Here is a 55545-nt window from a genome sequence, read left to right as displayed (position 1 = left end):
CGTTCGAACATCGGCCACCAGACGATCTCCGAAATCGACGTCTTCCTGTGCTGGACCGAGTTGGCCGACGGAGGCGCCGTCCTGCTCCTTCTGGACCTCGTGGCCTGCGACGACGCGCATGCAGCTCCAGGCACCGTCTGGCACTCCGCAGCCCCCGAGACCCCGCGCCGGCTGGGTGTACCTGCCTGCCGGTTGCTGTGGACGGGACGGGTCCCGGCTGGCGACACATTGGTCGCGGTGAGCGACGAGCAAGGCGTGGCACGGTGCCGTCTACCAAGTGGCGAGAAGGTGCGGTCGGCGTCCCTGCCAGCGCTCGTCACCTCCCTCGTCGCCCTGCCCACGAGCCCTGTCCTCGACATCGCCGTCGGCATCCGGCAGGGAGTTTTTTCCTGCGCCCGCGGCTGTCCCGGGCCTGGCGGAAGCGGCTCGGTTACGGGTGACCTGACCCGTCGGGGCGGGAGCCCGAAGCGTACTGGAGGCACACAGCCCCCGCTCCGAGAGCCACGCCCCTCAGGATGTGCATTCTGGCCGCCGCTATGACCGTAGGCGGCTTGCCACGGCTCGCCACAAGAACTCGTATTGCGGGCCAGTGGCACAGCACTCTTGATCGGCTTCTGAGCGACGCCTAGGCTCCCATGCCCATGGAGATGGGGGAACCAGATCGCGGGCGGCGGGCATGGCACGACGGGCTGGTCAGGCGTCGGGTGGCCGCAGTTCTGCTGGCCGGGACGGGGCTGGTCGTTCTGTGCACGGTGTTCGTCATACTGCCGGGGGTGGTGGTCGACCACGACCTCGCCGGGGCGAGCGTCGCCGCGCAGGACCGGCTGAAGGCGGTGAACGATGTCCGTACGGCGCTTCTGCAGGTGGTCGGCGGCTTGGTCGTCCTCTTCGGAGCGTACGCCACTTGGCGGCAACTGCGGGTGAGCCAGGACGGTTTGCGCGCCACCCAGGAGGGCTACGTCACCGACCGGTTCAGCCGGGCCGTCGACCAGCTCGGCAGCGACAAGCTGGATGTGCGCATCGGCGGGTTGCACGCGCTGTGGCGGATCGCGGAGCAGTCCGCCCGCGACCGGGAGGCCATCATCTCCATCCAGGCCGCGTATCTGCGTACACACCTGGCCTGGCCACCCGCCGGGCCGGAATCACCGGCGGCGGACGTGCCCATCAACGACATCGCACCCCTGGAGACCCGCGCCGCCGATGCCCAGGTGGCGCTGACCGCGCTCGGCGTGCTGTGCCGGCACCGGGAGCAGTCCTGGGTCAATCTCAGCATCACCGATTTGCGCCGAGCCGACTGCGACGGGCTGTGGTTCCCCGAGGTCAACTTCGATCGCGCCTGCATGGAGGCGGCGGGCCTGTACCACGCCAATCTGACCCAGGCGTCCCTCGTCTCGGTCAACCTGCGGCACGCCGACCTCACGACTGCGATTCTCCGCCGGGCTCGCTGCATCCTGGCCGACCTACGGGCCGCGAAGCTGGTCCGAACCGACTTGCGTGACGCCGACTTCACCGAGACCGACCTGCGCGAGGCAAACCTGCGGAAGGCCGACGCCCACGGCGCGATCTTCCACCGCGCCGACCTCCGCATGGCCGACTTGCGCGGCACCGACTTGAGCACCGCCGACCTTGTCGAAGCACGTCTGACCGGCGCCCTGGCCAGTGAGCACACCCGCTGGCCCGCCGACTTCGACCACACGGCCGCCGGAGTCGTCGACACCGATGACCCCGGACCCGAGCCCTCGCCCCTACTCCAGCCGCCCGGGATGACGTGGCAGGCACCGCCGCTGAGGTCCACTCCCTGACCAAGACGCACCGGTCAAGACTGCGGCGACCGCGATCCGGCTGACCGGCGTCATTCCTCCTCGGCGGCGTCCTGACCACGCGGAGCCCCGGGCCGCCAGGCAGATCCGGGAGCTGATATCGCTCCCAAGGTCGTAAGACCTTTACAGAGGTGGGCACGGCGAGTTCCTCCGGGACGCACGAAGCCCCCGGCCGGTCGGCCGGGGCGGTGGTCGCTGTTCGCGTCGAAGGGCGTCGGTGATGTGGTGCTCAGTCGTGGTGGGTGGGGCTCGGACGGTCGTGGCGCAGTATTCACACGGTGTCGTAAGGCGTCGTCGCCGAGGAGTGGCGGCATCTCCTTCCTCCAGCGGTCGGGGTGGAGCAGGTGGCAGCCGGCGGGGCACCAGCGATCCTTGATGCCTTCTCGCCGAGGGAAGGAGAACTGGGCGCCGAAGACTGGTGGCCTGGGTCAGAGATTCGCCGCCTACTGCCGACGAATCTCTGACTCAGGTCACTAGGGCCTGTCTCTTTGATCGGACTTCAAGGACGCCATTCCTCGCGGTAGTCCGGATGCTCTGCATAGGACTGCGCGAGCACGCGGAGCGTGTAGGTGAGGCCGACGAAGCGCGGGTCTGTGGGGTCCATGGCCTCGCAGTCCCGCGCAAGCATGTCGATCAGGTCGAGCATCGGCAGGTGACTGTCAAGGATGGCCTCGCCACCGAAGCGGTAGGCCACCTCGGCGTAGGCATGGTTGTCCGCCTCGTACCGGGCGTGAATGAACCTCAGAAGGTCGTCCATAGGGTGATCCTCGCGTGCTGATGCCGCAGCCGGAAGCCCTCGCCTTCTCGGTCAGCACCTTGTCCAGATGAGGATGCCCGCGAGATGCAGTGCGGCCTGGTAGGCGATGGCGAGCCTGTCCGTTCGCATGGCCAGGCCGCGCCACTGCTCGAGCCGGTTGACGCACCGCGCTCGACGGCGTCGCGCTGCTTGTGAGCCTCGGCGTCGAAGACTGGTGGTCGGCCTCCGTCGCGGCCTCACCGCAGCCGGTGGACGACCTGGTCGGACGGTTGCCGGACGACAGCGCGGATTCCGCGTCGGCGGAGGTGATTGCGGATCGCGCGGGATGAATACGCGCGGTCCGCCAGGGCGGCACCGGGTCGGGTTCTCGGTCGTCCGAGTCCGCTTCGCGGAACACGGATGCCTGCCATGACGGTCTCGAAGGCCGGGGCGCCGCCCGCCTGCCCTGCGGTGATATGAAGGGCCAGAGGTCGTGCACGGTTATCGCCGGCAAGGTGGACCTTCGTGCTCAGGCCGCCACGGGAGCGCCCGAGGGCATGAGCGTCAGGTTCGGCCCGACGTGACGCCCCCTTTTCCTGGCGCCGACGGCGTGCTGGTGGGCTCGGCAGACGGTGGAGTCCACCGAGACGGTCCAGCCGATGTCGGCATCAGCGTCGGCCGCTGCCAGAACTGCGGCAAGAATGCGTTCCCGAGTCCCCTTCACAGCCCGTCTGATCAGCCGTTTGTGAGCAGTCTGGAACGAGCCGAGCTCGTCCGGCAGGTCCCGCCAGGGAGAACCGGTGCGGTATTTCCACGCGATGGCTTCCAAGGTCCGGCGGTGATCGGCCCATCACCGACCGCGGACCGGATCGGCCGGCATCAACGACTCGATCCGGTCCCACACCGCATCAGTGATCACTAATCGAACGAACACATCCGATCAACTGACCAACCGATCAAAGAGACACGCTCTAGGGGGAGGGCCGGGCGTTGGGGGCTTGTCCGAGGGTGGGGTGGCAGGTGATGACGGTGTCGATGCCGATGAGGGTCAGGACGCGGTGGACGGCTTCCTGGGGGCCGCGATGCGCAACCAGCCCTGGGCGTCGGTCAGGTGCTGGTGGGCGGAGATGAGGACGTTGATGCCGCTGGAATCCATGAAGCTCACGCCGCTCATGTCCGCCACGACCCGGAGCGGCGTTCCGGCTTGGTGCTGGGTCAGGGCGTCGCGCAGGACGTCTCTGCCGGTGTGGTCGATCTCGCGTGCAGGGCGACGACGCGGACGCCGTCGACCGTGTGGTGCGCTGCGGACGGACGGCTCGGCAGGTCTGCTTTGTCGTGGCCGCTCATGGTCTCCTCAATCAGCCCTTACGCCTGTCCCCCCCCGGGGGGCGGGAGCGTGTGCGGACGATTCTGCCCCACCACGCAGGCCGCCCCACACCCGCACGGCCGTCCCGGCCGGCCCGCGCCGGGCAGGGATCGGACGGGCGGGTGGTCGCACCGGGTGAAAGGTAATGAAGGCGAGGCCAGGACCGGTCCAATCCCGTGATGGCGACGGCGACGGCGCTGCCCAGCCCCCGCCGGACGGGTACCGGATACGTGCCGGGTATGCCTTCGACGGCGACGTCGGCTGCATCGCCGACGCCCGCCACCACGCCGCCGCCTTCCTCGAGACGGCCCGCGCCGTACACCGCCTGACGGTCTCGGACCGTGCCAGGGATCTGACCGTGCTCGTCGTCGGCGAACTGGTCACCAACGTCCTCAAGTACGCCCCCGGCCCGGTGCTTATGGAGCTGCGCGCCACCGCCGAGGTCATGGACGTCGTGCTATGGGACGGCGACCCCACCCTCCCCACGCTCAGAACGGCCGGCCCGGGCCGGGCAGCACGGCGTGGAGATCGTCGAGGCCGTCACCGAGGCGCTGTTCGTCGAGCAGGAGCCGGTCGGCAAGCGCATCACCGCCCGCATCGCCCTGTCCGACACCCTTGGTCCTGCGTAACAGCCCGCTCCACTCCGCCTGCGGGCACACGCACGAGGGTTTCGGCGGCCTCATGCCGCGGCCAGCAAGCAGAAAGCTGTGCTGAGGGTGGGAGAAGGCGGACCGGGCGACGCCGGTGGCGTCGGCGGGGTTCAGTTGGTGGTGAGCATGCCCTCGCGCAGGTGCCGCAGGGTCCGTGACAGCAGGCGTGAGACCTGCATCTGGGAGATGCCCAGGTGCTCACCGATCTGGGCCTGGGTGAGTTCGTCCACGAACCGCCAATGGATGATCTGCCGGGATCGGTCGTCCAGGTCGGCGATCAGGGGGGCCAGGGCGTGGAAGTTCTCCACCAGTTCCATCGCCGTGTCCTCGACGCCGATGAAGTCGGCCAGGACCGCTTCCCCGTCGGTGCTGCCACTGAGGGTGGCGTCCAGGGAGGCGGAGGCGTAGCCGTTGGCGGCCACCTTGGCCTCGACGACCTCCTGCTCGGTCAGGCTCATCAGCTCCGCCAGTTCCCTGACCGTCGGGGCGCGGTCCAGCCGCGAGTGCAGTTCCTCGGTGGCCTTGGCCAGTTCGATACGGGCCTCCTGCAGACGGCGTGGTACGTGGACCGCCCAGGAGGTGTCACGGAAGAACCGTTTGATCTCGCCGATGATGTAGGGGATCGCGAAGGTGGTGAACTCCACCTCCCGCGACAGGTCGAACCGGTCGATCGCCTTGATCAGCCCAATCGTGCCGACCTGGATGATGTCCTCCATCTGGTCCGCCCCGCGGCTGCGGAACCGGCCCGCCGCGTAGCGCACGAGGGAGGTGTTGATCTCGATCAGCGTGTTGCGCGCGTACTGGTAGTCAGGAGTTCCCTCCTCCAGCACGGTCAGGCGCTCCAGGAACTGCTTCGAGAGCGAGCGCGCGTCCTTCGGCGCCACGTTCTGCGGGTCGGACACCACTGGGAGCCGCTCGACCAACACCTCGGCCCTGGCCTGTGTGTTCGACATCGTCGTTGCCGTCATGGTCCTTTTCCCTCCCTCGGCGAGCCACCGCATACCCCGGCCTGTTCGAATTATGCGGTGTGCCACGCGGACGAGTGACCCGTGTGCGGCGCGGCCGGGGAACCGTACGCGGGGCCGCGTGATCAGAAACCCTGACAGGCCCAACGGCCCCGCCCTTCGAAAAGGGCGGGGCCGTTCGCACGGTACGTGCCGGGGGAGGGGCTTGCTCAGGCGTGTCGTCGGTTTCCGGTGATGAGGCGGTAGAGGGCCAGGAGGATGACGGAGCCGATGATGGCGGCGATCCAGGTGGAGAGGTCGAAGAAGCCGTCGATGGAGTCGACGCCGAATATGACCTTGCCGAGGAAGCCGCCCAGCAGGCCGCCGGCGATGCCGATCAGGATGGTGATGATGACGCCACCCGGGTCCTTGCCCGGCATGATCGCCTTGGCGATGAAACCGGCGATGAGGCCGATGAGAATCCACGCGATGATGCCCATGATGCGTCTCCAACCTGCTCGTATAAAGTCTGCGTCAATACGGCGTATGCGCACTTCGGCCATCTTCAAACCCCCCGCCCTCTGCATGATCGGACCGCGCTCGTAGACATGAGGGACGCGAACCGGTTCGTGACGAAGCGGATCCTCCGTTCATTTCGGTCCACCGGTTCCAGCCGGCCCGGTGCTGATGCAGCTATGCGCCACCGCCGAGGTCCTGGATGTCGCAGTGCGGGGCGGCAAGCCCCTGTCTCCGCCGCTTTGGCCGCGGCACCGGGCCGGTTCGTACGACAGGGCATGGAGATCGTCAAAGCCGTCACCGAGGCGCTGTTTGTGGAGCAGGAGCCGGTCGGTAAGCGGATCACCGCCTCTATCGCCCTGGCCGGCACCCTCAGCCCCGCATGAGGCGGGCCCCGGCCTGACCGGCACGGGCCGGGCGGGTACGTCGTGCGCCCCCGCCCGCCGGTCAGTGAGCGAGGGCGCAGGTGGGAGTGGGACGGACCGCGAACCGGGCGGCAACGCCGACGGTGTCGAGGCGACGCCGGAAGCCGGGGCCGGGCCGGCCGATGAGTTCGACGCCGTGGGTGCGGTGGGCGTCCAGGAGCAGGTTCAGGAGGGTCTCGTCGCCGTTACTCCAGGGCGCCGAGGTCGACGACCAGGCGCGAGCCGGTCATGGTGGCGGCGGCGAAGTCCACGTCGAGGGCCTCGGCGGTGAACATGTCGGCCGCACCGCGCAGCATCAGGACGTAGGCGCCGGGGAAGCGGGCGTGCACGATGGTCAGGTCGCGGTCGGGGTCACCAGTCTGTTCGTTCGTCGTTTCGGCCTTCCGGGCGATGTGCCGCTACGTGCTCGGGCCCTCGGCCCTGCCCACAGCTGACGCTTTTCCCGTACCCGTACGTCGAGACGCGGCCCCCCTCGCCCTGATTTCCGCCGCAGGTGCCCCGGTGGTGGTCCGGTAAAGCAGCGTCGCGGCGGCGGAGACGGTTGGCCGGCTTGCCTGGTGGGCGGGGGCGTGGGCGAGACGTACGGGGTCGACGTCGCTCACTCCGTCCCGACCCCTTCCGCTTCTGCCTGACCCGCCCGGCACGCCAGCAGGGGCGGGCCCCGGGGCCCGCCCCTGTCTGGTGTTTCGTGGTGTGCTTGCTGTGTCAGGCGTTCAGGGCCTGTTCGACGGTGGGGTGGCAGTCGATGACGGTGTCGACGCCGATCAGGCTGAGGACGCGCTGGACGGCTTCCTGTGCGCCGGCGATGCGCAGCCAGCCCTGCTGGGCGGTCAGATGCTGGTGGGCGAGGATGAAGGCGTTGATGCCGCTGGAGTCCATGAAGCTCACGCCCGTCATGTCCGCCACGACCGCAGGCGGCACTGTCGCGTCGTCCTGGGGTATCAGGACGTCGGCCAGGGTGTCCTTGGCGGTGTGGTCGATCTCCCCCCGCAGGGTCACGACGCGGATGCCGTCGACCACGCGGTGCGCTACGGACAGCCGTTCGGCCTGATCCGTCTTGTCGTTGCTGGTCATGCATCTCCTCGACTGCGTTCCGGCTTGCCCGTATCCGGGCATGCACGGGCGATTCTGCCTCACCGGCCCACGCCGGATACACCCGGACAGGGCATGATCGATCTGAGCCGATTTAAGGATCATCCGGTCGGGTAGTCGCGCTGCGTGAACGTGAGGAAGGGCGGATCCAGTGGAACTCGATGCCGGTTATGACAGTGGTGCCCAGCCCCGGCCGGAGAGGCATCTGGCACGGGCCGACTACACGCTGGAGGGCGGCGGCAGCCGCATCGCGGCCGCCCGGCGTCATGCCGGGGTGTTTTTGGAGCGGATGCGTACCGAGTACGGTGTGCCGGTCTCGCGGCGGGTGCGGGAGTCGACCGAGCTGGTGGTCAGCGAGCTGGTCACCAACGCCCACAAGTACGCCCTGGGACCCGTCCTGATGCAGCTGCGCCTGGGCCCCGGCGGGGTGGACGTCGTAGTGTGGGACAGCAGCCCGGCCATCCCGGTACGGCGTGCGGCGGACCCCGCCAGGGCGGGCCAGCACGGTCTGGAGATCATCAGTAAGGTCGCCGAGAAGCTGTCCGTCGAGCGGGAGCCGGTCGGCAAGCGCATGACCGCCCGCCTCGCTCTGGTCTGGACGCCGGACCCGGCGTGAGGGCTGGACGTGGGTCTTGCACGTGCGCTGCCCTCCCAGCCGTCCTCGAAGTCCTGCTCCGGCCGGTGCGGGCGCTGCTCTGCGCGATCCGGGTGTGAGCCCTGGAGACCGCTTCGGCCTTGAATGCGGCGAGGCGCTTGCCGCCTCGCCGGATGAGGCCCCGATGGTGGCCGGGTAGTCGCCTGGGGGTTCTTACAGCCCGCTGACCAGGGGATCGTCGGCCAGGGCGATGGCGGCGGTGATCCTTTTGCCCAGGGGCGTGCGGTGGACGGTGAAGCTGTGCGCGAGTTTGATGACGATCTCCAGGCCGTGCTGGCCGATGCGGGTGGGGTCCGGCGGGAGGATCGCGGGCGGGGTGGGATTGCTGTCCCAGACGCTGACCTCGATCGTTCCGTCCCTGGCGTCGAGGGCGAGCAGGCTCGCGCCGGGAGCGTACTTGTCGGCGTTGGTCATCAGCTCGCTGACCACGAGCTGGACGATGTCCATCGCGGACCGGCAGACCGGCAGGCCGTGGACTGCCTGAGCGTCGGCCAGGAAGCGGTGGGCGAGATCGCGGGCGGCGGCGATGTCCAGACTCCCCTGGAACACCCCGGACACCGAAAGAGCAGCCTCCCGGCCCGGCCGCCGCTCCGCACAGTCCACGATCCACTCCACAGCATCCCCGCTCTCGATGTCTTCCTGATCCCGCAAGACCGGAGCCTGTGTACCCCCGAAGTCTGCTTCGATGCATGGAACCCGTGAAGAACACATCCGGCTGCTGCTTTGTCCTCGGCCCCCGCTGAGCACAGGCCGGTACTGGCAGACACAGATTCGCGCCGAGACCAGTGTCACCGCCATGAACGCCAAGGCCAGTGCTGCGAGTTGCACGGCAATGGCCAGGGCCGACCGAGTGGCCGTTGTCGCGCTGGTACATCTCGGGCGGATCGGCGTCGTACCGGCGGCCGCTCGGCGGGTCAGTCCTGCGGGGGCTTTTGGTCATGACCCAGGCCAGGAGTGATGTGAAGGTCGGCTACGGAGAGCGGGCCTTGTCGGTGAGGGTGGACTCCACGCGAGGGGAGACTTCCGCGTAGACCGTGCGGTCCATCAGGCCGTCGCTTTCGAGTTCACGCAGCTGCTTGGTGAGCATGTGCTGGGTGACCTGGGGATCTCGTGACGGAGCTCGTCGAAGCGGTGAGTGCGCTCGTTGAGCAGCCGGAGGATCTCCATCTTCCACTTGCCGCTGATCGTCGTCAGGACCCGGCACATCTGGCGCCGCGCCCCCCTCCACTTCTTCCGGCATGCACTTCTTCATTGGTATGCAAAATGATAATTAGGTACAGAAAACATCGTAATATCGCCTATTTATCTAAACTCATACCGTGGCAGGTGTTCGTGTCGGGCAAGAAGAAGCAGAACACGATGAAGGCCACTGTCATCGCCGACGGCCGCGGCCGCACCTTGTGGACCGACGCCCTGCGGCCGGGCCGTATGCACGACGCCACCACCGCCCGCACAGCCGGCATCACCCACTGCTTCCACGCCTTCGATCAGGTCCAGGTCCTCCTCGACGACGGCTACCTCGGCCTGAGCAGAGACCACCGGGGCAAAGCCCTCACCCAACCGCGCAAGCCACGTCCCGGCGCGACACTTCCCTTCTTCGAACACAACGAACGCCAGCGACACGAGCACTCCTCCAGGCGGATCACCGTCGAACACGCCCTCGCCGACCACAAGCGCTGGAAACAACTCCAGCGCTGGACCCACCGCCGCGACCGGCTCCTCGACACCTACCAAGCCATCGCCGCTCTCGTCTCCGACCGCAACATCACCGACTGAACAAGCCCCTGAACAGGCCGGACACGGCCCACCCGCTATCACGCACCAACTCGTAAGCCTTTTCCGTCCTGAACAGGTGCAGGTCAGGAGGGTGTGGGTGGCTTGGACGATGGTGCCGGTGCGGCGGGTGGAGCATCGGGCTCGGCGGAGGATGTGCCAGGGCTTGAGTTGTGCGAAGGTGCGTTCCCGGGAACCCTCAGGCAGGTGTGGTCGCGATTGAACTGTTGGTGGTGATCGGGCTGCTCGGGGTGGTCCTTGTACGGGGTGCGGACGGTGGCGTCGGCGCCCTGGTAGGCGCGGTCGGCCAGGACGAGGATCTCTCTGGCGAGGCAGGCCTGCACGATGTCATGGGCCCGGGCCGCGGTCGGATCGGGGGCCCGCTCGGGTGTCGCACTGGAGAGCCACAGCGGTGTGCTGTCAGGACGGGCGATGACCTGCACGTTCATGCCATGCTTGCGGTGTTTTGGTGAGCGGTACGGTTCGTCGGCGACGATGCCGTCGATGGGGATCGGCGTGCCGTCGATGATGACGAAGTCGCCTTCGCCCGGTCCGGTCAGGGCCTCGTGCAGGCCCGGTGTCCAGGCCGCGGGAATGTCCAGGGTCTCGTCGATGTAGCGCCAGGAAGTCGCGGTCGAGACGCCGAAGCCGGCCGCGAGCCGGGCGAATGTCTCGTTCTTCCGCAGGTGGGCCGGCGTGAGGAGAGCCTGTTTGAAACAACCGAGCCGTCTCCACGGCGAGTTCACTTCACGCCTTCGAGCGTAGATCAGCCAGGAAACATGCGCGACCGGCTCGTACGAGACGTCGAGCACGGCTCGATACGAAGCCCACAGGGTCCCGCTTGAACTCAGGTGGGTAGGCGGGCAGCCGCTCCAGGGGTAGCCACTTCTGTTAGCCGGCCCATGCCCGCATTGCCCGGCTCCGGTGAGCCGACAGCCCACCCCGCACCAGTACCACCCGCTCGCCGCGGTAGGGGCACCGATCAGAGCGGTCGCAGATCCGTTCGACCATGCGGATGAAGCGTAATGAACCTAGACTTTTCAGAAGCTGTTCCTCTCCTGAGGGAGGCTCTCCATGAGCGGTTCGCTCTTCCGCCGACGTGATGTGCGCGCCGGCGCGGCCCTGGTAGTGGTGCTGGCGCTGCCGGCCTCGATTGGTACGGCACATGCGGCACAGGTCCCACCGGGCGTCCTTGCGGCCGTGCTCCCCTCCGAGGCGGAGCCTTCACCCTCGTCTGAGGGGGCGTTCCGCACGCTGACGCCGCAGGTGCGCACCCAGGTGGACGCGGCAGTCCGCGGGGCCCTGAAGGGCGCTGGGGTGCCGGGAGCGATCGTGTCCCTGTCGGCGCCGGGCAAGGGCGAGTATGTGCGCGCCTATGGCGTTGCCGACAAGGCCACCGGGGCGCCGATGCGCACGGACTTCAACACTCGGATGGGCAGCGAGACCAAGACCTTCACGGTGACGGGGATACTGCAACTGGTCGACCGGGGCAAGCTGAGGCTTGACGATCCGATCGGGAAGTATGTCGAGGGGGTCCCGAACGGCGGGAAGATCACGCTGCGGGACCTGGCTGACATGCGCAGCGGGCTGTTCAATTACAGTGAGGACCCGGCTTTCCAGAAGCAGCTTCTGGGAAATCCCCGGCAGCCGCTGACCCCGCGGCAACTCCTGGACTACTCCTTCCGGCACCCGGTGAACTTCCAGCCCGACGCGCGCTTCGAGTACAGCAACACCAACCTGATCCTGCTGGGACTGGTGGTGGAGGAGGTGACTGGGCAGCCGCTGAAGGACTTCTTGCGGGAGAACATCACCGGGCCGGCCGGGTTGCCGGACACCTTCCTGCCGACCGGGGCAGAGTTCCCGGAGCCGCACGCCCAGGGCTACACCGACCAGAGCGGCGGACCGGCGCAGGAGATCGCAACCGATTGGGACCCGTCCTGGGCATGGGCGGCCGGCGCCATGATCTCCACCGTCCGCGATCTGCGCTCCTGGGCCCGCACGGTAGCCACCGGCACGCTGCTGGAGCCGAACACACAAGCCGAGCGACTCGTGCCACGCAGCACGTTCGCCCCCGGTATCGGCTACGGCATGGGCATCTTCCTCACCGAAGGGTGGATCGGGCACAACGGCTCACTGCCCGGCTACGAGTCGGTGACGGTCTACCTGCCCGAGGCGCAGGCCACCATGGTGGTGGTGCTCAACACCGACGACGCAGCCCCGGACGGACAGGAACCGAGCACCGTAGTGGCGGAGGCGGTCACCAAGGTAGTCAGCCCGGAACACGTCTACACCATCCCCGCGACGCCAGCCGCACCGGCGAAACCGACCCCGACGCCCTCTTCCTGAGAACTGCCCCCTCACACCGCCATCTGGTCCGGGACCGGGGCACCAAACCGATGATCGCCCGCCGGGACGTTCCGCACGGCTTTGGCCTCGGCGTCTACCGATGGGTTGCCGAGCGGACCATCGCCTGGCTGCGCCGCTTCCGACGCCTACGCGTCCGCGGGAACGGCGCGATGACATGTACGAAGCCTTCCCCGGCCTCGCTACCTGCCTCATTACCTACAGGCATGCAACGGCTTCGTCAGGACCTCTTGCCCCCAGATAATCCGACCTCGAGCTGCTCGAAGCATGTCTGTCCGTTGTGCGTACAGGACTGGCGAACACGCTCAGGGCTCCTCCCCGGGAAGCAAGCACGGATCATCGACCATGGGGAAAGCCGCAGTACCGCTCCGGCGATCACCACGGCGTTACCGCGGCCGCTTCCCGGCCTGATGGCCAGGGACGTCACGTCGTGGGAACCGTGTCTGGGTGATGCGGTGCGCAGCGGATACGGGCTGGCCGGGCCGCTGCCGCCCGCGCACATCGACCCGGCGGCGGTACGGGCCAGGGTGGCGGCACATCCACTGACGGCCGGCGCCGTCTCTTCCGAGGCCCAGTACGCGGTGATCACCAACTCCACCTACGACGGCCTGTGCTACGACACCGTCCACACCGCCTGTCAATCGGCCCCAGCACACCGCGCCTGCACTTCGACGAGGCATGGTTCGCCTACGCGCGTTTCCCCCCCCCGCTCTACGAGGGCCGGTACGGAAGGGCGGTCGGCCCGGACGCCCTCGTCGACGAGGTGCGGCCCACGGTCTTCGCCACCCAGTCGACCCGCAAACTTCTTGCGGCCCTGTCCCAGACCGCGATGGTGCACGTGAAGTCCGCACCACGGGCACCGGTCGAACACGACCGGTTCAACGAGGCATTCATGATGCACGGCACCACTTCACCGTTCTACCCGGGCATCGCCTCGCTGGACGTGGCCACGGCGATGATGGACGGCGCACCGGGCCGGGCGCTGATCGACGAGGCCATCACCGAGGCCATCCGCTTCCGACAGGCCGTCGTGAGGACCGGACGACGAATCGTCGAAACAGGCGACAGGCCGGGATGGTTCTTCGGCGTGTGGCAGCCGGACACCGTCACCGACCCCCGTACCGGCGAACGGACCGACTTCGCCGATATCCCCGCCTCCGCGCTCGGCCAGGACCCGCGCTACTGGTGCCTCGAACCCGACGCCGACTGGCACGGCTTCACCGGTCTGGACGAGGGCTACGCCCTGCTGGACCCGATCAAGGTCACGATCACCTGCCCCGGCGTCACCGCCCCAGGGCAGCGCTCCGAATCGGGTGTCCCCGCACGAATCCTCGCCTCCTACCTCGCCACCCGCGGGATCGTGGTGGAGAAGACCGACAGCTACAGCACGCCGGTCCTCTTCTCCATGGGCATCACCAAAGGTAAATGGGGCACCCTCATGGACGCCCTGATGGACTTCAAGGCCCTCCACGACAACGACGCGCCGCTGGAACGCGTACTGCCCGCCCTGGTCGGGGAGCACCCCGACCGCTACAGCGGACTCACCCCCGAGCAACTGTGCCGACAGGTGCACGAGCATCTGACCCGGGCCGAATTGATCGACGCGCTCGACACCGCCTTCCGCCATCTGCCCGAACCCGTACTGCCCCCGCAGCACTGCTACCAACGACCCATCCGCGGCGGCACCGAACGCGTGCCGGTGGCCAAGGCCGCCGACCGCGCCGCCGCCATGGTCACCGTCACACCTCCCGGCATCCCCGTTCTCATGCCGGGCGAGTCCACCGGCACCACCGACGGCCCTCTGCTGCGCTACCTCCGTGCGCTGGAGGACTTCGACCGTCACTTCCCCGGCTTCCACAGCGAGACCCACGGCGTCATTCTCGACCCGCGCACGGGCGACTACCTGATCGAATGCCTGCGCCAGGAGCGGTGACTCCGTACTCTCACCCCCGCCCCCAGTGCTCCGGGACCGACCAGGCACTGGGGGCGCCGAACTGATCGTTTCAGAATGAGGTTCGGAGGCACCGCAGGCAGATTACGTTGTAGGCGAGTCGGGGGCAGCCCGAGGTGGAGGTCGGCGCGTATCTCGTGGCGGATGCGGAGTCGTTTGAACCGGTGGAGCCAGGTGAAGGCCCGCTCGATGGCCCAGCGGGTCTTGCCCGGGCCGGAGCCGTGCGAGACGCAGCATCGGGCGATCTTGGGCGCGATGCCGCGGGTCCGGAGGATGCGGCGGCACTCGTCGTGGTCGTAGCCGCGGTCGGCGAACAGCCGGCCCGGCCGGTGTCTGGGTCTCCCGCGGACTCGCGGATGCGGGGGGTCGCGTCCAGCAGGGTCCTCAGCTGGGTGACGTCGTGCCTGTTTCCGCTGGTCAGCGTGATGGCGAGGGGTGTGCCGTGTCGGTCGACGATCAGGTGGTGCTTGCTGCCCGGCCGGGCGCGGCCGGCAGGCGAAGGTCCGGTGTGAGCCCTCCTCTCAACGCCCGGACGCACGAGCCGTCGATCGCGCAGTCGTCCATGTCCGGCAGGCCGCCCTTGCGCAGCCCGGCCAGGAGCACTTCGTGCAGGCGGGGCCGGACGCCGGCCTCGGGCCGGTCCCACGTACTGCTCCAAGGGCGCACGACCAGATCCTGTGCCTGTTGATGCTGGTGACTGCCGTCGTGGTGCGGCTGTTCCCGATGGCCACGCAGGACGGGCCCAAGGACGCCCAGGTGAACGAGCTGGTGGTGGGGCTCGTGATCGCCTTCGCCGCATGCCCGTCCTGTTGGTGCTCGCCGGACACGACGTGAACGTGGACACCGCCGACATCGAGGCCACCTGCCGCTGGCTCCTGCCGGAGCCCGCGCTGCGCGTCGCCCACTACCCGGACGCCCCTCACGGCCTGGTCAAGCACGATGTGGAGAACTCCTCACTCCGCCTCACCCTGACCGCACTGCGCGCGCCTGGAGCCCTGTCTGCCGACGGCTTCCCCGAAGACCAAGGACAGTTCTTGGCCTCCGTCGGCGCCCAAGGAGCGAGCCGATGACCATCCGACCCGCGGCAGGGCCCACAGCGGGGCCGCCGGCCAAGGCGGCAGCACCGCGGCGCCTCTCCGACACGGACGCGCTGCGCGGCTTCGCTTTCTGCGGCATCCTGCTCGTGAACGTCACCTTCATGGCCTCGGCCCGTCAGGGCACCGGCGTGGACGACCCGGCCTTCGGCTCCGCACTCGGCACCGCCGCCCGCTTCACCACCTACGCCGTACTCGGCCTCGTCCTGTTCGCCGTTCACCGGATCCGTCCGCACACCGCAATACGCGCCGCCATCGCCCTGTTCACCCTCACTGCCTGTCGCCGACGAAGCCACCGCCCGGCTCGACGCCGTGCTGACCGCCCCGGCCGCCACCTGACCTTCCCCCTGGCCCGATGCCTGCTGGCCGTTGCACGCGGTGCCGCATCCACCGACCGACCGTGATCCGTGAGGTGCCCACCGCACCAGGAGCCGATCGGGAGCGCCTGCGTCCGGCCGGTGCCCCGGCCGCCCATGATCGCCGCGCCTGCGTCCGTCCGCGCGCGGCCAGGGCACGGCCGGTGGCCCGGTACCAGGAAGCGGCCAGCACGACGGCGAGCCCGGCTTCGACCAGGTCACCGCCGTAGTACATGGCCTGGGCGCCGGTGTGCAGGTCGGCGGCCGCGAAGGTCGTGCCGGGTGGAGCGGTGGCGTACAGGGACTTGGCGAGGACGGCGTGCGCGGCGCCGACGGCCAGCAGGGTCGTCCCGCGCACGGTCAGGCTCCAGCGGCGGCGTACCGGATCGAGCTGGCAGACGGCGAAGGTGAACAGCAGCCCGGCGGTCAAAACGTGCAGCTGGACCACCGCGTGCAGCCACACGTGGTGCTGCACGGCGGCGAACAGACCACTGCGGTACAGCAGCCACAGGCCCCCGACATCCAGCAACGCCGCCAGCGGTGGGAAGACGAGCCACCCCGTGGCACGGGAGCGGGCCAGCGCCAGCAGCCCGCGGCGCGCGCTTCCGGGGGCCAGGGTGCGCAGGGCCAGGGTCAGAGGGCGGGCGAGGACGAACAGCAGCGGCGCCGCCATGCCGACGACCAGGTGCTGGGCCACGTGAGAGGTGAACGCACCGCCCGGCAGCGGGCCCACCGCCACCCAGGCCAGCCCCGCACTTCCGGCGGTGAACGACGCGTCGCGCCACTGAGGCCAGGCATCCCCGCGGCGCCGCAAGCGGGATGCGGCCGCCCCATAGACGACGGCCGCCAAAAGCGCGGCCGCCACGACGACCGGCCCGGCCACGCCCGGACCCGCGTCCGGACCGGAGTGGACGTGCGCGAGGATCACGACGCCGCCGCAGCCCGGCTGCGGCGGTCCGCACGGACGGCCAGACCCGCGCCGATCAGCAGCAACACCAAGCCGGCGAGGTTCCACGCCCAGTCATACGGGGTGACGTCCACGCCGTAGCGGATCTGGTGCAGGCGCAGCAGCTTGTGGTCCACGATCCCGTCGAACAGCTGGAAGATGCCCAGGCCCAGGAAGAACCCGGGCCAGGCGTGGGCCGGTGCCAGGACGCGGCGGCGGCGCAGGTCGGCGAAGAGGAAGAACCCCGCGACCAGGGCCAGCAGCTCGGCGGTGTGCAGCAGCCCGTCCGACAGCAGCCCCACGCTGAGGGTGGAACGGTCGTAGAAGTGGTGCCAGCCCAGGATCTGGTGGAAGACGATCTCGTCGACCGCGGCCATCACCGCGACCCCGATCACCCCGCACACCACCATCGACCGGCGCGGCTCGGGCCGCGCCTCAGGGGCCGCAGGCGGGTGGGACGGTGTGCTCATGAGTCTGCCTTCCTGACACGGACGCATCTGCTGCCCCGTACGCCTACCCCCTCCCGCCGGATGCGAGCCCGCCGATCACCGCATCCGGGTGAGCAGCCGGGCGGCACGGGTCAAAGCGCCGGACAGCGGGTACCCGCAACGGCATGATCAAGCGCGCACTGTGGCAAGGACTGATCGCCGGCACCGCGGGAGGCGTCGTGATGACTCTCGGCGAGAAACTGGAACAGGCCATCACCAAGCGCCCCGACTCCCACGTACCCGCCCGGGTCCTCCAGCGCCTGACCGGCCTGCCCGAACACTCCGGCAGACAGCCTCTGCCGGTGAACTGGGCCATGCACTTCGGCCAGGCCGCCCTCCTGGGCGTGCTGCGCTCGGTCATGGCCCAGACCGGTCTGCGCGGACCGGTCGCCTCGGCGAAATTCACCGTCGTGCGCCTCACCAACGACCAGATCCTCGAAAACGCCACCGGCGTCGGCGCCCCACCGCCCACCTGGCCCCGCAAGGAACTCGTCATCGACGTCCTGCACAAGGCCGTCTACGCCTTCGCCACCGGGGCCATCGCCGACGCCCTCGCCCAGCGAACCACCGGCCCCGGCCCCGGACAACGCCACGCCGCCCTCCGCCCCGGCCGCCACGCCGGCATCGGCCCCCTGCCCCGCAAGGACGCCTGTGGCAGGTGAGCCGGCTGCCTACGCGTTCGCCGGAGCAGAAGTGTGAGGTGCTTGTCGTGCCCTGAACATGATGGGGCCCGTGAGGAGGCCAGCACGGTCGCCTTCGGCGGGACGGTCACGAAAGTCGTCCAACACGCTGTGATGGAACCCGGGATCGTCCGGTTCCGTCGCCGCGGCGTACGTGAAGTCGATACGACAAGGCACCGCCACCTCGGCCACCGCGAGCACATGAGCGACGCGGTCCAGGCCGTCGCCGGCCTGCTCTCCCTCAGCAGGCCGCAGACCTGACGCCTGCACGACAGACCTGAACACCGAGCCTCACCGGGAACCCGACGTCTCACTGCTTCCTGTGCACGAGTTCGTTGGGGAAGTGCTATGACGAACCCTCTTGAGCTGCGAGTTCAGTGATCTGCGCCCTTCGGCTGGATTTGCGGTCACAGTCGTTTCCGGAGGGCTCGTCCGGCCCCGGGCGGTGGTTCGCCCGGGGCGGGACGAGGTACCCGCGACGGATCCCGCCGGGCCGCGTCCCGCGCCTTTTGCGCCGTGGTGCGGGGGAGGGGTCAGCCGTCCTTGCCCATGGCCTTGCGGACGGCGTCCCTGGTGCGGTCCATCAGCGCGGCGACGGGTCCGAGGGTCATGTTGGCGGCCGCGGACTCGACCCCTGGGTGGGGTCGTGTGGGTGCCATCGCCTCGGCGGCCTTGACGGCCTTGGCCATGGCGGCGAGGTCGGTCACGCCGGCGCTGCGGCGGATGTGGGTGAACTCGTAGCGTTCCTCGGCGCGGGCGTGCTCCTGGACGTCCGCGCGCAGCCGCAGCAGCCGGGGCGTGAAGGGGGGTCGTCGGTATCGAGGTCATCGAGTGCCGTGAGGGCCTCCTTGGCCGCCTTCTCCTCGGCGAGCCGGTCCTCGACGACCTGCTCACCGTCGACCAGGTTGCGCCGGGCGAAGGAATGGACGACCTCCTCCTCCGCCGTCTCGTGGACCGCGAGCAGCCGCACGAGCCGGCGGAAGGCGTCACGGCGTTCGTCACCGGTCGCCGCCTCGACCTCGTCGAAGAGGTTGCGGATGTCGCCGTGCTGGCGCATCAGCAGCGCGACCACGTCGATGTCGGGAGCCCGGTCGTCACCGGCGTGGGGGGTGTGGAGTTCGGACACGTTGCGGCCCTCACTTCTCGCACATGGCGGGGTCGGGGTGCTCGCCCTCGGACTGCACGCGGTACTCCCGGCCGGACATCGCGTCGTGCTCGGCCATGACCCGTTCGCTGGGAGGCTCCTCGCCGCCGCGGATCTGCGCCTGCATCTGCTCGAACCGCTCGTGCGCCTCGCGCACGTAGCCGGCGCCCAGGGTGGTGAGGTCCATCTGGGTGCCGAGCAGCTCGCGCAGGTAGGCCTTGTTCGGCTCGAAGGTCACCACGTTCGGCAGCTCGGGGGCCAGCACCGATTCCGGGTCGCGACCGTCGTGGCGGCGCATCAGGTCGCAGGCGATGTGCAGGTGCTCCAGCTCCATGTTCAGGTGCAGCTCCCAGATCGCCTTGACCCTCGGGTCGCTCTCCTGCTCCATGAAGGAGTAGTACAGATAGCACTCGTTGTACTCGTGGTTGACCAGTTGCTCCCACCACGTCTCGCCCGGGTCGACGAGCGACTCGTAGTGGGTGACGTGCTCCTCCTCGATGAGCCCGATCTCCTGGTAGAGCTGCCGGGCGATCGGCTCCATGGAGGTGGGGCCGGTGTTCCTGTAGAAGTTCATCGTCTGCTGCTCGGTCGACATGATCGTCAACGCGTGCAGCTTCGACAGCGGGTTCGTCGCGTCCTTGTCGTAGGGGTCGCGGACGTTGTCGACCGGGTTGCGGTGGTGGAACTTCGTCGGCCGGCCCGGCATGACCTCCGTCAGGCCGTCGACGATCGACTCCGCCTTGCGGTGCTCGATCATCTCGTACAGGTTCGCGTACCGGTACAGGTGGTCGAAGTCCTCCAGGACCCCGAACTGGTACGCCTGCTTCAGGTACGGGTCCGGCTCCATCCGGGCCACCCAGGCCGTCAGGTCCACGGCCACCAGCTCATAGGCGACCGTCGAACCATTTATTACCTTCCGTAGTCGTTGGGGGCCGCAGTGCTGCTTCGTAACCCGCTACCGAAGCGGACGGGCGCAGCAGGGAGGCCAGGGACGCCGCGAACTCGACCGGTTCCACCGGGGGAGGGTGACCGCGGCGTCCGCGCGGCTCCAGGTGCCCGGCCAGGCGTCCTGCGGGCGCCCGATGAGCAGCACCGGCCGGCAGCGGAACACCTCGTCCTTGATCTGCCGGCAGACCCCCATGCCGCCCGCCGGTGCGGCCCCGCCGTCCAGGACGCAGACGTCGATCCCGCCCTCGCCCAGGCGCGCGAGGACCGCGGGAAGCGTGGCGCACTCCACGAACTCGACCGGGGGGACGTCGGCCGCGGGCCTGCGCCCGGCCGCGAGCCGCGCCTGCGCGCGTGTTCGCGTCGTCGCTGTAGACCAGGACCGTGGCACTCGGCTGCATCGTTCCTCCCGAGGCGGTGGTGGCCGGGTCGGCCGAAGGGAACGGCCGCTCGGCTTTGATGCCCTGCTCCGGCGGAGTTTCTCCGGCGTGGGGCGGGGCGGTCGAAACCGGAGGGGACATGCCCCTGGGAAGCGCGCTTCACGCCGTGGTGGAGCGGTGGAGCGAGGGCGTAAGAGCGGATGTTCAAGGAACTTCGTAGCAGGTATTTCGAACTGTTCGACACCTATCCGGCGCCCTTGCTCCCCGAGCGCGGGCACACGACCGCGGCTTTACGACGGTGGGTATCCGATGGCTCCATGCAAAACACCCGACCACCGCACCGGTCACCGAGGACCGCATTGGACCCACGCCCTGTGCTCCGCACAGAAGGCCGGTGCCGTCATCGTTACCGACGACGCCGAAGAATCCGCTGCCTACGTCCGTGACTGTTCCGGCCCCGACTGTTTTCCGCCCCGGATCACCGGGATCGGTATCTGTTGTGACAGCCACGACGTCCACCCCGACTGGTGAACGCGATGTTTCGCTGCACACCGTGCCGATCCCCGCCGGACTGACCGGACAAGTTCGAGGAGAGACGGCCAGGGCAGAACCGTCCCACCCATTGGAGAGACGGAAAGAGGCCCAAGTCTTCCTCAAGGCCGTGCGGCTCCGTGCCCCGGCCGTTCAGTGCCCCCGGCGTCGGAGGGCGGTGACCAGACAAGCGCCGAGGGCCGCTGCCGCGAAGGTGGTGGCGAGCGAACGGCCGTGTGGCCCGGCGAGGAGGGAGAACGCGTCACGGGTCCGGTCGAAGGCGCTGAGGGGGAGACCGGCCAGGGCGTTGCCCGGGGGACGACGCGACACGGTGGGGTGAGGACGGGTGGGCGCGGTGCGACGCACGCTCTCCCACGTGCTGCCCAGCCGCCGATGGCGGAGTAGACGAGTACGCTCATCGACGCCTCTCCACGCAAACCGCTGACGCTGCGGATGCCGAAGTCGCGGCTGCCCGCGGTCCGAACCTGCCGTTCTGCCTCGCCCGGGGCAGTGTCCCAGCGCTGGATCAACACTGCGAGGCCTCTCCCAGAGGTGCGGGCCACGGGAGCCAGGTGAGGGCGAGAAGGCTGACGGCGATGGTGCCCGAGCCGACCAACTGATCGAAATGGATACGCCCGGCCAGAACGCCGCGGGCGAGCAGAACGGTGCTGCCCGGGCTGCGGCCGGGGCCCGGTTGACGGTGCGCTGGGTGGGGGTGAGCTCGCCACCCGGTGGACGTGTGAGTCCAGTGGTGACCCAGGAACCGGCACCCTGGTAGGCACGGTTGGCGAGGACGGGAATGCCCCGGCGCTCGCAGATTCGGATGATGTGGTGAGTACGGGCCGCGGTCAGGTCGTGGCTGCGACCGGGCAGCGCGGGCGAGATCCACAGCAGCTCGCCCGTCGGATCGGTGAGGACCTGGACGTTCACGCCGTACCGGCGGTGCTTGGCCGAGTAGCTGGCCCGGCTGTCGCCGACGCGGTCGCATTCGGCGAGGGGCCCGTCCAGCAGGACGAACTCCGGATCGTGCTCGCGCAGCGTTTTGAGCAGGCCGGGGGCTCGTTCGGAGAGCAGGCCGGTCACGGCGGTGACGTATGCGTGGGCGGTGCCGACGGATATCCCGAAGCCGGTCGTGATCCTGGTGATAGTGTCGTGGCGGCGCAGGTGCACCAGAGCGACGAGCGCACGCTGGTGCGGTGGGAGCTTGCAGCGGCGGTCACCCTCGCGGGTGACGATGAGCATGGTGACCCACTCGACCAGGGCGTGAGGAAGGTCGAGTGCGGCAGGACAGGGAACCAACAGGGTTGCTGTGCAGGTGGGTTGAGGCGTCGAACACCTCCCTCAACGGCGCGGGGGCTTTGTGCGGTGCGGCCCTCACCTCGACCTGAGCGGCGACACTCGATCAGTGGCCACGCTGAAAACGCTCGCTGCTCGGCGAAGAATCGAGAACCTTCGACTCGGGCGACGATTCGCACTGCCGGTATCTGTTGGACCTCACCGGCTGGTGAGCACCGGACACACAGGTCTCGGTCCACCTCATGGTTGGTGGCCTTCGTGCTGAGGACGCCCGTCTTCTCCTGCAGATGAGAAGGCTTGACTGCGAGAAGCCATCTAGGGCGGGGCCACCGTCACCCGGTTGAGGAACTCGCGTCGGGTCCGGACGGCGCAGGACAAGGTCTGGAAACACGAAAGGCCGATGCGCCACATCTTCCTGGGGCATCGGCCTTTGATGTGGTGGCCCAGCCAGAGCGTTCAGGCCTCAGCCTGAAAGTCCCCGTCGGGGTCGAGCACGACAACCGGAGCTGCCAGGGCGGCGGAACGCCGTACGGCGATGACCGGGACGGCACCTGGCTGGTCGGGGCGGGTTCGGGTGAGACACCGGGTGTAGAGCATCGCGGAAGTGCTGTCGCTGTCCGTCGACGCCGCCGCCGAGTTCCTGTCCGACCTCCCCGCCGCCTCCCGCGGCCTTGAGACGTTGCGCGAGGTGGGGCTGGGGTACCTGCGGCTGGGCCGGCCCGCGACGGAACTCAGCGGCGGTGAGGCGCAACGCATCAAACTGGCCACCGAACTGCAACGAGCCCGCCGCGGGCACGCGCTCTACCTGCTCGACGAGCCGACGGCGGGGCTGCACCCCGCGGACACCGCGCTCCTGCTGCGACAGCTGCACCGGCTCGTCGACGCCGGCAACACGGTCGTCCTCGTCGAGCACGACCTGGACGCGATCGCCACCGCCGACTGGGTCGTCGACCTCGGCCCGGGCGGCGGCGACAAGGGCGGGCGGGTGGTCGCGGCAGGCCCGCCGGCCAAAGTGGCGAAGGCCCGGCGCAGCGCCACCGCCCCCTGTCTCGCGGCCCGGCTCACGCGCTCCTGACAGCAGTGTGAGCGGCTGGGCACCGGGCAGCCGGCTTCGGAGCGCGGGGGCGCGCGCTCGCCATGCCGCGTTCCGGTCCGCAAAGGCACGGCATCGGCCGAGTGCGGCATCAACCGCCTCAAGAGACACCGGGCCGTGTCCACGCGCTACGACGAGCTCGCGGTTCGCTACGGGGCGACCGTCCTTGCCGCGGCCATCAACGAGTGGCTCCGAGCCGCGCATGCGAACCGGCCCCCGGGGACGGCAGGGTGAAATGGATCGCCCTGTCGGCGGACCGGATGGCAGGGTGCGGCGCATGGCGCCCCAGTATCAGATTCGTGCCGACTACGACGCCCGCACGATCGTGGTCTATCAGGCGTACTCGCCTGCCATCGCTGACGCGGCACTGCGGGCGGGCCGCTTCGTGGCGCCGTTCTCGTTCCACCGGATGACGTGGATCAAGCCGTCGCTCATGTGGCTGATGCACCGCAGCAACTGGGCCCGCAAACCTGGCCAGGAACGTGTTCTCGCCGTGCGGATCACCCGGGAGGGCTGGGAGGAGGCCCTGGCCCAGGCCGTGCTGACGACCGCCGACCCGGCGGTGGTGGCCCAGTCAGCCGTACACGTCCAGTGGGACCCGGAGCGCTCGCCGCGTGGAGCGGCCCTGAACCACTACAGCATCCAGGTCGGCATCGGCCGCCGCTTGATCCGCACGTTCACCGACGACTGGATCGTCAGCCTCACCGACCTCACCCCTCGGATCCGCAAAGCCTCGACACTCATACAGACCGGGCACGCCACCAAGGCGCAGCGGCTGTTTCCTGCGGAGCGCGCCTACCCCATGCCCCGGACGTTGGAAGACGCCGTTTCCCCAGGTGGATGACCGCCATCGGTGAGCATCGGCCACCACATCACGGGCACTTCTGACACGCCCTCCGATGGTCCAGCCGTAGATCTCGATCTTCATGTCTGGGTGTCGAAGGTCAGGATGCAGGGAAATCCGTGGACGGTTCTGCGGTAGGTGACTTACTGTGTCGCTTCACGCCCTGAGACGGATGAAAGGAGGCGAGTGCCGTGCGGTTCACACCTTTCCAGCGCTCCCTCTTCCGCCGTCCCGGCGTGTTGTGCGGGTTTTGACCGGGAGCGCTCCAATCAGCCTGCACCCCGGAGGAATCCATGACCGATACGGTCATCCGCTCTCTCTCTGCGAGCGACGCTCACCTTTTCGACGCGCTCCCCGACCCCCTGGGAGCCCGTGAAGCACATCGGCTCACCCGGTACCGCCCCGACTGGAAGCGCGTCGTCCTGCGTGACGACAAGGTCGTTGCACGCGGCGCATGGTGGGGCGGGCCCGAGGACTCGGATCCCGTCAACATCAACTGGTTCGACGTGGCCGAAGGACAGGAGGCGGCCGGGGCGGAGCTCCTGCGCTCCGCCCCCTGGCAGGTCGAACTGGAGATCAACCTGCCGGGAGGCTGGCGGGACAAGCTCGACCTGCGCGCCGCCGCCGAAGCGCGCTTTGGCGCCGCGCGGGCCGCGGGGTACGAACTCCTGGTGGAACGCTTCCTGTACCGCTGGACCCCGGAGCAAGGCCTGCCCGAACGGCCCGGACGGCTGCGCTTCAGCGCCGAACCCGACGACACCGTGTTCTTCGACGCGTTGCGCCGCATCCACTCCTCCACCCTGGACGCTCACGCGCTCAAGGCCGTCGAGGAAGGCGGCCCCGACCAGGCCGCCCAGGAGGAACTCGACTTCTTCCACTGGTGCCCCTCCCCGCGGGAGTGGTGGCAGACGGCGTACACGCCGGAGGGCGACCTGGCCGGCATCCACATCCCTGCCCACAACCCCTCCGGCCCGACCATCGGCTTCATCGGAGTCGTACCCGAACAGCGCGGTCACGGCTACGCCTACGACCTCCTCGCGGAGTGCACCCGCTTCCTCGTCGAGCAGGGCGCGGAGTTCGTCAGCGGAGCAACGGACCAGGGCAACTTCCCCATGGCGGCGAACTTCGCCAAGGCGGGCTTCCCCATCATCCGTGAACGCATCAACTTTCACCCGGCCGGCCAAGCGGCCTAGCGAGAAGTAGGTACGTGCTGAGGGGGCCGGCCCAAGATCGGGCCCGGCCCCCTTGTCAGCGACACTCGGGACCTGTGCTGTTACCAGTGGTCACCATCTCGCCGTCAGGCTATGTCCCTCACAGTGAGCCTTGGAGATATACGCGGATTTGGGTCACCGTAGATGCTGAGGCCGAGAAGGTGAGGGAGCGCTTCTCGCTGGTCACCGAGACCCGCTGCCGGCCGGTATCGGTCACGACGATGTCCACCGTGCGGTCGCGCGCGTCCGGATCTTCCGTTGCGATGCCCGTAATGCACAGCTCGTCCGCGCCGGTGAACACGACGAAGAACCGCAGCGTGTTGTGCTGCTCTCTCTCCCATTCCGGCCTGGGGTGGTCCGGTAGTCGCGAGGTCTCGAAGCCGAGGGTGACCGAGGTGTCCCGCTCGTCGACGTGCACGTAGTACAGCGGGCAGGAGGAGAGGTCCGGCGGCGTCTCGTAGAGCGCCGCCAGCTCGAGCCAGAGGGGGAGGTTCATGTCAGAGGTGCTCATGGAAGGTGTTCACATGGGTTGCGGGGACGGTGGGGAAGAACTTGCGTTCCAGGATGCTCGTGAACTGGTGCGGGCCCGAGTCCTCGCCGTCCGGGTCCAGGGTGAAGACGCTCAGGCGCCCTGCCAGTACAGTCGCGTTGGAGGTGTACGCCAGGTCGAGCCCCGGCGCCGCCACCCGTACGGCCAGCCGGTGCCGGGGGAGTGGCGTGAGCACGACGTCGGCGGTCACCGGCGGCCGCCACCCCGTCATCTCGAAGTCCTCCACGTGCAAGAACGCGAGGTGACACTGCAGGGTGTCACCTGGCTCGCGGTCCCAGCGCTCCGGAAACCGGGCGAGGTCCAGGCGCAGCGTGACCACCGAGCCCCAGGCATCGAGGTGCACCGACCGCACCCGGACCCCCGACAGCTCGGGAACCTCGTCGTAGTACGGCGCGAAGACGTCCCGGTTGGGAACGAGATCAGTCCAGGTCATCGTAATAATGCTTCTCCGCGCTTTTGATTTGTCCGTTTTGACGATGAGCAGGGTTTTGGGCTGGCCGACCAGAAAGTACCGCCCGTCTTCTGCCCGCGCATGCTCGGCATACCGGGCGATCCGGTCTGCCGCCGTGCTGCCGGAGATCGCCGTCTCAGGCATCGCTGTCCGTACGGCGCCGGCGCCCAGTATTTTGACCGCGACCTCGTCCCGTACTCCCACCGCCCGCTCACCGGCAGCGATGGTGAGACCCTCCGCCAGCCATCAACCGAGAACAGCCGGTCTCACCAACCCTCATGAAAGTCGGCACCGGCCCAGCCAAGGATCGGCTGCTGGCGTCAAGCGTCACTTCTTGGTGCCGGACGGGCTTGATGGCTACTCGACACGGAGCCAGGGTTCGCAGTTCTTGGAGATCTTGATCTGTTCGTCCACGAGTTCGACTTCGAAGGTCGCCATCTCGCCTGCCGGGATGTAGCGCGCCTTCACTTTGGCACCCGGTTTGGTCGAGTCGTTGGCGATGCTGCACCGGCCCGCGGAAGCGTCGACCGCACCGAGCGTGGAGTAGGTGCCGGGACACATGTCTTCGGGAACACGGTAGGTGCCTTCCCCGTACTGCCTGTCCGCATCAGACGGTCCGGGCCGGTCGGCGCATTTGACTACGCCGTTGTGGCCCTCCGCAGAGGCAGGCGATGGTGTTCCGGTTGAGGTGCTGGACCGCGGCGCGTCGGCCGTGTCCTGCGAGCCGCTGCAGCCGACGAGCAGCACGAGTGATGCCGCCACGACGGTAAGACTGATCTTTCCGATCATCGGAACTTCTCCAGGGGCCGGGTCGGGAACATCGATTCCAACTCACAGCCTATGAACGGTGCAACGCCTTCGTCCCAGCCGTCCTCGAACCGCTCCTCGACCCCTTGGGGGGCGCTGTTCTCCGCGATCCAGGTGTGGGCCTCGGCGAGTGCTCCGACCTCCAGCGCCGCGACGAGCTCGTCCGCGCGCCCGGCCGGCACCCCGGCGGCGGCAGGGCGCGGAACACTGCCAGGCGGGCGTTCACCGCGTCGTCCTGGTGCCGGCGGACCGGGCCGGCTCTCGCTTGTAGGCGTCCGCGTCGTACGACCCGCGTTCATGCCGTTCCTCCTTCGTCATCCCGGTCCCGCCGCGCCGCCCACTGCGGATCGCGCACGGGCACAGCCACCGACACCGGTGCCGGCTTCTTCGCGGCCAAGGCCCGCGCGATCTGGCGGCTCGCGCGCGGCGAGGAGATGGGCCAGGATCAGAACGGCCTGACGGCCCCAGCCGCCGAGCACCCACGGCCCGGTAGAACGGAACTTGCCGACAGCGCAGTCACCCGGGCGTCGCCACGGCCATGCCCGGCCGAGGAGGTGGCCGGCTGCGAGCGCCACGACCACGCCCATCACGCCCACCTCATCCCGATTTTGGAGAGTTGTTCGATCCGCTCCGGCGTCAGCGTCGCCGCCCGGGTGAGCTGGTTGCCGATCCACGCACCGAACTTGAGCGACACCTCCCGCCGCTCCTGGCCCTCGGCGTCGCCGAGGACGACGGTTTCGACGTGCTTCCTAACGAGCTCGTGCACGGTAAGCGGTGAGACGTCGAGGGCTTCGGCGGGACCGGTGCTCACCTCTGTCGTCGGGGGCCAGGTCTGCGGTCTGCTGCTGGGACAGCAGGCCGGCGACGGCTTGGACGCTGTCGCTGATGTGCTCACGGCGGCCGAGGTGGCGGGCCAGTGCCCGCCGGTTCTTCAGGTGGGCGATGCCGTGCTCGACCCGGATGCGGCACGAGGAATGCGCCTTGCGCTGTCGCTCGTGCGTCTCCTCGTACCGGTCCGGGGCGTTCTTCCTGAACCTCCGGTGCGGGGGTGTCACCACACGTCCGCTGGTCTGGGCTCCGAGACCTTGGTGGCCGGCATCGGCGAGGATCTCGACCGCTGGACCGCCGACCAGGAGCTTGACCAGGCCCAACTGGCGGGCGTGGGTGATGTCCGCGCAGCTTCCAGGCCTGGTCGGGCTGCAGAACAGCACCCGCCCGTTCTGGTCGGTGAGGGCCATGGTCCTGACGGCGTTCTGCTTGTTCTTGCCGGAGATGGACACGTCGCGGTCCTTGCGTCCGGCGGCTGGCCGTCGGACCCGGATCCCGGTGCCGTCGATGATGCCGGTCTGGCCACTGGCGCCGAGGTGGTCGACGACCTCGGCCAGGGTTCGCAGCCGGACGCCGGGACTCACGGTGCACCCCCGCTCGGCGAGCAGGGCCGCACCTCGCCGACGGCTCGGGTGATGGTGGAGCGGTCCACTTCGAACCAGCAGGCCAGCACATCGTGAGTGGCCGCGTGACGGAGACGGACAAGGGTGGCCAGGAGTCGGTCGACGAACACCAGCCGGTGCTTCGCGCCGGCGCCCACGGCACGCTGCCGCGGCCGGGAGACCAGCTTCGCCTGGTGATACTCATGCCACAACAGGCCCAGGTTCGCAGCGTGTTCAGCGATCACATCGGCCGACAGGCCCGTGATCCGCCGACTGCTGACGATCGCTGCACGAGTCACGGTCACCACCCCCCGACCGTGATCGACCATCCGCGGTTCGACGTCTCACCGCTGACCGTGCACGAGCTCGTCAGCCTTCCGCATCGGAGTCGGGTTCGGCCATCTTGCGGTGAACTTTCGCCTTGATGCTGTCAGGCAGCACTTTATTGGCGACAGCCTGTGCCTTGGTCTTGACCGAGCCTGCGACAGTCTTGTCCTTACCGGCGAAGAGGGCCTCCAGGCCTTGGTGGGCAACCTGAGCGGGATCGTCTTTGTCCATGCGGCCGACCCTGGTGTCGTCCATCCCGGCGCGGCGGAAGACGTCGGTCTCGGTGGGGCCGGGCATCAAGGAGGTCACGGTGACACTGCTGTCCTTGAGTTCGTTCTGCAGGGCCTGGGCGAAGGACTGCAGGAACGACTTCGAGGCGTTGTACACGCTGTTGAAGGCTCCGGGCATCGCCGAGGCGGTGGACGAGGTGATCATGACGCGGCCGGTATCGCGAGCGGTCATGTCGCGCAGGACGAGCTTGGCCAGGTGCACGGTGGAGCGGATGTTGAGGTCGATGATCTCCAGTTCGTCCGTCAGGCTGGTGTCGACGAACGCACCGCCACGGGCGACACCGGCGTTCAGGACGACGACGTCGAGCGGCCGCCCCAGGGAAGTGGCCCGGGCGAAAAGTGTTTCGGTCTGCTCGTGATCGCGCAGGTCGGCCCGGATCACCTCCACTTGCGCACCAACCGCTCGGATCTGTTCGGCCGCATGCTGAAGTCGGGTATCGTCTTCGGCGCTGATGACGAGGTCATAGCCGCGTTCGGCCAGCTGCCTGGCCAGCTCAAAGCCGATGCCGCTGGAGGCGCCCGTAACAAGGGCAAAAAACTTGGTGGTACTCATATCAAAACACTTCCGTCCTGGAGGCGGGGCGGATGCAGGGACACCTGCCATTCGGTCAGGACGCAAGCCCGCCATGACTATGGCCGCATGCAGTTTCTGTGCCCGTCCCACAGCATCCGTCAGCCGGTTTGGAAAAACCTTTCACTCACACGGACCAGCCCCCAGCCAACCCTGGCCGTCGCGGCGCCCGACATGACCCGCGAGGTCTCGCGCACCGCAGGATCCGCCGTGCCACAAGACAGGCCGCGCCGAAGAGCTCCCAGGGGAAATGGTCAATGCACACAGGGCACCTACGTCATTCTCTCGTCCGGCCTTACTGATGGTTTCAGCATGGGTTCGCTGCTCGGGGTTTGCGTTCGGGCTTGATGGCGGCAGAGTGGTGTGGGTGTCGGATGATCTTGTGCCTGATGACCTGTGGGAACGCGTCGCCCCGCTGCTGCCGCCCCGGCCTCCGCGGCGTCATCGGTATCCGGGGCGTCTGCCGGCGGACGACCGTGCGGCTCTTCGGGGCATCGTGTACGTGCTGCGCAAGAACGTCAGCTGGAGAGACGTGCCCGCCGAGCGGACCGGCTGCAGTGGGGTGACCGCCTGGCGGCGGTTGCGGGACTGGACCGAGGCCGGTGTCTGGCCCCGCCTGCACGAAGTCCTTCTGGCCGAGCTGCGCAAGGCAGGGTTGCCGGACATGGACGACTGCGCGATCGACGGCTCGCACGTCCGGGCGCTCGAAGGGGGGCTCACACCGGACCTTCGCCGGTCGACCGCGCCCGGCCGGGCAGCAAGCAGCACCTGATCACCGACCGCCACGGCATACCCCTCGCCGTCACGCTGACCGGCGCAAACAGGCACGACGTCACCCGGCTGACGCCCCTGCTGGACGTGATACCCGGCATCCGAGGACTCCGCAGGAGACCGCGGCACCGGCCGGGCCGGCCGTTCGCCGACCGCGGCTACGCCGACGACAAATACCGGCGCACCCTGCGGGCCCGCGGCATCACGCCCAAGATCGCCCGACGCGGCGTCCCTCACAGCTCCGGCCTGGGCAAGGCCCGCTGGGTCGTCGAGCGGACCTTCGCCTGGCTCCACCGGTTCAAACGCCTGCGCATCCGCTACGAGATACGCGCCGACCTCCACCTCGGCCTGCTCCCACTCGCCTGCGGCATCATCTGCTTGCGACGACTCCGAACCTCATTCTGAAACGATCAGTTAAAGTCCGATCAAAGAGACAGACCCTAGGTGCGGCCGACCAGCGTGGTGATGATCTTGCGGGCTCTTGCCTTGGTCAGCCGCTTCGAAGCCGTCGCGCACCGCTGCCGGGGAGCGCGTGAGGCGAGGTCGCTGCTCTTGATCACTTTGGCGGACTCGGCGTCGGACCGCTCCCTGCCGACCTCCTCGGCGAACGTGTTCAGGTACCTCACCTGAGGGGCGATCGTCGGCTCTGTCCTGTGGTGAACTACGGCGGCCAAGCGCCCGCAACCAGGGTGCCGAGGGCTGTGCGCTGGTGGGTGACCGAGCGGCCTGCGCGGGTCGTCGTCGCCACGCCTGCCGATCTCAGCGTGGCCGCGTGGGATGAAGCCGTCGCGTTGCTGACGTGGAGGGCGCGGGCCAGGGACGTCGTGGTGTGGGGCTCGGCGAGGAGGCGCAGGGCGTCCAGTCGGGTGCGGCCCAGGATCGCGGCGAGGGCCTCGGCGGAGACGACGGGGGTCCCCGCGGTGGGTGGGAGCCCGGGGCCGGCCGGGTATGTCAGGACCGCGGGACGGCCTGGGGTGTCCTGGAGAAGGGGGCCCGCCGGGTGGTGGAAGGTGGGTAGCAGAACCAGGCCACGCCCGTTGAGGCAGACGTCGCGGTCAGGCGCCGTGCCGGACCATTCCCACACGCCCTCGTGGAGCTGGCTGCCCGGGGCCAGGGCGGTCAAGGCGGCTGCCACGCCATGCTCGGCGACCGTTAGGGCGTAGCGGGTGAATTCCTCACGGTGCAGATCCTGCACGACGGACCAGACCGGGGCGAGGACCGTCTCGAACGCGGCCTGCTGGGCGCGGTGCAGGGTGTGCCACGCGGCCTCGTCGCCCGCGTGCAGGTCCCGGATCCAGCGAGGAACGGGCGCCGTCCCGTAGACCCGCTCCAGCTCGACTCGGACGAGACCGGGGCTGGTGGCTCGGATCTGTTCGAAGCTGTCGGGCATGGTGTGGCCGATGACGTCGAGGAAGGAGGGCGGGCGGCCTGCGGGAACCAGATCGGAGAGCGGGCTGCTTGCGGCTGGGAGGGAGCGCAGGATGCGGCCGCGCCACGGCGCGAACAGCGGCCCGCCACGCTGGGTCACGGCTGCCGTCAGGGCTGCGTGCAGTTCCTGGAGCGGCGCTGGGCGGGGTGCGAACCGGATACGGGCGAAGTCCTCCGCGGTGAAGTGGACTCGCAGCACTCGCACAGCTCCTCGTCCTGGGCCAGCCTTTCGGCCAGGGCCTGAACCTTCGCGTCGTGACGGCCCCGCACCAAGGATGGTCGTATGACTTCGCGACGCACTATTTTGAAGGGCACCCTATTCGGGAGCGCCGCCGCCCTGCTGCCCACGGCTGCGTCCGCATCCGGTGGCGGCCCGGTCCTCCGGTTGCCTGCGCCCGCCGGCCCGTACCCCGTCGGCATGCGGACGGTCCATCTGACGGACCCGTCCCGGACCGATCCGTGGGTGGGCGGTGTGCGGGAGCTGATGCTGACCGTCCTGTACCCGGCCCGATCGGTACGCGGCTTCCCCCGGGCCCCTCAGCTCACCCCGGCCGAGGCCAGGGAGTTCGCCGGCCTCGCGCCCCACGTCCATCCCGGGCTGCCGCAGCCTGGAATGGTGGACTGGGGTTCGGTCCTCACCCACGGGTATGCGGGCGCGCCGCCGCTTCCCGGGCGACGGCCGGTGCTGGTGTACTCACCGGGCGGCGGTGACTCCCGCACGCTCGGCACCACCCTCGCCGAGGACCTGGCGAGCCACGGCCGAGTGGTCGTCCTCGTCGACCACCCCGGTGACGCTTCACAGGTGGAGCTGCCGACCGGACTGCGGCCGACCGTCCTGTGGGGGCCACCGGACCCGGCGACCTTCCGCACGATGGTGGACACCCGGATTGCGGACCTCCGGCTGGTCCTGGACCGACTCGACGACCTTCCGCTCGCATCGGCCATGGATTCCCGCCGGATCGGGCTGTACGGGCACTCCGCAGGCGGCACGGCGGCGGTGTACGCGGCCCGTGACGACCGCCGGGTCGGCGCGGTGGCGAACCTGGAGGGCTATCTCGACCTGTGTCCGACGCCGGCCGGCCTCGATCAGCCGCTGCTGCTGTTCCGCACCGACGGATTCGACGGCGCCGTCCGGATCGAGTCGTCCTGGGCGGGCCTTCCCGGACGCCGTGTGCTGCTCTGCGGCGCGAACCACTGGGCGTTCACCGACTACGGTCCGCTCGTCCCCCGACTCCAGACTTCCGGCCTGGTGACAGCGACGGCGCGGACCGCGCTCGTCGGTACCGGCGACCCTGCGGTGACACTCGCTGAGGTACGGCGCCGGGTGGGGACCTTCTTCGCCCGTCATCTGTCGTAACAGGACCACGAGGCGGCGGCGAGCCGTCCGCTCCAGCTCACAGGTGCACCGGACGTCTGTCGGCAAACGACGGCGGCCTCAGTCGGAGTAGCGTCCGCGCTTACCCCTCCGCCGGCAGGACGCGTCACGTGCGGGTCTCGAGGCGGTGCGCGCGGGCGGTGAGGTGGCGGCGCTCGGGGGCGCTGGTGGCGCGGCGGGCGGCCTCGCGGTAGGAGACCACCGCGGCCCCGTGCTCGCCGAGGAGCTCCAGGAGGTGGGCGCGGGTGGCGTGCAGGCGGTGGTGGCGGGCCATGCGCTTGTCGGCCTCCAGCGCGGTGACCAGGTCGAGTCCGGCGGCCGGGCCGTGGACCATGGCGACGGCTACCGCGCGGTTGAGGGTGACCACCGGGTTCGGCCCGAACCGTTCCAGGAGGTCGTACAGGGCGAGGATCTGGGGCCAGTCGGTGGCGTCGGCGTCCTCGGCCTCGTCGTGCACGGCCGCGACGGAGGCCTGCAGTTGGTACGGTCCGACCCGGCCGCGCGGCAGCGTCCTGCTGATGAGGTCGACCCCTTCGGCGACGAGCCGCCGGTCCCACAGGCCGCGGACCTGTTCGGCCAGCGGCACCGGCTCCCCGGTCGGGGTGGTACGGGCGGGGCGGCGCGCCTCGGTCAGCAGCATCAGCGCGAGGAGACCGGCGGTCTCGGCGTCGTCGGGCGTCAGGCGGTGCAGCATCCGGGTGAGCCGGATCGCCTCGGCGGACAGCTCCGGCGCGGTCAGGTCGGCGCCGCCCGTGGCGGTGTACCCCTCGTTGAAGATCAGGTAGAGCACGTGCCGCACTTCGGCCGACCGCTCGGTGAGATCGGTCCCCTCCGGCACGGCCAGGGAGACACCGGACGCCCTGACAGTCTGTTTGGCGCGGCTGACGCGCTGAGCCATGGTCGCCTCGGGCACCAGGAAGGCCGCGGCGATCTGCGCGGTGGTCAGACCTCCGACCGCGCGCAGGGTCAGCGCGATCCGGCCGGCCGGGGACAGCGCGGGGTGGCAGCACAGGAACAGCAGGGCCAGCGAGTCGTCCCGGTCCCCGTCGGGCACGGCGTCGGCGGTGTGGTCGAGCGTCGCGGCCTGCGGGGTGGCCAGCCCGAGGGCGTCCTCACGGCGTCGACGGGCGCTGTCGCTGCGGATCTGGTCGACCAGCTTGCGGGAGGCGACGGTGACCAGCCAGCTCCGGGGGTTGTCCGGGACACCGGCCTCCGGCCACTGCAGGGCTGCGGCCAGCAGGGCTTCCTGCACCGCGTCCTCGCACGCGTCGAAGACGCCGTAGCGGCGTACGAGCGCGCCGAGGACCTGCGGCGCCAGCTCGCGCAACAGGTCCTCGGTGGCGGAGTGCGTGGCGGTCACGCGTCCGCCGCGGACTCGTGCAGGACGGGCCACAGTTCGACCGGCTCCACGTCGGCGAACGGCATGTCCGCGGCGATCGCCTGCGCCCGCTCCAGGCTGTCGCAGTCGAGCATGTAGAAGCTGGCGATGTACTCCTTGGTCTCCAGGTACGGGCCGTCGGTGACCGCCGGGACACCGTCCTCGCGGCGCACGAGCTGGGCGTTGGCCGCGTCCGCCAGCCCATAGGCGCCGAGGAGTTCACCGCTCTCGCGGTACTTCTTGTTGAACGCCTCCTGCTTGGCGATCGCCTCCGGCCACTCCTCGGCCGGGAAGGAGTCCCACTTGGCCTGGTTGCCGTAGATCATCGCGACGTACTTCATCTCGGGTGTCCTCCTCGTTTCGCACGCCCCGTTGGCGCACTGTCACCCCTCAGTCGGAGCGGGAAACAGGTCCTCGACATCCGACGACAACTTTCTTCGAACTCTTTTTTCGCACCGCCGTCGAGCAGCCCAAACACCGATGCGACGCAAGCGATCAAGCTACAACCCGGCTCCACACCGGCGTGGACCTCGTACTGCAATGGTCTCTTTTGTGATGGTTTACCGTCGTCTGGTGGTGCGTGGTCGCGTCGTTTGTAGTGGCTGTTGCGGGCTTGGTGTTGTCGTCGGCGGCGCTAGGTCGACCGGTGTGGGATGTGGTCGATTGGGGCGGGGCGGCGGTGGGTGAGGCGGTGGGTCACGCGTCTGAGTTCGGCCAGGCTGAGGGAGACGAGGCCGGAGATCCGTTTCTGCTTTGTCGGTGTCGAGCTCGCGGGCCTGCAGGACGGTGCGGATGTGATCACTCCCGACCCCGGTACGGTCCGCCATCAGGGCACTCCGAATCACCGGACCCGTGCCCGCGGGCTCCGGCAGGCCGTTTGTGCGGTGGTGTCCGAGACCCTCGCGGTATGAGGTGCATCAGCCGTTGACTGCGCGGGACCAGCATTCCTGGATGGCTGCCTGCTTCCGCTCAAGCTCGGCATCCAACGCCTGGCCGGTGGCCGTTCCCGGAATCGTGAGCGACCGCCCGCGAACCCTGACGACCCGCAGATCACACAAGACTCCGCTCCGGACCACCCGCGGCCGTGTCTGGATGTCGGCGACCTCGTTCCAGGGGATGACCCGCCTGCTGACAAAGGTACGGAACTCCAGTCCCCTCGTGGCCAAGAGGGTCTGGCCATAAGTCAGGTTGACCGTACCGAGAGAAGTGACCACAGCAAGGATTCCAAAGCCAAATGACGTTGTCGTCTGAATGATGGGGCTCCGGTCACGCTGATCGGCCGGAAATCCCACTCCCGCAGGCCACACCACGCTCTAGACTGCGACCGCTCCAAGACCTGGAGATCACCGGGAGGGCGTGCAAGATGAGACGAACACTGATCAGTGCATTCGCGGCCGCGGCGTTAGTGATGTCCGGGGGAAGTGTCGCCACCGCTTCCGACAGCGCTCCACCGCGCACCACGCACGGTCCCTGCCAGTACACCCAGACCCCGGACGAGCCGCCGGCGCGCCGTGTTCCGCTGCCGCCCGACCCACGGCGCACCCCTGCTCGTGGCACGGTCGACCTGGCTGTTCCGACCAGTCAGGGCCCGCTTCCGCTGCGCTTGGACCGGGCCAAGGCGCCGTGCACGGTCCAGAGTTTCCTGCACCTGGCGCGGCACGGTTTCTACGACCGCACGGTGTGCCACCGCCTGACGGCGTACCCGACGCTGAAGGTCCTGCAGTGCGGCGACCCGACCGGCACCGGTGAAGGCGGGCCTGGGTACAAGTACAAGGACGAACTGCCGGTGGACCTGCCGCCCGCAGCCACCGATCCCACGGGCACGCGCCGACTCTACGGACGCGGCCTGCTGGCGATGGCCAACGCCGGCCCGAACACGAACGGCTCGCAGTTCTTCGTCGTCTACGGCGACTCCGCACTGCGACCGAACTACACGGTGTTCGGCACGGTCGGTCCCGCCGGTCTGGCGACACTCGACAAGGTTGCCGCCGGAGGCATCGAGCCGACCGCGGAGAACCCGGCACCGGTCGACGGCACACCCGCACTGCGGACCGAGCTGCTCCACGTCCGGCTGTCCTGGCGGCACTGACACACCGCGATGTCGCCGCGTCCACGACGAGCATGCCTGGCGGTTTGCGGGGTCGGCTTGCGGCGACACTCGAATGCCCAGTGAGTCCCTGGCTCCTCCATGGAGTCGGATCGATCGCGTCGCCTTCGCGTCACATCCGGGTCGACAGCAGATGCTGATACTTGATCCGGTTCAGTTGCGTACGTCGCTCGGTTCCGTGTCCGCCTCCGTGGTCCTCCGCAAAGGGCCACACCTGCGTGTCCTTTGCTCCGCGGTATCGGTTGTAGGTTGCGGATACCGTGAACGGGGGACAGGTCGGGCCCTCCGGCAGCGGAGCCAGAGCGGCCACCAGGCGGGCGCCGAGGTCGCGGCGAGCGGCCTCGGTGTCCGTGCGGGCGTCGTCTACCTGAGGCAGCTCGCCGATGAGCTGCTGGCCGCCGCCACGACGGCCCGGGGCGACGGGTGCTGCCAGCTGCTGTGTTCTGCCGCCGCCCGTGACGCCGTCGCCTTCTACGAGCGGGTGGGCGAGGTCCAGGTCACCCACCTCGCGCCCCGCGCAGCCATCCCTTAGATCGTGTCCTATGTGGTGAGGCGGATGAGCCGCTTGTAGCAGCAGAGGGCGGCGGCGAGTCCGAGAAAGGCCAGGTAGTTGCGGGGATGGCGTTCGTAGCGGTGGTTGAGCCGGCGGTAGCCGGTCAGCCAGGACATGGTGCGCTCGATGACCCACCGGCGACGGCCCAGACGTTCGCTGGACTTGATACCCTTGCGGGCGATACGGACGCCGATGCGTTTGCCCCGTAACCATTTGCGCAGGTGGGGGACGTCGTAGGCCTTGTCGGCATGCAGACGCTGCGGTTTGAAGTGGCGGCCGCGGTGGGGGTCGTGTCTCGTTTGGTTGCCCGTGACCATGGGCTTCAAGGCGAGGCTGTCGTGGGTGTTGGCGGCCGAGACGCCGACGATGAGGGGCAGGCCGTTCGCATCCGACAGGACGTGCATCTTGGAACCCGGCTTGCCCCGGTCCATGGGGCTCGGACCCGTGAGTTCGCCCCTTTTTTTCGCCCTGACGTGGGCGGAGTCGAGGACCGCGCGGGAGAGATCGAGCAGGCCGGCGTCGTCGAGGCGGTGCAGGATCTCCTCGTGCAGCCGGCCCCAGACCCCTGCCCTGGACCAGATCAGGAACCGGCGATGGGCTGTCGACTTCGATATCCCGAAACAGGGTGGCAGGGCCCGCCAGGCGCAACCGGACACCAGCACGTAGATGATCGCGGCGAACAGCGTCTCATCAGGCGTGTCCTGTGTTCCCCCGCCCTGCGGACGCGTCTTCGACGGTGGGATCAGCGGCTTCGCGATCTCCCACAAGCCATCCGGAACAATCCAACTCCAAGTACCCCGCCCCATGCCGGTCTCAACGACCGCCTCACCACATAGGACACGACCTTAACAACATGAGGTGTCTTTGTACGCGGTAGCCGTACGAAAAGGTCGGATACTCGCGGGCCGGGCGGGCGGCGTCCGTTCCGCCCTGCGTGGTGAGCAGCGCCGGCCTGTCCTGTGCCACCGATCCTTGACCGATTGCCATTGAAGTTGGACCACTGCACAGTTCGTGCCATCGAACCCTGACCGCCCAGGTCAGAGCCTCACGGGGCGGTGTCAGTCCCCTGGTGGATGATCCGGCCATGCTGATAGCGACCAACGAGCGTGGCCACGTGGTGAGACGCGCCACCAAGCCCGCCATCGGAACGATGCTGGCCGATCTGCGAAGGGGCAACGCCCACCTGACTGTGGAGCGGGTGGACGAGGAACTGCCTGGCAGCTGGTACATCCAGGTCCTACTGCGTGAGAACAACGCCTACCAGCTCGAATACCGGGACGGCGTGGCCGAGCAGCACTTTCAGACCATGACCGTTTCACAGGAGAAGGTCCTCGCGGCGCTGCTCGGCTGGGCAGCAGCGAAGCCGAACTGGCAGGACGGCTTCATGTGGAACAACATCGGCGAGCAGTTCAGCTCCAGCTCTCGGGCAATACCGGAGCCCGCTGACGGTACGAAGCAGTCGGCGGACCCTGGAGCAGCCTGACCAGTGCGGTCAAGGTTCGATGGCACGAACCGTGCAGTGGTCCAACCTCAGTGGCAATCGGTCAAGGATCGGTGGCACGGGACACCGGCCCCGCTCACCACCGAGGGGCACGGTGAGTGCCATCTGTGAGGCTCACAGTCCGTTTTCCCAGGTGGACGCGCAGCTGTGTGACTATGAGCGACTTTCCACGGGGCCCGGCGCCGTGGCGGTTGTTCTCTGACAGTCGATCTTGACCGATTGCCAAGAGACCTGGACCGGCACGACTGGTATTTCTTGGTGGTGATGTCAGCTACCGCCTTGTCTCGGAGGAGTCCATGTCCTGGTCGCCCGGCCACCTTGCTGTCGAGCAGGAGGATCTGCCGCGGCTTCGCGAGCTCCTGGACGGTGGCTACGACGTGGAGGACGACTGTGGTGACGGCTGGACCCTTCTACGGCACGCCATCGACGTGGAGATCGACGGTCACTTCCAAAGCGGCGAACCCCTCCACGTCGACATGACCGCCTTCCTGCTGGCCCGTGGCGGCGACCCATTCCGGGACACCGATGGTGTCTTGCCCGGCGCCGAAGCGGAAGCACGCGGACACTGGCTGGCCGCCGAACTCATCCGGGCCTGGACCTCCCGGCGGCCGTAGCCTGATTCCCGGTCAAAGTCGCCTGGCAGTCGGTCAAGATCACCTGGCAGAGGACATCGGCGGCCGGGGCGGACAGGGTCCCGTCCAGCCCGTGCCGATATGGCGTGCACGGGTCAGGCCCGGCGCCCGGACGCGTTCTGGGAGGCAGTACCGCCGGGCCGACCCGTCCTCTTGCCGTTCTCCGCCGCGCGCGGCCAGGAGCACGCCCACGCCCCGAGCGCGCCCCGCGCGCAGCCTCCGACTGCGGGCAGGTGCCTCCCGTTCTCGGGCTCTGGCTCAACTTCTGTGACGTGACCCCGTGAAGCGGATTGTCATGAACGTTCGGGGACAGGCGGGAAGGGGACCAGTCGAAGGGGACAGGCGGACCTCATGCAAGGTGGCATGACGCCGCTGAGGAATCGCTGCCTCGCTGCGTGCTTCATCATCGTCATGTACCTGCTGGTTGGCGCCCTGTTGGCTTGCTCGCTGCGGCGTTCTCGCCCAGCGGCCTCTGGGCAGGAGCGGCAGCTCTCATGGGCGGGGCCCTTGGGGCCGGCTTGGGCGTGTGGCGTCTCCGACGGACGTCCAAGGCTGAACGCGCCGACGACCACATCTACTAGGCACAGGGCCGTGGCTGAACGTGCGTCTGCGTCACACAACTCGTGCCAGAACCCGAGTTTTGACGGCGCTTCGCGTCAGTGATTTTGGCCTGCGGCCCGTGCAGAGCAGTCGTGTTCATCGGCGGGCAGACCCATGACGTTCAGCATGGGTTCCTCATCCTCGGGGATCTCGAAGGTGAAGTTCGCTCCTGACGCGATCGCCGCGAGCGAGCACTGGTTGCCAAAGGTCAGCGCAGCATGCGGCTTCCAGGAACAGCCGGCCCTGTCCAAGGCGGAAATGACGTCCGCGTGCTTGAGCCTTGCCGGGAAGGTGCCCGTCCTCCCGACAACCGACGGAGGGAGTTCGACGACGTCACGCCAGGTCTGGACGCAGATGAGGGAAACCTTGCGGCAGCGGCAGACACTCAGCTCAAGGTCTCCGTAGGCGAAGAGCCGCGGCCACTTTCTGTTCCGGCTCATTGTTCCGATGTCCCACGGCTCGCCGAGTGCTGCGGTCACATCGTTCCAGTCGGCTCCGCTGAACACCGGGCCCAGTCGGCCTGTCTTCGCCATGCTGGTCAGGACATCGAGAATCTCCACGAGGCGGAGCCTGACAGGTGTCCTGACCAGCAGTCCAGCAGTCCAGCGGTTTCAGGGGGTTACTGAGGTTGAACTCGTGATGTCGCATGGTTGCTCAGGCGGGTCTGATGGTCAAGCCGGTCTCGGTGAGGCATCCGTCTATGAGGTGACCGCGGTACTGGATGTGCCGTAGGCCGGGTCGGATGCGCTGGACGAGGTGTTCGGGGGTGCTGAAGGCGACGTTGGAGAGCCAGCCGCGTCGCATGAGGGACCAGATCCCTTCAACGGGATTGAGGTCCGGCGCGTAGGGCGGGAGGTAGGAGATGGTCAGCCATTCGCGGTCCGCCGCCCATTGCCGCAAGTCGGCGGCTTTGTGGGCGTTGAGGTCGTCCCAGACGAGCACGATCGGGCCGTCGAACTGCTGGTGTGCTGCTATCAGCAGGTCCCGGTAGTCGTGCCAGGAGAAGCTCTTGCGCCCGTCGCGTCGGCCGTCGCCCAGCGCGGCCGGTAGATCAGCCGGGACCGGTGGCCGGGTTTGTAGCAGGTCGGCGCAGCGATGGACATCCGTCTGCGGGAGCGGCCACGGACCCGCACCGCCGGTGTTCGGCCGCGCTGCGACCACGTCTTGGCCTGCGGCGGCGTCATGGAGGATCCGGCTTCGTCCTCGAATACCAGCCAGGCTCCACGGGCCGCCGCGCGCCTTCCGCGCAGGGCCACACCTCCTTGACCCACCCGGCCACCGCGTCGTCGTCCCGCTCCATCGCGCGTCGGGCCGGGACCTGGCAGGACCAGCCGTTGCGTACCAGCAGTTTCCGGACGCCCCGGATCGTGTAGGTCAGGTGGAAGCGCCGGCCGATCACTGTCTTGACCCGCGCCAGCGTCCATCGCTGGTCCTTCCAGCCATGTGCGGCCGGCCCTCTGGCAAGCTCCGCCTCCAACTGTGCGAACTGCTTCTCGCTCAGTCGTGGCAGCGACGCCGGCCCCGTCGACCGCAGAGCCCGCGGACCGCCCTCGTCCCAGGTCCGCCGCCATCGCTGCACCGACCGGACACTTACCCGCAGGTCTTTCGCGATCACCGCACCGGTCTCACCCCGAGCGAACCGCTCGGCCGCCTGAACCGTAACCTCTGGCGAAACTGCTGACGTTCGGCGGTCAGCCCGCCCCCTCGTGGATACCGCATGCCCCGGTGACACCGCAGCCGACGATCCGCCGTCAGCCCCTAAGGCACCACGAGTTCAACCTCAGTAGCCGGAGCGAGTCTGCCCGGCCCGCGGGCTTGTCGTTGACGCTTTTCCGATGCCTCAGGAACCCCCGTGATGTTCGTGGTCACGGGCGGTAGACCAGTTCCAGGATGACGGCTGTGATGAGTTGCCACGCGCCGACGGTGAGTAGCCACATGCTGTCGAGGACCAGTCCGACGGCGCTCGTGAGGGATGCGCCGACGATGAGCGTGCGGGGGAGAGGTGGCGCACGCGGTGGTCGGAGGGCAGGCGTCCGTCATGTGGGCTCATGGGGCGCACTGTAGGGCTGCGGTCGGGCAGGACGGCCGATGCCCGGGCAGTCTTCACACCACCCTGATGCCCCCGCGCCGTCGAGGCCGGTGTCAAGGAGCTGTCGGGGGAAGGCCGGGCGGCGCCAAGAACGCGCCAGGACGGGCGGAGAAGCCCTACGGAAGGACGGAGGCCGAGCGGAGCCCTACCCGAAGGAGTCCGTCCGCATGACCACCGTGACCGTTGAGAAGGGCGCCGTACCCGGCGCCGAGGAACCGCCCGATACCGGTGCGCGGCACAAGCTGACCGCCGTCACCGGGCTCGCGGCCCTGTCCCTGGACGCGATGGCGTCGGTGGCGTACGGGCCCGAGGCCATCGTGCTGGTCCTCGCGGCCGTCGGCGGGTACGGCCTGGGGTTCACGCTGCCGGTGACCTCGCCGTCGCGGGGCTGCTCGCTGTGCTGGTCGCCTCGTGCCGGCAGGCCATCGCCGTGTTCCCGGACGGCGGCGGTTCCTACGCCGTGGCGAAGGCGCACCTGGGACGGCGTACGAGCCTGGTCGTGACCGGTTCGCCGGTGCTCGACTACGTGCTGAACGCGGCCGTCGCCGTCAGCGCCGGTGTGGCCGCGCTGACGTTGGCGTTCCCGGGCCTGTACGGTGACCGGCCGGTGATCTGCCTCGGCGTCCTGGTGCTCATCACGGCCGTCAACCTGCGCGGGATCGTCGACTCGGCCCGCGCCTTCATCGTCCCCACCGCTGTCTTCGTCGGAGCGATCCTCGTCGTGATCGCCGTCGGCCTGTTCCGCGACGCGCCGGCATCCACCGCGGCCTCCAACGGCCATGCCTCCGTCCTTGCCGACAACGCCACCACCGTCGGCGCTCTGCTCCTCCTCAAGGCGTTCGCCTCCGGCTGCTCCGCGTTGACCGGTGTGGAGGCGATGGCCAACGCGGTGCCGTCCTTCCGGGCACCGGCCGCCCGCCGGGCTGCTGGGTGTGATGATCGGCCTTGCGGTGCCGATCTCCCGTTTCGGGCTCCAGCCAGTGGAGGGCGTCACCGCCCTCGCTCAGCCCACCGACGCCTCCCTGGGCCATAACGGGGCCTTCTGCGTCGTGCAGTTCACCACCATGGTGCTGCTGGCGCTCTCGGCGAACACGTCCTTCAACGCCTGGGGCGAGGCGGGCACTGTCGTCACCTCCGTCGCGTTCGTCGGCAGCGGGATCGTCACCGACGAGGGAGGACTCCGTGAGCACCCTCGCGCGGGACACGTCGCAGGCGAAGTCCGAACGAAGAGGGACGGCTGCGGCGTCGGGCCCGTGGATTCCGTGGGAGGAGCCGGGATCAGGTGGGCGGGACCGCGTCGCTGGCCGGTGGTGACCTCGTCGACCAGCCAAGTAACGGCTGATTCTAAAGATGCCTTGCGGGCCCTTGCTGTAATGGAAGATACTTCCATGGGTTCGGAAAGAACCGACCGTCAAGGGCGAAGGGGCCGCTATGCAGCGCGAGGAGCACGACCTGATAGGCGGGAGAGAGGTGGGGGCCGAGGTGTACTGGGGCATCCACACGCTGCGGGCGGTGGAGAACTTCCCGCTCACCGGGATCCCGCTCTCGTCGCACCCCGAACTCGTCGTGGCCCTCGCGGCGGTGAAGGAGGCGGCCGCGCTCGCCCACCTGGAACTGGGGACGCTTCCCGAGGAGGAGGCCAGGGCGATCGTCGGCGCATGCCGGGAGATCCGCAGCGGTCGCCTCCACGACCAGTTCGTCGTGGACGTCTTCCAGGGCGGGGCGGGCACGTCGGCGAACATGAACGCCAACGAGGTCATCGCCAACCGTGCGCTCGAGCTCCTCGGACACGCGCGGGGAAGTTACGCACATCTCCATCCCAACGATGACGTGAACCGGTCCCAGAGCACGAACGACGTGTACCCCACGGCGGCCAAGCTCGCCCTGTACGCCGCCGCCGGGCGGCTATTGGACGCGATGTCCGTGCTGCGCAACGCCTTCGCCGAACGGGGCGGAGCCTTCGCGAAGACCGTCAAGCTCGGCCGCACCCAGCTGCAGGACGCGGTGCCCATGACGCTGGGCCAGGAGTTCGACGCGTTCGCCCTCACCGTGCGCGACGACGCCGAGCTCGTCCGCCTCGCCTCCGAGGCCCTGCTGGAGGTCAACCTGGGGGGAACGGCCATCGGCACGGGCCTCAACGCCGACGCCGGGTTCGCGGAGCTGGCCGTGACCCACCTCGCCGCCGTCTCGTCCGCACCGGTGAGGCCCGCCCGTGACCGGGTGGAGAGCACGCAGGGAGTGGGCGGGTTCATCCGGCTCTCCGGTGCCATGCGGCAGTTCGCGCTGCGCCTCTCGAAGATCTGCAACGACCTCAGGCTCCTGGCCTCGGGCCCGCGCGCGGGACTGGGCGAGATCAGGCTGCCGGAGCTCCAGGCCGGGTCGAGCATCATGCCGGGCAAGATCAACCCCGTGATGCCCGAGGCGGTCAACCAGGTCTGCTTCGACGTCGTCGGGGCGGACGCCGCCGTCTGCGCGGCGGCGCAGGCGGGACAGCTGCAGCTGAACGCCTTCGAGCCCTTGATCGTCCACCACCTGCTCAACTCGGCCAACCGGCTGGAGGCCGCCTGCGTGCTCCTCGCCGAGCGCTGTGTCGTGGGCATCGAGTCCGACGAGGAGCACCTGCTGGTTCTGGTGGAGAACAGTTCGGGTCTCGCCACCGCCCTCAACCCCGTCATCGGCTACCAGCGGGCCACGGCGCTGGCTCGCCAGTGCCAGATGACCGGCGTTCCCGTCCGGGAGCTCGCGGCTCGCGAGGGGCTGATCTCCGAGGAAGAGCTCGCCTTCCTGCTGGATCCGCGGAGGCTCGCTCGGCCGAGTTGAGCCGCCAGGGCCGCGCGCGGGTGGTGGGGAGGTGCCGGGCCGCGCGCGGGTCGTTCGGAGGTGCCGGGTCCCTGGAAAAGGGGCGACCGGACCGCGCACGCGGTCCGGACGCCCGTCATGCGGGCCGGATCAGCTCTTCGTCACGGTGCAGCTGTAGGACGCGGTTCCGGATCCGCTGTAGGCCTCCATGTCGAGGTAGTAGGTGCCGGTTCCGGAGGCGGTCCTGGTGAAGGACAGGGACTCGTCGGTGCCGGCACCGTTGTTGACGGAGCGGGTCAGGGTGCTGCCGTTCGTGTCCAGCCAGTACAGGTCGGCGTCGTAGGCGGACGGAACGGCACAGTTCACGGAGGCCTTCTGGCCCGAGGACAGGGTCAGCTTGAAGTAGTCGCGGTCGCCGGTCGACTGCATGCTGCCGGTGAGGGTGCCGGGGGAGGAGAGGGCGGTGGCGTCGTCGGCCGTGTCGCGGGTGTCGTTCGGCTCGCTCTCGGCGAGCGCGCCCCCGCCGCCCTGGGTGCCGCAGTCGGTCACTGGAGTGCCGCTGTAGAGGTTGGGGTCGGTGACGCCGTTGGTGACGCTGCGGAGGTAGTAGCCGCAGGTGGGGCGGTTCTTGAAGTCGAAGGTCGAGCCGGGCGTCAGGCGCCAGATCTTGAAGCCCGAGTAGGTCAGCGGCTCGCGGTCGACGGCCTGCTCCGGCTGGTGGTCGGCGAGGACGACGTAGGCGTCCTTGCCGTATTGGGTCGCCGTGCCGTTGCGGTCGAGGTACAGCGAGCCGCCGCCCTCCTCCACTCCGACGCCCCAGGCGGCGCCTCCCGGAGCGAGGCCGTCCTTCACCGCGCGGGCGAGGAAGGACATCGTGCGGCCCATGCGGTCACGGGTCACGAAGTGCGAGTCGTTGATGACCGAACCGTAGTTCGCCCACTCGAACATGCCCGTGGTGAAGCCGATGTACCGGTCGTAGGGGTTGGCGAGCGCCTCGGCGCTGGTGACGCTGCCGTTGCAGGCGTCGTAGACGATCGGGCTGTTGATGTGGTGCCCCGCGCTGCCGCCGCCGGATCCGCCGCCCTTGGCCACGACCGACTCGACGGAGGCCTCCAGCGCGGTCCCCTTCCAGGCGGCGTAGCGGCACTGGTCGCCGCCGGCGAAGTAGACGAACTCCGCGTTGCGCACGTCGGTGTTGACCTGACTGTTGTTGCCGTCGCCGGCCGTCGTGAGCGTCCACGTCGTACAGGAGTTGACTCCTGCGAGTCCGGTGATCGTGTCGCACTCGGGGGTCTTGCTCCCCGAGGTCGGGGCCGAGCCCGACAGGACGACGACGTCGAGGGCTCCGGTCCCGCCGCGGATGTCGTCGATGGCCCGGGTCATCGAGGCGGTGACGATGCCGCCGGCGCCGTTCATGGTGAAGGCCGGGCCGTTCCACGCGCTCCTGCTGACGTCGGCCGTGTTGCCCAGTCTGATCCTGTCGGCCGCCGCGTGGGCGGGCTGATGCGCCATCAGCGCCGAGGCCATCGCGGTGAGTACGACGGCCGCCGAAGTGAACCTGAGTGAACGGAGTGGCATCTGCGCTCCAAGGAAAAAGGATTGATCGATTCCGCAGCGACCCACTGAAGGGGCGGCGGTTGGTAGCGGAACATACAAGTAACGAGACGCCACGGAAAGATGTAAGGCTGTTTCAGCTTTCATCGACCTCACGGGCCCGGGAAATACCTGGCAAAAACATCAAAATCGACCATGCCTGAAGCTGGTAGGGGCGTGTTACGTGAACGTAATGAGGCGTACATCTAGTCAATGAGTGCGTCCGTATGTAACTTCTTTGCTGTGCCGGGCGGCCAGAATCCGTCGGCAGAAAATCACCGAGAGGTTCCACGCGATGAACGCTCGTATCGCACGCCCCGCAGCGGCCGCCGCTGCCGCGGCGATCATGCTCGCCTCCCTGTCCGCCTGCGGAGGCGATGACGCCGCCGCCCCGTCCGGCAAGGCCGTCGTCGCCGGCGTGGAGGTCGTCAAGGACCAGCAGCTGCACGACCTGCTCCCCGAGAAGATCAAGAAGGCCGGCGAGGTGCGCGTCGCGACGGACGTCCCGTACCCGCCCTTCGAGATGTACGTGAAGGAGGGGGAGAGCGAGCTGACCGGACTGGACTACGACCTCGGCCAGGCGCTCGGCGCCAAGCTGGGCGTGACCTTCGCCTTCGCCCCGCAGAAGTTCGACGGGATCGTCCCGGCCATCCAGGCCGGCAAGTTCGACGTGGCGATGTCCGCCATCACCGACAACAAGGACCGGCAGAAGGTCGTCGACTTCGTCGACTACTCCCAGTCCGGCTCCGGCATCCTCGTCGGTGACGGCAACCCCTCCAAGATCGAGAACCTGGACGACCTGTGCGGCCTCAAGGTCGCCGTCCAGACCGCCACCAACCAGCTCGACCTGCTGAAGTCCCACCAGGACGCCTGCGCCAAGGCGGGCAAGGCGAAGATCGACGTCCAGACCTTCCCCAAGGACTCCGACGCCCAGCTCGCGCTGCGCTCGGGCAAGGTCGTCGCCCAGGTGCTGACCAAGCCCGCCGCCGGCTGGGTCGCCAAGACGGCCGACGGCGGCAAGGCCTTCGACCTGGTCGAGGACCCCACCGCGCCCGGCGGCTACAACGCCTCGCCCAACGGCATCGCGGTCAGCAAGCAGCTGCCCGAGCTGACGGACGCCATCCAGAAGGCGCTGCAGTCCCTGATCGACGATGGCACCGTGGTCAAGATCTACAACGAGTACGGCGTCACGTCGATCGCGGTGAAGGAAGCCACCAAGAACGCGTCGGTGGACTGAGCATGATCGACACCAAGTCTCCCGCCGACACGACCACCGGTACGACGAGCACGCGCGATCTGGAAGTCGTGCCCGTCCGCAACTACGGGCGCTGGATCGCCGCGGTCGCCTCCCTGCTGGCCCTGGTCGGACTGGTCGGATCGCTGGCGAAGAACGACAACCTGCACTGGGACATCGTCGGCGACTACCTCTTCGCCGACCTCATCTTCGACGGTCTGGCCACCACGCTCTGGCTGACGGCCGCCGCCATGCTCCTCGGCCTGGCGCTCGGCACACTGATCGCTGTCATGCGGCTCTCGTCCAGCCCCGTGCTGTACGGCCTCGCCAACGCCTTCGTCTGGGTCTTCCGCGGCACCCCCCTGCTCGTCCAGATCATCTTCTGGGGATACGCCGCGGCGCTCTACAAGTACGTGAAGGTGGGCATCCCCTTCACCGACGTCACGTTTTTCCAGGCCGAGACCAACACCCTGCTGACACCGGCGATCGCAGCCCTCCTGGCCCTCGGCCTGAACGAGGCCGCCTACGCCTCGGAGATCGTCCGCGCCGGCATCCAGTCCGTCGACCCCGGTCAGGCGGAGGCCGCGCACTCGCTGGGCATGCGGCCCGCGCTCACCATGCGCCGGATCGTGCTGCCCCAGGCCATGCGCGTGATCATCCCGCCGATGGGCAACGAGACCATCAACATGCTCAAGATGACGGCACTGGTCTCGGTCATCTCCGCCCACGACCTGATGTCGAACATCCAGGACGTGTACGCCCAGAACTACCAGGTCATCCCCATGCTGGTCGTGGCCAGCATCTGGTACCTGGCCCTCGTCACCCTCCTCAGCGTGCCCCAGGCATGGCTGGAACGGCGCTACGGACGCGGCACCACCCGCGCCGGACACGTCTCCCCGCTCCGGCGCCTGCTCGGCGGCGCGGTGGAGCGGCTCGGCAAGAACAGCAAGGAGCAGAACCGATGAGCACCCCCATGGTGCGCGCCGAAGGCGTACGCAAGCACTTCGGGAGGCTGGAGGTCCTCAAGGGCATCGACCTCACCGTGGGGCGCGGCCAGGTCTGTTGCCTCCTCGGACCCTCCGGCTCGGGCAAGTCCACGTTTCTGCGCTGCATCAACCACCTGGAGAAGGTCGACGGAGGCCGGCTCGCCGTCGACGGACAGCTCGTCGGCTACCGCCAGCAGGGCGACAAGCTCCACGAGCTGCGCGAGCGCGAGGTCGCCGAACGCCGACGGGACATCGGCATGGTCTTCCAGCGGTTCAACCTCTTCCCGCACATGACCGCCGTCGAGAACGTCATGGAAGCCCCCGTGAAGGTCGGGTCGGTCCCCAGGGCCGAAGCCCGTGAGCAGGCGCAGGAACTGTTGGCGCGGGTCGGACTCGGCGACCGCGCCCACCACTACCCCGCCCAGCTGTCCGGCGGCCAGCAGCAGCGCGTGGCGATCGCCCGCGCGCTCGCCATGAGGCCCAAGCTGATGCTCTTCGACGAGCCCACCTCCGCCCTCGACCCCGAGCTGGTCGGAGACGTCCTGGACGTGATGCGGCAGCTCGCGGCCGACGGCATGACCATGGTCGTCGTCACCCACGAGATCGGCTTCGCCCGCGAGGTCGGCGACACCGCCGTCTTCATGGACGAGGGCGTCGTCGTGGAGGCGGGGGACCCCCGCAGGGTGCTCGTCGACCCGGAACAGGAGCGCACCCGCGCCTTCCTGTCCAAGGTCCTGTGAGCGCCCCCACCCGCCGGGAGGGCCGGCTCGGGCACTTCCTCGGCCTGGCCCGTGCCCGCCGCCCCGACTACCTGCGCGACCTGGAGGAGCTCGTCTCCATCGACTCCGGCTCCTACAGCGCCGAAGGCGTCGACGAGGTCGCCGACTGGGTCGAGCGCCGACTGGAGCGGATGGGGTTCGACGTCGAACGCGTCCGCTTCCCCGCCACCGCCGACGGACACCGGACCGGCGACGCCCTCGTCGGGCGCAGACGCGGTGGCCTTCCCGAGGCGGAAGGAGGCCGCAGGATCCTCCTCGCCGCCCACATGGACACCGTCTTCGAGGACGGCACCGCCGCCTCCCGCCCCTTCCGCGTCGACGGCTCCACCGCGTACGGCCCCGGGGTCAGCGACGACAAGGGCGGTCTGCTCGCGGGCCTCACCGCCCTGGAGATCCTGGGGGAGTGCGGCACGGACGCCTACGCCGAGTTGGTCTTCCTCGCCACCCCCGACGAGGAGATCGGCTCCCCGGCCAGCCGCCCCCTGATCGAGAGCACCGCCAGGGACGTGCACTACGGCCTCGGCCTCGAATGCGCTCGGGAGAACGGCGACCTCGTCATCGCGCGCAAGGGCGTCGCGGACTTCCGCCTCACGGTCACCGGCCGGGCCGCGCACGCCGGCATCGAACCGGAGCGCGGCGCCAACGCCGCCCTCGCCGCCGCCCATCTGACCGTCGCCCTGCAGGCCCTCAACGGGCACTGGGACGACGTGACGGTCAACGTCGGAGTGGTCCGGGCCGGTACCCGCGCCAACATCGTCTGCCCCGACGCCGAACTCCGCATCGAGGTCCGCGCCGCCACGACGGCCGACATCCAGCGCGTGACCCGGGCCATCCAGGAAGCCGCCGACCACCCGAGCGTCCCGGGCGTCACCGTGGAGGTCGAACAGCTCGACCTGTGCCCCCCGATGGAGGACACCCCCGCCTCCCGGCGCATGCTCGACCACGCGCGCCGCGCCGCGCACGCGGCCGGGATCGAGCTCGGCGCCGCGGCGACCGGCGGAGTCGGAGACGCCAACCTCATCGCCGGAACCGGAGTTCCGGTCCTGGACGGCCTGGGCCCCGTCGGAGGCGCGGACCACACGCCTCAGGAGTGGCTCGACACCACCAGCGTCCCCCAGCGCGTCGCCCTGCTCGCCGACCTGATCGTCTCCCTCGGCGACAGCAGCACCACCTGAACGGCATCGACGTGCCGGCGGAGGGAAGGTCCGCTTCCCTCCGCCGGCGCACTCGGCGACCCCGCCGGCTCGACCCGGGCCCGCGCCGCACGCCGGACGCACGGGCTCATCGACCCCCTCTCCCGCCTTCGGAGGCATCATGCGCGTACCTTCCGCTCCAGCCCGCCGCACCGTCCTCGCCGGCGGCCTCGTCGTGGCCCTCCTCACCGCGGCCGCTCCCGCGAGCGCCGACTCCCGGCCGGACCGGCACCAGACCGGATCCCTGGTGCTGATCGGCGGAGCACTGAAGGAGAACAACACCCAGGTCTACGGCGAGATCATCAAGCGGGCCGGCGGGCCGCAGGCCCGCATCGGCATCATCACCGCCGCCTCCGTGCCCGAAAGCCAGGACCCCCACGCCGGCGATCCCGCCTTGTGCAGCAACTCCGCCTGCAACGGCGCCTACTACGCCGACCTCTTCAAGCGCCACGGAGCCGCGGACGCCCAGTGGATCCCCCTCGACATCGACCACGTGGCCAACGCCGACTCGGACGCCGTCGTCGCACAGGTCGAGTCCATGACCGGCTTCTTCTTCGGCGGAGGCGACCAGTACCGCTACATCACCACCCTCCTGCGCGGAGACGAGCACAAGGACTCCAAGGTCCTCGCCGCCATCCGTGCCAAGCTCGCCCACGGGGCCGTGGTGTCCGGATCCTCCGCGGGCGCCCAGATCGCCTCCGGCCCCGACATGGTCAGCGGCGGCGAGTCCTACGAGTCGCTCCGCGACGGCAGCGCCCCCGGCTACTTCGACGACCCGACCCGCCTCGGATACATCCACCAGGGCGGGTTCGGCTTCCTCCGCTCCGGACTCGTCGACACCCACACCGGTGCCTACGGACGCGAGGGCCGGGCGCTGCGCCTCGCCTCCGACACCGGCCACGACCGCGTCTACGCCCTCGAGGAGAACACCGCCCTGGTCGTCGACCGGCCCGGCGGCGCCCGCGAGCACATGACGGTCCTCGGCCCCAACGGCGTCGCCGTCCTCGACCTGCGGGACGCCCGCGCACACGACTCCGCGAACGGCTGGTCGCTGCGCCGGGCCCGGTACAGCTACCTCACCGACGGAGACCAGTACGACGCCCGCACGTGGACAGCGCGCGTCCACCCGGGCAAGCAGCCCCTGGTCCCCGCCGCCACGACCCCCGTGCCGGCCAACACCGACGTCTTCTACTCGGCGGCCAACCCGGACGGCACCCCCTACTCCTTCCGCACCACCGCCCGCGCCCTCGCGTCGACCCGGGCACAGAACAGCGCCACCGCGACCACCTTCGAGACCGGACCGCGGTTCACCGTGACCTTCACCAAGGCGCGGGGGTCCGCCGCCTTCACCGGAGACGGCACCACCGCCCGCACCCTCATCGCGCTGCGGATCGACATCGCGCCGCAGTGATCGGCCGGGTGGCGGAGCCGGCCCGCTTCGCGGTGCCGGCTCCGCCGCTTTCCGCCCGACCAGCCGTCGGATGCGAGACCGCCCCCTCGCCGAGCGCGCGGCTTTGGGCGGTCCCGACCCCCGAGAACAGTCGCCCGGTCCCTACTTCCGAGAAAGGCCGCCCCGTGCCGGTCCACCCCCGCTCCACGGCCGTCTCCGTCGCCCTCCTGACGCTCCTCGTCTCCGGATGCGGCACCGGCGACGACGCCTCGTCCCCCGCCCGGTCGCGGATGGCCGGCCCAGTGGCCGTCCTGCCCGACCTCACGATCAAGCCGAACCCCGCGTTCTACGACATGCTCCCCGCAGACATCCGTGCCGAAGGGGTTGTCCGCGTCGCCACCGACGTTCCCTACCCGCCCTTCGAGATGTACACCGAGGAGGGGAGCGACCGGATCACCGGAATCGACTACGACCTCGGTCAGGCCCTGGGGGCCCGCCTCGGGGTCAGGTTCGAGTTCAAGGCGCAGAAGTTCGACGGGATCCTGCCCGCCGTCCAGGCGGGGAAGTTCGACGCCGTCATGTCGGCCATGACGGACAAGAAGGCCAGGCAGAAATCCGTGGACTTCGTCGACTACCTCAACGCCGGCCCCGGCTGGCTCGTCAAGAAGGGCAATCCCGAGAACATCGCAGTCGTGACGGACGTGTGCGGCAAGCCCGTCGGAGTGCAGACCGGAACCAACCACCAGAAGCTCCTTCAGCAGCGCCAGGAACTCTGCAAGGCGAAGAACCTCAAGCCCATCCGGATCCTCGCCTTCTCGAAGGACTCCGAGGCCCAGCTGGCCCTCCGGAGCGGCAAGGTCATCGCCGACTACCTGGACGAGGTCACCGCCGCGTACGTCGCCTCGAACGCGGACGGCGGCAAGTCGTTCTCCACGGTGACGGGGCGTGCGGCGGTCGGAGAGTACAGCGCCTCCCCGATGGGGATCGGGCTGTCGAAGGACCACCCGGGCCTCAAGGAAGCCGTTCAAGCGGCCCTGCAGTCCCTCATGGACGACGGCTCGTACCGCAAGATCCTCACGAAGTACCAGGTCCCCGGGATCGGGATCCCGCGGGCCACCGTCAACGGAGCCCTCGACTGACCCGTCCCGTGGAAACCCCTCCGCACCCTTCCTCCCGGCCGCGGGGTGCGGAGACCGGACCCCCCCCGTCGGCCGGGGCCGACCCCGGCCCCGCCCTCCGAGCCGCTTCTCCGCAGGGCGGACCCGCACGCGGAGGCCCTTCCGCGGCGACGCTTCGGCGCGCACCGCGGAAGGACGGGATCCGACCTCGGCGGATCCGCTCACAGGAGGCCGGTGCGCCGGGCGATCTCCTCTGCCCCCTTCATCCGCTCGTGGCCGTCGCCGCCGATGCGGTCGAGGACCTCGGCGACGAGCGACTCGACGACCGCCAGGGCCGGAGTCAGGCTGTCGTAGGGGGACGGGGAGGACACCTGGGTGATGAGGACGACGTCCGCGTGGGCGGCGGCCGGCGAGAGCCACGGGTCGGTGAACACGATGACCTTGCCGCCGCGCTCCCTGGCCAGTTCGGCGATGAGCGTCTTGTCGGCCTCGTAACGCCGGTAGTCGAAGAGCACGGTGACGTCGCGTCGGGCGAGCTGCGTGAGGAACGACGTCCGCTCCACGTCCTTGTACGGCAGGAGGCTCACCTGGTCGCGGAACTGCATCAGGTGCAGGCCCAGGTACTCGGCCAGAAGGTGGGTGAACCTTCCTCCTCCCAGGTGCACCCGGCGCCTGGGGTCGCCGAGGAGGCCCACCGCCTCCTCGAACTCGTGCTGGGCCACCTCGTCGAAGGTCTGGGAGACCGCCTGCTGCACGAGGGCCGAGCGCTCGCCGAGAGGGGTGGCCACGGAGCTGGGCCGGGCCGTCGTCTCCCGCTCCGACGCCTCCGCGGCCGCGTAGAGGGTGATCGGCGAGGCGTTGCGCGCGTCGAGTTCCGAGCGGAGCGCCGCCTGCAGATCGGGAAAGCCTTTGTAACCCAGCCGCGACGCGCACCGCAGCACCGTGGGCGCCGAGACGCCCGCCCGCTCCGCGATCGTCGCGACCGTCTCGAACACCGCGGCGGGGTAGCCGGCCAGCAGCACCCGCGCGACCTTGCGTTCGGCAGGGCTCAGCTCTCCGAGCCGACTGCGGATCTCGTCGGCCAGCGTGGGGCTCATGGACTTCCCTTCTGCAGCGGGAGACCGCCGAAGCCTGCACACGGTCTTCACGACCGCGCCATCTGGCCTCCCGCGTTTCACTTCATGGAGTTTCAAGGCGTAAATGTATCGCCTATTACGAGATCTGGACAGGCTTCCGGGTGCGACGGCGAGCGCCTCCGGAGTGTTCGCGCCGGCCGTCACGCGCGCCGCCGAGCCGAGGGAAGGGGCCTGCGCCGCGCCTGCCTGCGTGCGCGTGGTCGCAGTGACGCGTGCCGGGAGACGGACGGCGCAGGCCAGGGGTCCGCCTTTCACTCCGCCTGTCGATGCGCGACCTGTAGGTGCACGATCGACGCGTTTCGCGGGGGCGGGGGCGCGGGCGGGGTGGAAGACGGTCGAGACCCGGCGGCGTGGGGCCGCCGTGCAAAGGGAGCGATCACGAGCGTGTCGTTCGTACCTCCTGAGGAGACCCCGCTCGTGGAGGGCAGCACTTCCTCGGCCCACCCCGAACGCACCGACGGCGGCGTCTGGGAGCACCCGATCATCTGGGTCTCCCTCGTAGTCTTCGGAGCCCTCCTCGACGCGTCCTTCTTCCTGTTCCGGATCTTCGGCTTCCGATTCGACCGCCGAGCGACCACCCCGGAGCGACGACCGCCGGACTGCGCCGCCCGAACCGGCCGGCTCCTCACAGCCGGTCCGCACGGCTTCCTCCCGGACCACCGGGCGAGGGTGGGGAAGCGGCTCCGGCGACAGGACTCCGCAACCACGCCGCTTCGGCGGGCAAGAGGTGCGGGTCGGCCGGCCTGGCCCTGGCCGCCTCCTGGATCCGTCCCGAGTCCCGAGGGGTCGCTCCGGGAGCCGGCGCGTATGCCGCGCAGCAAGAGGCCCCGTCCCAGGCGTGCAGCGGGACCGGGGACGTCCGCGCTGTCGACGGTCGCGATCGTCATCGCGCCCGCGGCGCTAGAGATCGTCTTCAAAGGTCAGATCCAGAGCAGGATTGAGGCGATGGTGACGGCGGCCTGGTAGGACTCGCGGGTCTTGTCGTAGCGAGTGGCCAGCCCGCGCCACTGTTTGAGGCGGTTGAAGCAGCGTTCGACGACATTGCGGCGGCGGTAGACACCCCGGTCGAAGCGGGGTGGCCGGCCGCCGCGTGTCCCGCGGTTCAGCCGGCCGAGGATCTGGTCGGCGCGTTCGGGGATCGTGTGCGCGATGCCGCG

53 protein-coding genes and 13 pseudogenes (1 of these 66 only partly in view) are annotated in these 55545 nt (G+C 69.1%); 27 read left to right on the top strand and 39 right to left on the bottom strand.

Annotation, left to right across the window (positions count from 1 at the left end):
- On the top strand, nucleotides 1–540 hold the 3' portion of the coding sequence (locus tag ACIQKA_RS28545) for a hypothetical protein (RefSeq protein WP_402542818.1). The gene continues 450 nt to the left of window position 1, outside the view; 540 of the gene's 990 nt are visible here — the last part of the coding sequence; its start codon lies beyond the left edge, outside the window; it ends in the stop codon at nucleotides 538–540.
- Between the two features lie 107 nt (nucleotides 541–647).
- Nucleotides 648–1802, top strand: coding sequence for a pentapeptide repeat-containing protein (locus ACIQKA_RS28540; RefSeq protein ID WP_391097033.1), 1155 nt, complete (start codon nucleotides 648–650; stop codon nucleotides 1800–1802).
- Between the two features lie 517 nt (nucleotides 1803–2319).
- Here ACIQKA_RS28540 and ACIQKA_RS28535 read toward each other — a convergent pair.
- From ACIQKA_RS28535 to ACIQKA_RS28520, 4 genes and pseudogenes are all read right to left on the bottom strand, one after another.
- Nucleotides 2320–2577, bottom strand: a complete 258-nt coding sequence (locus ACIQKA_RS28535) for a DUF6221 family protein (protein WP_383160518.1) — start codon at nucleotides 2575–2577, stop codon at nucleotides 2320–2322.
- 51 nt (nucleotides 2578–2628) lie between these two features.
- A pseudogene (locus tag ACIQKA_RS28530) lies at nucleotides 2629–3490 on the bottom strand (IS5 family transposase).
- A gap of 114 nt (nucleotides 3491–3604) precedes the next feature.
- On the bottom strand, nucleotides 3605–3775 hold the full coding sequence (locus ACIQKA_RS28525) for an STAS domain-containing protein (protein WP_402542860.1): 171 nt from the start codon (nucleotides 3773–3775) through the stop codon (nucleotides 3605–3607).
- Nucleotides 3772–3903: a hypothetical protein gene (locus tag ACIQKA_RS28520; RefSeq protein WP_402542817.1), complete on the bottom strand. Its 132-nt coding sequence runs from the start codon at nucleotides 3901–3903 to the stop codon at nucleotides 3772–3774. Before ACIQKA_RS28520 ends, ACIQKA_RS28525 begins: the two co-directional genes overlap by 4 nt.
- A 164-nt stretch (nucleotides 3904–4067) precedes the next feature.
- Between ACIQKA_RS28520 and ACIQKA_RS28515 the strand changes: the two are divergent.
- A pseudogene (locus ACIQKA_RS28515) lies at nucleotides 4068–4551 on the top strand (ATP-binding protein).
- Nucleotides 4552–4682: 131 nt separating this feature from the next.
- Here the strand turns inward: ACIQKA_RS28515 and ACIQKA_RS28510 are convergent.
- The 4 genes from ACIQKA_RS28510 to ACIQKA_RS28495 form a co-directional block, all read right to left on the bottom strand.
- Nucleotides 4683–5540 (bottom strand): RNA polymerase sigma factor SigF, encoded by an 858-nt coding sequence (locus tag ACIQKA_RS28510; protein WP_383431572.1) that lies wholly within the window; start codon nucleotides 5538–5540, stop codon nucleotides 4683–4685.
- Between the two features lie 206 nt (nucleotides 5541–5746).
- Complete coding sequence (locus tag ACIQKA_RS28505; protein ID WP_366378294.1) at nucleotides 5747–6016, bottom strand: GlsB/YeaQ/YmgE family stress response membrane protein; 270 nt, start codon at nucleotides 6014–6016, stop codon at nucleotides 5747–5749.
- 626 nt (nucleotides 6017–6642) lie between these two features.
- Nucleotides 6643–6786, bottom strand: a complete 144-nt coding sequence (locus ACIQKA_RS28500) for a hypothetical protein (RefSeq protein ID WP_390109356.1) — start codon at nucleotides 6784–6786, stop codon at nucleotides 6643–6645.
- A gap of 376 nt (nucleotides 6787–7162) precedes the next feature.
- Nucleotides 7163–7531 (bottom strand): STAS domain-containing protein, encoded by a 369-nt coding sequence (locus tag ACIQKA_RS28495; protein ID WP_402542816.1) that lies wholly within the window; start codon nucleotides 7529–7531, stop codon nucleotides 7163–7165.
- A 169-nt stretch (nucleotides 7532–7700) separates the two neighbouring features.
- Between ACIQKA_RS28495 and ACIQKA_RS28490 the strand changes: the two genes are divergently transcribed.
- Nucleotides 7701–8165 (top strand): ATP-binding protein, encoded by a 465-nt coding sequence (locus ACIQKA_RS28490; protein ID WP_402542815.1) that lies wholly within the window; start codon nucleotides 7701–7703, stop codon nucleotides 8163–8165.
- A gap of 192 nt (nucleotides 8166–8357) precedes the next feature.
- Here ACIQKA_RS28490 and ACIQKA_RS28485 read toward each other — a convergent pair whose 3' ends face one another.
- Nucleotides 8358–8807: an ATP-binding protein gene (locus tag ACIQKA_RS28485; RefSeq protein ID WP_402542859.1), complete on the bottom strand. Its 450-nt coding sequence runs from the start codon at nucleotides 8805–8807 to the stop codon at nucleotides 8358–8360.
- Nucleotides 8808–9174: 367 nt separating this feature from the next.
- A pseudogene (locus tag ACIQKA_RS28480) lies at nucleotides 9175–9371 on the bottom strand (winged helix-turn-helix transcriptional regulator).
- A gap of 156 nt (nucleotides 9372–9527) precedes the next feature.
- Here ACIQKA_RS28480 and ACIQKA_RS28475 point away from each other — a divergent pair.
- Nucleotides 9528–9980: pseudogene (locus tag ACIQKA_RS28475) on the top strand (transposase family protein); the annotation flags it as partial.
- Nucleotides 9981–10046: 66 nt separating this feature from the next.
- Here ACIQKA_RS28475 and ACIQKA_RS28470 read toward each other — a convergent pair.
- Nucleotides 10047–10828: pseudogene (locus tag ACIQKA_RS28470) on the bottom strand (transposase family protein); the annotation flags it as partial.
- 223 nt (nucleotides 10829–11051) lie between these two features.
- On the opposite strand from ACIQKA_RS28470, the gene ACIQKA_RS28465 reads away from it, so the two are divergent.
- Nucleotides 11052–12323, top strand: coding sequence for a serine hydrolase domain-containing protein (locus ACIQKA_RS28465; RefSeq protein WP_402542814.1), 1272 nt, complete (start codon nucleotides 11052–11054; stop codon nucleotides 12321–12323).
- Between the two features lie 628 nt (nucleotides 12324–12951).
- Nucleotides 12952–14274 (top strand): hypothetical protein, encoded by a 1323-nt coding sequence (locus ACIQKA_RS28460; RefSeq protein ID WP_402542813.1) that lies wholly within the window; start codon nucleotides 12952–12954, stop codon nucleotides 14272–14274.
- 70 nt (nucleotides 14275–14344) lie between these two features.
- On the opposite strand, the pseudogene ACIQKA_RS28455 reads toward ACIQKA_RS28460, so the two are convergent.
- A pseudogene (locus ACIQKA_RS28455) lies at nucleotides 14345–14934 on the bottom strand (IS5 family transposase); the annotation flags it as partial.
- A gap of 42 nt (nucleotides 14935–14976) precedes the next feature.
- Between ACIQKA_RS28455 and ACIQKA_RS28450 the strand changes: the two are divergent.
- Nucleotides 14977–15126, top strand: coding sequence for a hypothetical protein (locus ACIQKA_RS28450; RefSeq protein ID WP_402542812.1), 150 nt, complete (start codon nucleotides 14977–14979; stop codon nucleotides 15124–15126).
- Complete coding sequence (locus tag ACIQKA_RS28445; protein WP_402542811.1) at nucleotides 15090–15362, top strand: hypothetical protein; 273 nt, start codon at nucleotides 15090–15092, stop codon at nucleotides 15360–15362. Before ACIQKA_RS28450 ends, ACIQKA_RS28445 begins: the two co-directional genes overlap by 37 nt.
- Before the next feature lie 294 nt (nucleotides 15363–15656).
- On the opposite strand, the gene ACIQKA_RS28440 is transcribed toward ACIQKA_RS28445, so the two are convergent.
- Nucleotides 15657–16607: a cytochrome c oxidase assembly protein gene (locus ACIQKA_RS28440; RefSeq protein ID WP_402542858.1), complete on the bottom strand. Its 951-nt coding sequence runs from the start codon at nucleotides 16605–16607 to the stop codon at nucleotides 15657–15659.
- Between the two features lie 59 nt (nucleotides 16608–16666).
- The gene (locus ACIQKA_RS28435; RefSeq protein WP_383159570.1) at nucleotides 16667–17158 is read right to left on the bottom strand and encodes a DUF2243 domain-containing protein; all 492 of its coding nucleotides are present in this window, start codon (nucleotides 17156–17158) and stop codon (nucleotides 16667–16669) included.
- A 143-nt stretch (nucleotides 17159–17301) separates the two neighbouring features.
- Here ACIQKA_RS28435 and ACIQKA_RS28430 point away from each other — a divergent pair, with 143 nt between their 5' ends.
- Nucleotides 17302–17838, top strand: a complete 537-nt coding sequence (locus tag ACIQKA_RS28430) for a hypothetical protein (RefSeq protein ID WP_402542810.1) — start codon at nucleotides 17302–17304, stop codon at nucleotides 17836–17838.
- Between the two features lie 551 nt (nucleotides 17839–18389).
- On the opposite strand, the pseudogene ACIQKA_RS28425 reads toward ACIQKA_RS28430, so the two are convergent.
- The 4 pseudogenes from ACIQKA_RS28425 to ACIQKA_RS28410 all read right to left on the bottom strand — a co-directional run.
- Nucleotides 18390–18982: pseudogene (locus tag ACIQKA_RS28425) on the bottom strand (hemerythrin domain-containing protein).
- Nucleotides 18983–18992: 10 nt separating this feature from the next.
- Nucleotides 18993–19901: pseudogene (locus ACIQKA_RS28420) on the bottom strand (hypothetical protein); the annotation flags it as partial.
- Nucleotides 19902–19956: 55 nt separating this feature from the next.
- Nucleotides 19957–20346 (bottom strand): annotated as a pseudogene (locus ACIQKA_RS28415) (hypothetical protein); the annotation flags it as partial.
- Nucleotides 20347–21525: 1179 nt separating this feature from the next.
- Nucleotides 21526–22155, bottom strand: a pseudogene (locus ACIQKA_RS28410) (transposase family protein); the annotation flags it as partial.
- 589 nt (nucleotides 22156–22744) lie between these two features.
- Here ACIQKA_RS28410 and ACIQKA_RS28405 point away from each other — a divergent pair.
- The 3 genes and pseudogenes from ACIQKA_RS28405 to ACIQKA_RS28395 all read left to right on the top strand — a co-directional run.
- Nucleotides 22745–23227: pseudogene (locus ACIQKA_RS28405) on the top strand (ABC transporter); the annotation flags it as partial.
- Nucleotides 23228–23522: 295 nt separating this feature from the next.
- Nucleotides 23523–24089, top strand: coding sequence for a DUF4291 domain-containing protein (locus ACIQKA_RS28400; protein ID WP_402542809.1), 567 nt, complete (start codon nucleotides 23523–23525; stop codon nucleotides 24087–24089).
- A 293-nt stretch (nucleotides 24090–24382) separates the two neighbouring features.
- Complete coding sequence (locus tag ACIQKA_RS28395; RefSeq protein ID WP_402542808.1) at nucleotides 24383–25282, top strand: GNAT family N-acetyltransferase; 900 nt, start codon at nucleotides 24383–24385, stop codon at nucleotides 25280–25282.
- 118 nt (nucleotides 25283–25400) lie between these two features.
- Here ACIQKA_RS28395 and ACIQKA_RS28390 read toward each other — a convergent pair whose 3' ends face one another.
- The 8 genes from ACIQKA_RS28390 to ACIQKA_RS28355 form a co-directional block, all read right to left on the bottom strand.
- On the bottom strand, nucleotides 25401–25811 hold the full coding sequence (locus tag ACIQKA_RS28390) for an Imm50 family immunity protein (RefSeq protein WP_402542807.1): 411 nt from the start codon (nucleotides 25809–25811) through the stop codon (nucleotides 25401–25403).
- Nucleotides 25798–26445, bottom strand: a complete 648-nt coding sequence (locus ACIQKA_RS28385) for an Imm50 family immunity protein (RefSeq protein ID WP_402542806.1) — start codon at nucleotides 26443–26445, stop codon at nucleotides 25798–25800. The genes ACIQKA_RS28390 and ACIQKA_RS28385 overlap by 14 nt, the downstream gene beginning before the upstream one ends.
- Before the next feature lie 213 nt (nucleotides 26446–26658).
- Entirely contained in the window at nucleotides 26659–27090 is a 432-nt protein-coding gene (locus ACIQKA_RS28380; protein ID WP_402542805.1) for a hypothetical protein, read from the bottom strand.
- 332 nt (nucleotides 27091–27422) lie between these two features.
- Complete coding sequence (locus tag ACIQKA_RS28375) at nucleotides 27423–27695, bottom strand: hypothetical protein (RefSeq protein ID WP_402542804.1); 273 nt, start codon at nucleotides 27693–27695, stop codon at nucleotides 27423–27425.
- Entirely contained in the window at nucleotides 27695–27874 is a 180-nt protein-coding gene (locus ACIQKA_RS28370; protein WP_402542803.1) for a helicase associated domain-containing protein, read from the bottom strand. The genes ACIQKA_RS28375 and ACIQKA_RS28370 overlap by 1 nt, the downstream gene beginning before the upstream one ends.
- The gene (locus ACIQKA_RS28365; RefSeq protein ID WP_402542802.1) at nucleotides 27858–28520 is read right to left on the bottom strand and encodes a transposase family protein; all 663 of its coding nucleotides are present in this window, start codon (nucleotides 28518–28520) and stop codon (nucleotides 27858–27860) included. The genes ACIQKA_RS28370 and ACIQKA_RS28365 overlap by 17 nt, the downstream gene beginning before the upstream one ends.
- Nucleotides 28517–28846 carry a transposase family protein gene (locus ACIQKA_RS28360; protein ID WP_402542801.1) on the bottom strand — a complete coding sequence of 110 codons (330 nt, stop codon included), beginning with the start codon at nucleotides 28844–28846 and terminating at the stop codon, nucleotides 28517–28519. Before ACIQKA_RS28360 ends, ACIQKA_RS28365 begins: the two co-directional genes overlap by 4 nt.
- 61 nt (nucleotides 28847–28907) lie before the next feature.
- On the bottom strand, nucleotides 28908–29708 hold the full coding sequence (locus ACIQKA_RS28355; protein ID WP_383154769.1) for an SDR family NAD(P)-dependent oxidoreductase: 801 nt from the start codon (nucleotides 29706–29708) through the stop codon (nucleotides 28908–28910).
- A gap of 385 nt (nucleotides 29709–30093) precedes the next feature.
- Here ACIQKA_RS28355 and ACIQKA_RS28350 point away from each other — a divergent pair.
- Nucleotides 30094–30902 (top strand): IS5 family transposase gene (locus ACIQKA_RS28350; RefSeq protein WP_402542800.1). Its coding sequence is split into 2 segments (ribosomal slippage): nucleotides 30094–30433 and nucleotides 30433–30902, totalling 810 coding nucleotides; the frame shifts between segments, so codons are not numbered across the junction.
- 35 nt (nucleotides 30903–30937) lie between these two features.
- Here ACIQKA_RS28350 and ACIQKA_RS28345 read toward each other — a convergent pair.
- Nucleotides 30938–31123, bottom strand: a complete 186-nt coding sequence (locus tag ACIQKA_RS28345; protein WP_402542799.1) for a hypothetical protein — start codon at nucleotides 31121–31123, stop codon at nucleotides 30938–30940.
- A gap of 35 nt (nucleotides 31124–31158) precedes the next feature.
- Nucleotides 31159–32124, bottom strand: coding sequence for an ArsR/SmtB family transcription factor (locus ACIQKA_RS28340; protein ID WP_402542798.1), 966 nt, complete (start codon nucleotides 32122–32124; stop codon nucleotides 31159–31161).
- An 84-nt stretch (nucleotides 32125–32208) separates the two neighbouring features.
- Between ACIQKA_RS28340 and ACIQKA_RS28335 the strand changes: the two genes are divergently transcribed.
- Nucleotides 32209–33282: an alpha/beta hydrolase family protein gene (locus ACIQKA_RS28335; RefSeq protein WP_402542797.1), complete on the top strand. Its 1074-nt coding sequence runs from the start codon at nucleotides 32209–32211 to the stop codon at nucleotides 33280–33282.
- Between the two features lie 124 nt (nucleotides 33283–33406).
- On the opposite strand, the gene ACIQKA_RS28330 is transcribed toward ACIQKA_RS28335, so the two are convergent.
- From ACIQKA_RS28330 to ACIQKA_RS28320, 3 genes are all read right to left on the bottom strand, one after another.
- A complete protein-coding gene (locus ACIQKA_RS28330) occupies nucleotides 33407–34660 on the bottom strand; it encodes an RNA polymerase sigma factor (protein ID WP_402542796.1) in 1254 nt (417 codons plus the stop codon).
- A complete protein-coding gene (locus ACIQKA_RS28325; RefSeq protein ID WP_383154755.1) occupies nucleotides 34657–35019 on the bottom strand; it encodes a YciI family protein in 363 nt (120 codons plus the stop codon). Before ACIQKA_RS28325 ends, ACIQKA_RS28330 begins: the two co-directional genes overlap by 4 nt.
- A 576-nt stretch (nucleotides 35020–35595) precedes the next feature.
- Nucleotides 35596–35892, bottom strand: a complete 297-nt coding sequence (locus ACIQKA_RS28320; RefSeq protein ID WP_402542795.1) for a hypothetical protein — start codon at nucleotides 35890–35892, stop codon at nucleotides 35596–35598.
- Nucleotides 35893–36041: 149 nt separating this feature from the next.
- Between ACIQKA_RS28320 and ACIQKA_RS28315 the strand changes: the two genes are divergently transcribed.
- Nucleotides 36042–36767, top strand: coding sequence for a peptidylprolyl isomerase (locus ACIQKA_RS28315; protein WP_402542794.1), 726 nt, complete (start codon nucleotides 36042–36044; stop codon nucleotides 36765–36767).
- Between the two features lie 130 nt (nucleotides 36768–36897).
- Here ACIQKA_RS28315 and ACIQKA_RS28310 read toward each other — a convergent pair whose 3' ends face one another.
- Together ACIQKA_RS28310 and ACIQKA_RS28305 are read right to left on the bottom strand one after the other, a co-directional pair.
- A complete protein-coding gene (locus ACIQKA_RS28310) occupies nucleotides 36898–37290 on the bottom strand; it encodes a hypothetical protein (protein ID WP_402542793.1) in 393 nt (130 codons plus the stop codon).
- Nucleotides 37291–37325: 35 nt separating this feature from the next.
- Nucleotides 37326–38144 carry an IS5 family transposase gene (locus ACIQKA_RS28305; protein ID WP_402542792.1) on the bottom strand — a complete coding sequence of 273 codons (819 nt, stop codon included), beginning with the start codon at nucleotides 38142–38144 and terminating at the stop codon, nucleotides 37326–37328.
- A gap of 278 nt (nucleotides 38145–38422) precedes the next feature.
- Here ACIQKA_RS28305 and ACIQKA_RS28300 point away from each other — a divergent pair, with 278 nt between their 5' ends.
- Together ACIQKA_RS28300 and ACIQKA_RS28295 are read left to right on the top strand one after the other, a co-directional pair.
- The gene (locus tag ACIQKA_RS28300; protein ID WP_402542791.1) at nucleotides 38423–38821 is read left to right on the top strand and encodes a hypothetical protein; all 399 of its coding nucleotides are present in this window, start codon (nucleotides 38423–38425) and stop codon (nucleotides 38819–38821) included.
- Nucleotides 38822–39135: 314 nt separating this feature from the next.
- On the top strand, nucleotides 39136–39453 hold the full coding sequence (locus ACIQKA_RS28295) for an ankyrin repeat domain-containing protein (protein ID WP_402542790.1): 318 nt from the start codon (nucleotides 39136–39138) through the stop codon (nucleotides 39451–39453).
- A gap of 674 nt (nucleotides 39454–40127) precedes the next feature.
- On the opposite strand, the gene ACIQKA_RS28290 is transcribed toward ACIQKA_RS28295, so the two are convergent.
- The 3 genes and pseudogenes from ACIQKA_RS28290 to ACIQKA_RS28280 form a co-directional block, all read right to left on the bottom strand.
- Nucleotides 40128–40631: a hypothetical protein gene (locus tag ACIQKA_RS28290; RefSeq protein WP_402542789.1), complete on the bottom strand. Its 504-nt coding sequence runs from the start codon at nucleotides 40629–40631 to the stop codon at nucleotides 40128–40130.
- Between the two features lie 94 nt (nucleotides 40632–40725).
- A pseudogene (locus ACIQKA_RS28285) lies at nucleotides 40726–41255 on the bottom strand (transposase).
- The gene (locus tag ACIQKA_RS28280) at nucleotides 41252–41686 is read right to left on the bottom strand and encodes a winged helix-turn-helix domain-containing protein (protein WP_402542788.1); all 435 of its coding nucleotides are present in this window, start codon (nucleotides 41684–41686) and stop codon (nucleotides 41252–41254) included. Before ACIQKA_RS28280 ends, ACIQKA_RS28285 begins: the two are co-directional and overlap by 4 nt.
- Before the next feature lie 641 nt (nucleotides 41687–42327).
- Between ACIQKA_RS28280 and ACIQKA_RS28275 the strand changes: the two are divergent.
- Both ACIQKA_RS28275 and ACIQKA_RS28270 read left to right on the top strand, forming a co-directional pair.
- Nucleotides 42328–43260: pseudogene (locus ACIQKA_RS28275) on the top strand (amino acid permease); the annotation flags it as partial.
- A gap of 331 nt (nucleotides 43261–43591) precedes the next feature.
- Nucleotides 43592–44980, top strand: coding sequence for an aspartate ammonia-lyase (locus ACIQKA_RS28270; protein ID WP_402542787.1), 1389 nt, complete (start codon nucleotides 43592–43594; stop codon nucleotides 44978–44980).
- 129 nt (nucleotides 44981–45109) lie between these two features.
- On the opposite strand, the gene ACIQKA_RS28265 is transcribed toward ACIQKA_RS28270, so the two are convergent.
- On the bottom strand, nucleotides 45110–46537 hold the full coding sequence (locus ACIQKA_RS28265; protein ID WP_402542786.1) for a hypothetical protein: 1428 nt from the start codon (nucleotides 46535–46537) through the stop codon (nucleotides 45110–45112).
- A gap of 310 nt (nucleotides 46538–46847) precedes the next feature.
- Between ACIQKA_RS28265 and ACIQKA_RS28260 the strand changes: the two genes are divergently transcribed.
- From ACIQKA_RS28260 to ACIQKA_RS28235, 6 genes are all read left to right on the top strand, one after another.
- Nucleotides 46848–47789, top strand: coding sequence for an ABC transporter substrate-binding protein (locus ACIQKA_RS28260; protein ID WP_383154692.1), 942 nt, complete (start codon nucleotides 46848–46850; stop codon nucleotides 47787–47789).
- 2 nt (nucleotides 47790–47791) lie between these two features.
- Complete coding sequence (locus tag ACIQKA_RS28255; RefSeq protein WP_383154689.1) at nucleotides 47792–48751, top strand: amino acid ABC transporter permease; 960 nt, start codon at nucleotides 47792–47794, stop codon at nucleotides 48749–48751.
- Nucleotides 48748–49512, top strand: coding sequence for an amino acid ABC transporter ATP-binding protein (locus tag ACIQKA_RS28250; protein ID WP_383432068.1), 765 nt, complete (start codon nucleotides 48748–48750; stop codon nucleotides 49510–49512). The genes ACIQKA_RS28255 and ACIQKA_RS28250 overlap by 4 nt, the downstream gene beginning before the upstream one ends.
- Nucleotides 49509–50726 (top strand): M20 family metallopeptidase, encoded by a 1218-nt coding sequence (locus ACIQKA_RS28245; RefSeq protein ID WP_402542785.1) that lies wholly within the window; start codon nucleotides 49509–49511, stop codon nucleotides 50724–50726. Before ACIQKA_RS28250 ends, ACIQKA_RS28245 begins: the two co-directional genes overlap by 4 nt.
- Before the next feature lie 139 nt (nucleotides 50727–50865).
- Nucleotides 50866–52155 carry a cyanophycinase gene (locus ACIQKA_RS28240; protein WP_402542784.1) on the top strand — a complete coding sequence of 430 codons (1290 nt, stop codon included), beginning with the start codon at nucleotides 50866–50868 and terminating at the stop codon, nucleotides 52153–52155.
- Nucleotides 52156–52319: 164 nt separating this feature from the next.
- Nucleotides 52320–53273 carry an ABC transporter substrate-binding protein gene (locus ACIQKA_RS28235; RefSeq protein ID WP_402542783.1) on the top strand — a complete coding sequence of 318 codons (954 nt, stop codon included), beginning with the start codon at nucleotides 52320–52322 and terminating at the stop codon, nucleotides 53271–53273.
- A 200-nt stretch (nucleotides 53274–53473) separates the two neighbouring features.
- On the opposite strand, the gene ACIQKA_RS28230 is transcribed toward ACIQKA_RS28235, so the two are convergent.
- Nucleotides 53474–54349: a MurR/RpiR family transcriptional regulator gene (locus ACIQKA_RS28230; protein WP_402542782.1), complete on the bottom strand. Its 876-nt coding sequence runs from the start codon at nucleotides 54347–54349 to the stop codon at nucleotides 53474–53476.
- 423 nt (nucleotides 54350–54772) lie between these two features.
- Between ACIQKA_RS28230 and ACIQKA_RS28225 the strand changes: the two genes are divergently transcribed.
- A complete protein-coding gene (locus tag ACIQKA_RS28225) occupies nucleotides 54773–55354 on the top strand; it encodes a hypothetical protein (protein ID WP_402542781.1) in 582 nt (193 codons plus the stop codon).
- Here ACIQKA_RS28225 and ACIQKA_RS28220 read toward each other — a convergent pair.
- Nucleotides 55309–55545, bottom strand: a 237-nt coding sequence (locus tag ACIQKA_RS28220; RefSeq protein WP_402542780.1) for a transposase, incomplete at its 5' end; no start/stop codon positions are given. The genes ACIQKA_RS28225 and ACIQKA_RS28220 overlap by 46 nt on opposite strands.

Origin of the sequence: Streptomyces sp. NPDC092045 (genome assembly GCF_044756005.1) — a bacterium.
GTDB lineage: Bacteria > Actinomycetota > Actinomycetes > Streptomycetales > Streptomycetaceae > Streptomyces.
Note: the sequence above shows the minus strand (reverse complement) of the source record. Positions and strands in the feature narration are given on the sequence as shown.

Coding starts and splice junctions, on each gene's coding strand:
- ACIQKA_RS28385 (WP_402542806.1), bottom strand. CDS start 26,445: ATGCCTGAGACGGCGATCTCCGGCAGCACGGCGGCAGACCGGATCGCC.
- ACIQKA_RS28335 (WP_402542797.1), top strand. CDS start 32,209: ATGACTTCGCGACGCACTATTTTGAAGGGCACCCTATTCGGGAGCGCC.
- ACIQKA_RS28520 (WP_402542817.1), bottom strand. CDS start 3,903: ATGAGCGGCCACGACAAAGCAGACCTGCCGAGCCGTCCGTCCGCAGCG.
- ACIQKA_RS28395 (WP_402542808.1), top strand. CDS start 24,383: ATGACCGATACGGTCATCCGCTCTCTCTCTGCGAGCGACGCTCACCTT.
- ACIQKA_RS28325 (WP_383154755.1), bottom strand. CDS start 35,019: ATGAAGTACGTCGCGATGATCTACGGCAACCAGGCCAAGTGGGACTCC.
- ACIQKA_RS28390 (WP_402542807.1), bottom strand. CDS start 25,811: ATGAGCACCTCTGACATGAACCTCCCCCTCTGGCTCGAGCTGGCGGCG.
- ACIQKA_RS28250 (WP_383432068.1), top strand. CDS start 48,748: ATGAGCACCCCCATGGTGCGCGCCGAAGGCGTACGCAAGCACTTCGGG.
- ACIQKA_RS28315 (WP_402542794.1), top strand. CDS start 36,042: ATGAGACGAACACTGATCAGTGCATTCGCGGCCGCGGCGTTAGTGATG.
- ACIQKA_RS28400 (WP_402542809.1), top strand. CDS start 23,523: ATGGCGCCCCAGTATCAGATTCGTGCCGACTACGACGCCCGCACGATC.
- ACIQKA_RS28375 (WP_402542804.1), bottom strand. CDS start 27,695: ATGGGCGTGGTCGTGGCGCTCGCAGCCGGCCACCTCCTCGGCCGGGCA.
- ACIQKA_RS28255 (WP_383154689.1), top strand. CDS start 47,792: ATGATCGACACCAAGTCTCCCGCCGACACGACCACCGGTACGACGAGC.
- ACIQKA_RS28265 (WP_402542786.1), bottom strand. CDS start 46,537: ATGCCACTCCGTTCACTCAGGTTCACTTCGGCGGCCGTCGTACTCACC.
- ACIQKA_RS28510 (WP_383431572.1), bottom strand. CDS start 5,540: ATGACGGCAACGACGATGTCGAACACACAGGCCAGGGCCGAGGTGTTG.
- ACIQKA_RS28260 (WP_383154692.1), top strand. CDS start 46,848: ATGAACGCTCGTATCGCACGCCCCGCAGCGGCCGCCGCTGCCGCGGCG.
- ACIQKA_RS28380 (WP_402542805.1), bottom strand. CDS start 27,090: ATGATCGGAAAGATCAGTCTTACCGTCGTGGCGGCATCACTCGTGCTG.
- ACIQKA_RS28305 (WP_402542792.1), bottom strand. CDS start 38,144: ATGGGGCGGGGTACTTGGAGTTGGATTGTTCCGGATGGCTTGTGGGAG.
- ACIQKA_RS28540 (WP_391097033.1), top strand. CDS start 648: ATGGGGGAACCAGATCGCGGGCGGCGGGCATGGCACGACGGGCTGGTC.
- ACIQKA_RS28435 (WP_383159570.1), bottom strand. CDS start 17,158: ATGAGCACACCGTCCCACCCGCCTGCGGCCCCTGAGGCGCGGCCCGAG.
- ACIQKA_RS28295 (WP_402542790.1), top strand. CDS start 39,136: ATGTCCTGGTCGCCCGGCCACCTTGCTGTCGAGCAGGAGGATCTGCCG.
- ACIQKA_RS28300 (WP_402542791.1), top strand. CDS start 38,423: ATGCTGATAGCGACCAACGAGCGTGGCCACGTGGTGAGACGCGCCACC.
- ACIQKA_RS28445 (WP_402542811.1), top strand. CDS start 15,090: ATGCCCGTCCTGTTGGTGCTCGCCGGACACGACGTGAACGTGGACACC.
- ACIQKA_RS28535 (WP_383160518.1), bottom strand. CDS start 2,577: ATGGACGACCTTCTGAGGTTCATTCACGCCCGGTACGAGGCGGACAAC.
- ACIQKA_RS28230 (WP_402542782.1), bottom strand. CDS start 54,349: ATGAGCCCCACGCTGGCCGACGAGATCCGCAGTCGGCTCGGAGAGCTG.
- ACIQKA_RS28465 (WP_402542814.1), top strand. CDS start 11,052: ATGAGCGGTTCGCTCTTCCGCCGACGTGATGTGCGCGCCGGCGCGGCC.
- ACIQKA_RS28495 (WP_402542816.1), bottom strand. CDS start 7,531: ATGACCAGCAACGACAAGACGGATCAGGCCGAACGGCTGTCCGTAGCG.
- ACIQKA_RS28430 (WP_402542810.1), top strand. CDS start 17,302: ATGATCAAGCGCGCACTGTGGCAAGGACTGATCGCCGGCACCGCGGGA.
- ACIQKA_RS28355 (WP_383154769.1), bottom strand. CDS start 29,708: ATGAGTACCACCAAGTTTTTTGCCCTTGTTACGGGCGCCTCCAGCGGC.
- ACIQKA_RS28505 (WP_366378294.1), bottom strand. CDS start 6,016: ATGGGCATCATCGCGTGGATTCTCATCGGCCTCATCGCCGGTTTCATC.
- ACIQKA_RS28270 (WP_402542787.1), top strand. CDS start 43,592: ATGCAGCGCGAGGAGCACGACCTGATAGGCGGGAGAGAGGTGGGGGCC.
- ACIQKA_RS28240 (WP_402542784.1), top strand. CDS start 50,866: ATGCGCGTACCTTCCGCTCCAGCCCGCCGCACCGTCCTCGCCGGCGGC.